At 41.4% G+C, this 57,671-nt stretch carries 55 protein-coding genes and 1 riboswitch (2 of these 56 running past the window's edge); of the genes, 16 read left to right on the forward strand and 39 right to left on the reverse strand.

Annotated elements, in window-relative coordinates; translation table 11 throughout:
- Positions 1-535: the 5' portion of a heterodisulfide reductase-related iron-sulfur binding cluster gene (locus LCM11_RS09365; RefSeq protein ID WP_224893978.1), read on the reverse strand. 1,598 nt of this gene lie to the left of the window's left edge; 535 of the gene's 2,133 nt are visible here — the first part of the coding sequence; the start codon lies at positions 533-535; the stop codon falls past the left edge of the window.
- A gap of 195 nt (positions 536-730) precedes the next feature.
- Here LCM11_RS09365 and cls point away from each other — a divergent pair, with 195 nt between their 5' ends.
- Entirely contained in the window at positions 731-1,918 is a 1,188-nt protein-coding gene (cls, locus tag LCM11_RS09370; protein WP_224893979.1) for a cardiolipin synthase, read from the forward strand.
- A gap of 1 nt (position 1,919) precedes the next feature.
- Here the strand turns inward: cls and LCM11_RS09375 are convergent, their stop codons facing one another.
- The 6 genes from LCM11_RS09375 to speE form a co-directional block, all read right to left on the reverse strand.
- Positions 1,920-2,099 carry a XapX domain-containing protein gene (locus LCM11_RS09375; RefSeq protein ID WP_224893980.1) on the reverse strand — a complete coding sequence of 60 codons (180 nt, stop codon included), beginning with the start codon at positions 2,097-2,099 and terminating at the stop codon, positions 1,920-1,922.
- Between the two features lie 174 nt (positions 2,100-2,273).
- Entirely contained in the window at positions 2,274-3,941 is a 1,668-nt protein-coding gene (argS, locus tag LCM11_RS09380; protein ID WP_224893981.1) for an arginine--tRNA ligase, read from the reverse strand.
- Entirely contained in the window at positions 3,938-4,378 is a 441-nt protein-coding gene (locus LCM11_RS09385; RefSeq protein ID WP_224893982.1) for a DUF1934 domain-containing protein, read from the reverse strand. The genes argS and LCM11_RS09385 overlap by 4 nt, the downstream gene beginning before the upstream one ends.
- A 96-nt stretch (positions 4,379-4,474) precedes the next feature.
- Entirely contained in the window at positions 4,475-4,924 is a 450-nt protein-coding gene (locus tag LCM11_RS09390) for a hypothetical protein (protein WP_224893983.1), read from the reverse strand.
- A gap of 74 nt (positions 4,925-4,998) precedes the next feature.
- Positions 4,999-5,871, reverse strand: a complete 873-nt coding sequence (gene speB, locus LCM11_RS09395) for an agmatinase (RefSeq protein ID WP_224893984.1) — start codon at positions 5,869-5,871, stop codon at positions 4,999-5,001.
- Positions 5,872-5,876: 5 nt separating this feature from the next.
- Positions 5,877-6,707, reverse strand: a complete 831-nt coding sequence (gene speE, locus LCM11_RS09400) for a spermidine synthase (protein ID WP_224893985.1) — start codon at positions 6,705-6,707, stop codon at positions 5,877-5,879.
- 129 nt (positions 6,708-6,836) lie between these two features.
- Here speE and LCM11_RS09405 point away from each other — a divergent pair, with 129 nt between their 5' ends.
- Positions 6,837-8,894, forward strand: a complete 2,058-nt coding sequence (locus LCM11_RS09405; protein ID WP_224893986.1) for a transglycosylase domain-containing protein — start codon at positions 6,837-6,839, stop codon at positions 8,892-8,894.
- A 192-nt stretch (positions 8,895-9,086) separates the two neighbouring features.
- Here the strand turns inward: LCM11_RS09405 and LCM11_RS09410 are convergent, their stop codons facing one another.
- The 6 genes from LCM11_RS09410 to LCM11_RS09435 form a co-directional block, all read right to left on the reverse strand.
- Positions 9,087-9,428: a YolD-like family protein gene (locus tag LCM11_RS09410; protein WP_224893987.1), complete on the reverse strand. Its 342-nt coding sequence runs from the start codon at positions 9,426-9,428 to the stop codon at positions 9,087-9,089.
- 916 nt (positions 9,429-10,344) lie between these two features.
- A complete protein-coding gene (locus tag LCM11_RS09415; protein WP_224893988.1) occupies positions 10,345-10,887 on the reverse strand; it encodes a YwhD family protein in 543 nt (180 codons plus the stop codon).
- A 92-nt stretch (positions 10,888-10,979) separates the two neighbouring features.
- On the reverse strand, positions 10,980-11,465 hold the full coding sequence (locus tag LCM11_RS09420; protein WP_224893989.1) for an HIT family protein: 486 nt from the start codon (positions 11,463-11,465) through the stop codon (positions 10,980-10,982).
- Between the two features lie 69 nt (positions 11,466-11,534).
- The gene (locus LCM11_RS09425) at positions 11,535-13,520 is read right to left on the reverse strand and encodes an ABC transporter permease subunit (protein ID WP_224893990.1); all 1,986 of its coding nucleotides are present in this window, start codon (positions 13,518-13,520) and stop codon (positions 11,535-11,537) included.
- A 124-nt stretch (positions 13,521-13,644) separates the two neighbouring features.
- Entirely contained in the window at positions 13,645-14,145 is a 501-nt protein-coding gene (locus tag LCM11_RS09430; RefSeq protein WP_224893991.1) for a YwgA family protein, read from the reverse strand.
- Positions 14,146-14,158: 13 nt separating this feature from the next.
- On the reverse strand, positions 14,159-15,454 hold the full coding sequence (locus tag LCM11_RS09435) for an HD domain-containing protein (protein ID WP_224893992.1): 1,296 nt from the start codon (positions 15,452-15,454) through the stop codon (positions 14,159-14,161).
- A 249-nt stretch (positions 15,455-15,703) separates the two neighbouring features.
- Between LCM11_RS09435 and LCM11_RS09440 the strand changes: the two genes are divergently transcribed.
- Positions 15,704-16,546 (forward strand): biotin/lipoate A/B protein ligase family protein, encoded by an 843-nt coding sequence (locus LCM11_RS09440; RefSeq protein ID WP_224893993.1) that lies wholly within the window; start codon positions 15,704-15,706, stop codon positions 16,544-16,546.
- 96 nt (positions 16,547-16,642) lie between these two features.
- On the opposite strand, the gene pta is transcribed toward LCM11_RS09440, so the two are convergent.
- Positions 16,643-17,614: a phosphate acetyltransferase gene (gene pta, locus LCM11_RS09445; protein ID WP_224893994.1), complete on the reverse strand. Its 972-nt coding sequence runs from the start codon at positions 17,612-17,614 to the stop codon at positions 16,643-16,645.
- A 278-nt stretch (positions 17,615-17,892) separates the two neighbouring features.
- Between pta and hemQ the strand changes: the two genes are divergently transcribed.
- From hemQ to LCM11_RS09465, 4 genes are all read left to right on the forward strand, one after another.
- On the forward strand, positions 17,893-18,630 hold the full coding sequence (hemQ, locus tag LCM11_RS09450) for a hydrogen peroxide-dependent heme synthase (protein WP_014644882.1): 738 nt from the start codon (positions 17,893-17,895) through the stop codon (positions 18,628-18,630).
- Positions 18,631-18,876: 246 nt separating this feature from the next.
- Positions 18,877-19,299 carry a cell wall hydrolase gene (locus LCM11_RS09455; protein WP_224894075.1) on the forward strand — a complete coding sequence of 141 codons (423 nt, stop codon included), beginning with the start codon at positions 18,877-18,879 and terminating at the stop codon, positions 19,297-19,299.
- Positions 19,300-19,320: 21 nt separating this feature from the next.
- The gene (gene gerQ / locus LCM11_RS09460) at positions 19,321-19,833 is read left to right on the forward strand and encodes a spore coat protein GerQ (protein ID WP_224893995.1); all 513 of its coding nucleotides are present in this window, start codon (positions 19,321-19,323) and stop codon (positions 19,831-19,833) included.
- A 75-nt stretch (positions 19,834-19,908) separates the two neighbouring features.
- Positions 19,909-20,157, forward strand: a complete 249-nt coding sequence (locus LCM11_RS09465) for a hypothetical protein (RefSeq protein WP_224893996.1) — start codon at positions 19,909-19,911, stop codon at positions 20,155-20,157.
- Here LCM11_RS09465 and LCM11_RS09470 read toward each other — a convergent pair.
- From LCM11_RS09470 to LCM11_RS09480, 3 genes are all read right to left on the reverse strand, one after another.
- Complete coding sequence (locus LCM11_RS09470; RefSeq protein ID WP_224893997.1) at positions 20,154-20,522, reverse strand: DUF423 domain-containing protein; 369 nt, start codon at positions 20,520-20,522, stop codon at positions 20,154-20,156. The two genes, LCM11_RS09465 and LCM11_RS09470, sit on opposite strands and share 4 nt — an antisense overlap.
- A 13-nt stretch (positions 20,523-20,535) precedes the next feature.
- Positions 20,536-20,847 (reverse strand): YwdI family protein, encoded by a 312-nt coding sequence (locus LCM11_RS09475; RefSeq protein WP_224893998.1) that lies wholly within the window; start codon positions 20,845-20,847, stop codon positions 20,536-20,538.
- Between the two features lie 202 nt (positions 20,848-21,049).
- On the reverse strand, positions 21,050-22,390 hold the full coding sequence (locus LCM11_RS09480) for a sodium-dependent transporter (RefSeq protein ID WP_224893999.1): 1,341 nt from the start codon (positions 22,388-22,390) through the stop codon (positions 21,050-21,052).
- A 445-nt stretch (positions 22,391-22,835) separates the two neighbouring features.
- Here LCM11_RS09480 and LCM11_RS09485 point away from each other — a divergent pair, with 445 nt between their 5' ends.
- Entirely contained in the window at positions 22,836-23,558 is a 723-nt protein-coding gene (locus tag LCM11_RS09485) for a TIGR02206 family membrane protein (RefSeq protein ID WP_224894000.1), read from the forward strand.
- Positions 23,559-24,241: 683 nt separating this feature from the next.
- On the opposite strand, the gene LCM11_RS09490 is transcribed toward LCM11_RS09485, so the two are convergent.
- From LCM11_RS09490 to LCM11_RS09510, 5 genes are all read right to left on the reverse strand, one after another.
- Entirely contained in the window at positions 24,242-24,817 is a 576-nt protein-coding gene (locus LCM11_RS09490; RefSeq protein WP_224894001.1) for a cytochrome c oxidase subunit 3, read from the reverse strand.
- On the reverse strand, positions 24,814-26,721 hold the full coding sequence (gene ctaD / locus LCM11_RS09495; protein ID WP_224894002.1) for a cytochrome c oxidase subunit I: 1,908 nt from the start codon (positions 26,719-26,721) through the stop codon (positions 24,814-24,816). Before ctaD ends, LCM11_RS09490 begins: the two co-directional genes overlap by 4 nt.
- Positions 26,722-26,745: 24 nt before the next feature.
- The gene (coxB, locus tag LCM11_RS09500) at positions 26,746-27,441 is read right to left on the reverse strand and encodes a cytochrome c oxidase subunit II (RefSeq protein WP_224894003.1); all 696 of its coding nucleotides are present in this window, start codon (positions 27,439-27,441) and stop codon (positions 26,746-26,748) included.
- Positions 27,442-27,740: 299 nt separating this feature from the next.
- Positions 27,741-28,040, reverse strand: a complete 300-nt coding sequence (locus tag LCM11_RS09505; protein WP_224894004.1) for a phasin family protein — start codon at positions 28,038-28,040, stop codon at positions 27,741-27,743.
- Positions 28,037-29,701: an ABC1 kinase family protein gene (locus tag LCM11_RS09510; protein ID WP_224894005.1), complete on the reverse strand. Its 1,665-nt coding sequence runs from the start codon at positions 29,699-29,701 to the stop codon at positions 28,037-28,039. The genes LCM11_RS09505 and LCM11_RS09510 overlap by 4 nt, the downstream gene beginning before the upstream one ends.
- A 178-nt stretch (positions 29,702-29,879) precedes the next feature.
- Here LCM11_RS09510 and LCM11_RS09515 point away from each other — a divergent pair, with 178 nt between their 5' ends.
- Both LCM11_RS09515 and LCM11_RS09520 read left to right on the forward strand, forming a co-directional pair.
- A complete protein-coding gene (locus LCM11_RS09515; RefSeq protein ID WP_224894006.1) occupies positions 29,880-30,782 on the forward strand; it encodes a GNAT family N-acetyltransferase in 903 nt (300 codons plus the stop codon).
- A gap of 34 nt (positions 30,783-30,816) precedes the next feature.
- Complete coding sequence (locus LCM11_RS09520) at positions 30,817-31,683, forward strand: fructosamine kinase family protein (protein ID WP_224894007.1); 867 nt, start codon at positions 30,817-30,819, stop codon at positions 31,681-31,683.
- 14 nt (positions 31,684-31,697) lie between these two features.
- Here the strand turns inward: LCM11_RS09520 and LCM11_RS09525 are convergent, their stop codons facing one another.
- Positions 31,698-32,237: a DUF1722 domain-containing protein gene (locus LCM11_RS09525; protein WP_224894008.1), complete on the reverse strand. Its 540-nt coding sequence runs from the start codon at positions 32,235-32,237 to the stop codon at positions 31,698-31,700.
- Positions 32,238-32,589: 352 nt separating this feature from the next.
- Here LCM11_RS09525 and LCM11_RS09530 point away from each other — a divergent pair, with 352 nt between their 5' ends.
- Complete coding sequence (locus tag LCM11_RS09530) at positions 32,590-33,945, forward strand: YjiH family protein (protein ID WP_224894009.1); 1,356 nt, start codon at positions 32,590-32,592, stop codon at positions 33,943-33,945.
- 80 nt (positions 33,946-34,025) lie between these two features.
- Here LCM11_RS09530 and LCM11_RS09535 read toward each other — a convergent pair whose 3' ends face one another.
- The 3 genes from LCM11_RS09535 to LCM11_RS09545 all read right to left on the reverse strand — a co-directional run bounded on the left by LCM11_RS09535 (position 34,026) and on the right by LCM11_RS09545 (position 38,178).
- Positions 34,026-34,697, reverse strand: a complete 672-nt coding sequence (locus LCM11_RS09535; RefSeq protein ID WP_224894010.1) for a type 1 glutamine amidotransferase domain-containing protein — start codon at positions 34,695-34,697, stop codon at positions 34,026-34,028.
- Between the two features lie 1,017 nt (positions 34,698-35,714).
- The gene (locus LCM11_RS09540) at positions 35,715-36,731 is read right to left on the reverse strand and encodes an acyltransferase family protein (protein ID WP_224894011.1); all 1,017 of its coding nucleotides are present in this window, start codon (positions 36,729-36,731) and stop codon (positions 35,715-35,717) included.
- 205 nt (positions 36,732-36,936) lie between these two features.
- Positions 36,937-38,178, reverse strand: coding sequence for an aminopeptidase (locus tag LCM11_RS09545; RefSeq protein ID WP_224894012.1), 1,242 nt, complete (start codon positions 38,176-38,178; stop codon positions 36,937-36,939).
- A 252-nt stretch (positions 38,179-38,430) separates the two neighbouring features.
- On the opposite strand from LCM11_RS09545, the gene LCM11_RS09550 reads away from it, so the two are divergent.
- Positions 38,431-39,792 carry a DUF2254 domain-containing protein gene (locus tag LCM11_RS09550; protein ID WP_224894013.1) on the forward strand — a complete coding sequence of 454 codons (1,362 nt, stop codon included), beginning with the start codon at positions 38,431-38,433 and terminating at the stop codon, positions 39,790-39,792.
- A gap of 30 nt (positions 39,793-39,822) precedes the next feature.
- Here the strand turns inward: LCM11_RS09550 and LCM11_RS09555 are convergent, their stop codons facing one another.
- The 8 genes from LCM11_RS09555 to LCM11_RS09590 all read right to left on the reverse strand — a co-directional run bounded on the left by LCM11_RS09555 (position 39,823) and on the right by LCM11_RS09590 (position 49,502).
- Positions 39,823-41,265 carry a cryptochrome/photolyase family protein gene (locus LCM11_RS09555; protein WP_224894014.1) on the reverse strand — a complete coding sequence of 481 codons (1,443 nt, stop codon included), beginning with the start codon at positions 41,263-41,265 and terminating at the stop codon, positions 39,823-39,825.
- 658 nt (positions 41,266-41,923) lie between these two features.
- The gene (ribE, locus tag LCM11_RS09560; protein WP_224894015.1) at positions 41,924-42,394 is read right to left on the reverse strand and encodes a 6,7-dimethyl-8-ribityllumazine synthase; all 471 of its coding nucleotides are present in this window, start codon (positions 42,392-42,394) and stop codon (positions 41,924-41,926) included.
- 17 nt (positions 42,395-42,411) lie between these two features.
- Complete coding sequence (locus LCM11_RS09565) at positions 42,412-43,605, reverse strand: bifunctional 3,4-dihydroxy-2-butanone-4-phosphate synthase/GTP cyclohydrolase II (protein ID WP_224894016.1); 1,194 nt, start codon at positions 43,603-43,605, stop codon at positions 42,412-42,414.
- Between the two features lie 16 nt (positions 43,606-43,621).
- Complete coding sequence (gene ribE / locus LCM11_RS09570) at positions 43,622-44,272, reverse strand: riboflavin synthase (protein ID WP_224894017.1); 651 nt, start codon at positions 44,270-44,272, stop codon at positions 43,622-43,624.
- Entirely contained in the window at positions 44,253-45,368 is a 1,116-nt protein-coding gene (gene ribD, locus LCM11_RS09575; RefSeq protein WP_224894018.1) for a bifunctional diaminohydroxyphosphoribosylaminopyrimidine deaminase/5-amino-6-(5-phosphoribosylamino)uracil reductase RibD, read from the reverse strand. Before ribD ends, ribE (LCM11_RS09570) begins: the two co-directional genes overlap by 20 nt.
- 133 nt (positions 45,369-45,501) lie before the next feature.
- Positions 45,502-45,651: riboswitch (FMN riboswitch) on the reverse strand.
- A 296-nt stretch (positions 45,652-45,947) separates the two neighbouring features.
- A complete protein-coding gene (locus LCM11_RS09580) occupies positions 45,948-47,615 on the reverse strand; it encodes a hypothetical protein (RefSeq protein WP_224894019.1) in 1,668 nt (555 codons plus the stop codon).
- 72 nt (positions 47,616-47,687) lie between these two features.
- Positions 47,688-48,458 carry a CsxC family protein gene (locus LCM11_RS09585; protein ID WP_224894020.1) on the reverse strand — a complete coding sequence of 257 codons (771 nt, stop codon included), beginning with the start codon at positions 48,456-48,458 and terminating at the stop codon, positions 47,688-47,690.
- A 267-nt stretch (positions 48,459-48,725) separates the two neighbouring features.
- Positions 48,726-49,502, reverse strand: coding sequence for a CsxC family protein (locus tag LCM11_RS09590; RefSeq protein WP_224894021.1), 777 nt, complete (start codon positions 49,500-49,502; stop codon positions 48,726-48,728).
- A gap of 213 nt (positions 49,503-49,715) precedes the next feature.
- Between LCM11_RS09590 and LCM11_RS09595 the strand changes: the two genes are divergently transcribed.
- The gene (locus LCM11_RS09595) at positions 49,716-50,894 is read left to right on the forward strand and encodes a ParM/StbA family protein (protein ID WP_224894022.1); all 1,179 of its coding nucleotides are present in this window, start codon (positions 49,716-49,718) and stop codon (positions 50,892-50,894) included.
- 12 nt (positions 50,895-50,906) lie between these two features.
- The gene (locus tag LCM11_RS09600) at positions 50,907-51,278 is read left to right on the forward strand and encodes a hypothetical protein (protein WP_224894023.1); all 372 of its coding nucleotides are present in this window, start codon (positions 50,907-50,909) and stop codon (positions 51,276-51,278) included.
- Between the two features lie 73 nt (positions 51,279-51,351).
- Here LCM11_RS09600 and LCM11_RS09605 read toward each other — a convergent pair whose 3' ends face one another.
- Positions 51,352-51,930 (reverse strand): CotY/CotZ family spore coat protein, encoded by a 579-nt coding sequence (locus tag LCM11_RS09605; protein ID WP_224894024.1) that lies wholly within the window; start codon positions 51,928-51,930, stop codon positions 51,352-51,354.
- Between the two features lie 179 nt (positions 51,931-52,109).
- Complete coding sequence (locus LCM11_RS09610; RefSeq protein ID WP_224894025.1) at positions 52,110-53,366, reverse strand: DNA polymerase IV; 1,257 nt, start codon at positions 53,364-53,366, stop codon at positions 52,110-52,112.
- A gap of 464 nt (positions 53,367-53,830) precedes the next feature.
- Between LCM11_RS09610 and LCM11_RS09615 the strand changes: the two genes are divergently transcribed.
- Positions 53,831-55,492, forward strand: a complete 1,662-nt coding sequence (locus tag LCM11_RS09615) for a glycoside hydrolase family 13 protein (protein WP_224894026.1) — start codon at positions 53,831-53,833, stop codon at positions 55,490-55,492.
- Positions 55,493-55,539: 47 nt separating this feature from the next.
- Here the strand turns inward: LCM11_RS09615 and LCM11_RS09620 are convergent, their stop codons facing one another.
- Complete coding sequence (locus tag LCM11_RS09620; RefSeq protein ID WP_224894027.1) at positions 55,540-55,986, reverse strand: OsmC family protein; 447 nt, start codon at positions 55,984-55,986, stop codon at positions 55,540-55,542.
- 252 nt (positions 55,987-56,238) lie between these two features.
- Between LCM11_RS09620 and LCM11_RS09625 the strand changes: the two genes are divergently transcribed.
- The gene (locus LCM11_RS09625; protein ID WP_224894028.1) at positions 56,239-57,159 is read left to right on the forward strand and encodes a hypothetical protein; all 921 of its coding nucleotides are present in this window, start codon (positions 56,239-56,241) and stop codon (positions 57,157-57,159) included.
- On the opposite strand, the gene LCM11_RS09630 is transcribed toward LCM11_RS09625, so the two are convergent.
- Both LCM11_RS09630 and LCM11_RS09635 read right to left on the reverse strand, forming a co-directional pair.
- Positions 57,156-57,593 (reverse strand): GNAT family N-acetyltransferase, encoded by a 438-nt coding sequence (locus tag LCM11_RS09630; RefSeq protein ID WP_224894076.1) that lies wholly within the window; start codon positions 57,591-57,593, stop codon positions 57,156-57,158. The two genes, LCM11_RS09625 and LCM11_RS09630, sit on opposite strands and share 4 nt — an antisense overlap.
- A 4-nt stretch (positions 57,594-57,597) precedes the next feature.
- A protein-coding gene (locus LCM11_RS09635; RefSeq protein ID WP_224894029.1) for a hypothetical protein crosses the window boundary here: on the reverse strand, positions 57,598-57,671 show its 3' portion. It continues 559 nt past the right edge of the window; the window shows 74 of its 633 coding nt (coding positions 560-633); the start codon falls outside the window, past its right edge; the stop codon is at positions 57,598-57,600.

Genomic DNA, 57,671 nt, shown 5'->3' on the forward strand with positions numbered 1-57,671 from the left:
CTGTCCAGGCCCCTTCATGGCCGTGCCAGATCATTCCCATACCATTACCTACAAGAACCGTGAACATCAATGTTCCAATAAAAATAAGTACAAGTCCTGCTTTAAAACTTCTCTTTAAACGGACGAGTTTTTCTATATAACGGCGGTAAAACGCCCAAATCACAGCTACAATAATCGTTAGCGTTACAATTTCCTGAAAAAATGTAAATCCTGGATAAAACGGCCCAAGCGGTAAATGCGAGTCAGGAGCCAGTCCTTTCCAAATAAAATCAATGGCCCCAAACTGAACAAGTATAAAACCGTAGAACATCATAACGTGAATAGCTCCAGATTTCTTGTCCTTCAACAGTTTCTTTTGACCAAACACATAAATCCCAATCTTCTGCAGACGTCTTTTAATCTTACCATCAAACTCAAATTTCTTCCCCATCTTAATATAAGCGATACGTGTACGGACAACGCTTACAAATAAGTATAATCCATAAATCGTAACGCCAAGGAACAAAATCCAGTTTGCAAGTAACAACGGATTCATTTGTTCTCCCCCTCTTGGTTGTTATCGCAGATGCGATTCTCCATTTTATCTGATCAGAAACTTAGAAATTTCTGAATCTTATAGCTTTACTATAAATTATGAATGAGCATTCAGTCAACATGTTTTCATTTTTTTCCTATTGAAAAGAGATCATATGGGAAGACTAAGTGGCAGATGGCATTGGGAGGTGGAATCATGATAGTCGTAATCATACTAATTAGCATCACTACCTTTATTTTACTGTTAATTGCAGATTTTAAAATGGGACAAATATCCCACAATAAAACAGGAAATCCGATAAATATTGTAAAGACACACGGTCAATACGAACTTTTTTCTGAAGGATTAACGCTCTTTGAATCATTCTTTCAGGATATTACTGATGCTAAAGTAAGAGTCGACATCAGTTTTTTTATCATTGATCAGGATGAACTTGGCAGAAATTTTTTAGACTTATTAAAGAAAAAGGCGCAGGAAGGAGTAGCCGTTCGTCTACTTGGTGATCGCCTGGGGTGTTATCAGATCAATAAACAGATAAGGAATGAACTTAAAGAAGCTGGAGTTCACTTTGCATTTGCTGAAAAACCTGGATTCCCATTGTTTTTCTATCATTTAAATCGGAGAAACCACCGAAAAATTACAGTGATTGATGGAAAAGTCGCCTATATCGGAGGGTTTAATGTGGGGAGCAACTATACTGGCCATAACCCTAAATTTGGAGACTGGCGTGATTACCATTTGCGTTATACGGGGGAAGTTGTGGAGAAACTGCATGCAGTGTTCATAAAAGACTGGGAAGAATCAACTGGGGAGAAGTTAACTGTTATCAATACAAATCACTCTGAAGGAAAGAAAGTATGTGTGGTCGCCACAGATGGAATCGGTGTGACGGAGGAATTCAAGCGAATGATCCACTCTGCTTCAAAAGAAATTATCATTGGTACGCCTTACTTCATTCCTACCCCTGAACTGCTTCAATCGTTAAAAAATGCTTTAAAAAACGGAATTGAACTACACATTCTGGTCCCTATGAAATCAGATCATCCGTTTGTTAAGGAAGCCGGGATCGTTTTTCTAAACGAGCTTTATCAAAGAGGAGCCCAAATTAAATTTTTTGATGCAGGATTTTACCATTCAAAAGTATTCATAGTGGATGGAGAATTTGCAGATATAGGTACTGCTAATTTTGACAGAAGAAGCTTCTTTTTAAATAAAGAAGTGAACACTTACGTCTATGACAAAACGTTTATCGCTGCCGTTCGTGAAGATTATTTTCAAGATATGAAAGATGCCATACTATTTGATGAAAGCTGGCTTAAAAATCGCTCTCTAAGCACAAAAATCAATGAAAAAATCGCAGCCACGCTGCGACCTTTACTTTGATTTATTTAAAGATTTCCGTAAACACAGGTCCTATCCACATCATAACTTTAAAACCTAAGTATATACCGACGATACCAGCTACTCCAGCCAGTGCCGGCGGGGCTGGGATCGGAAGTTTTAAAGCCGCGAACACAATGCCAACGACTAAACCAGTGACTAAAGCTAAAATAATTTCTTTCACAAGTTCGTCCTCCTTTTCATCATCTATCCTTTACGCTTTCTTTCAATACCAAACTTTATTGTTCCTATTTTATCAATCAACCGGACAGCTTTATGCACTCATAAGGAATGCCACAAAAAAAAGAGCGCCCTGCTCTTTTTTTATGCGAAGACGCCCTTTAGTCATTTTATGAACTTACATCTGTTCTGGTGCTGAAACGCCGATGATTTTCAGCGCATTGCTCAGCGTAATGCGAACAGCTTTCATTAGGGAAAGCCGTGAAGCTGTAAGTTCCGGATTTTCCTGATCGAGTACTTTCTCCGCATTGTAGAAACTGTGAAGATTAGAGGCTAGATCAAAAGCATACTGAGTCACACGGTGAGGAGTTCTTTTTTCTGCAGCATCTGCGACCAGCTGCGGAAATTCACCAAGTCTTTTTAGTAGATCCTCTTCTTTTTCAGCTGTTAAAAGACTTCCGTTAAACGTACCATCCATTAATCCCTTTTCCTCTGCCTGTTTCAGCATCGTACATATGCGGGCATGAGCGTACTGCACATAATAAACTGGATTTTCATTAGATTCTGAGCGGGCGAGGTCCATATCAAAATCCAAATGCGAGTCGCTGGAACGCATAGAGAAGAAATAACGCATCGCATCAATACCGACTTCTTCCATCAATTCACGTAGCGTAACTGCTTTTCCTGTACGCTTACTCATTTTTACCTTCTCGCCATTCTGGAAGAGATTGACCATTTGAATAATCTCTACTTCAAGTGTATCTTCATCATAGCCCAGGGCTTGAATAGCTGCTTTCATACGTGGAATATAGCCATGATGATCAGCACCCCAAATATTGATAAGTGTATCAAAGCCGCGGTCCAGTTTGTTTTTGTGATACGCGATATCCGGTGTCAGATAGGTGTACGTGCCATCATTTTTAATGAGTACGCGATCTTTATCATCGCTGAATTTTGTCGTCTCAAACCAGGTGGCTCCATCTTTTTCATAGACATAGTCTTTTTCTTTCAGAACCTGCAGTGCATTTTCAATCCGGTCGCCTTCATATAGCGAAGTTTCTGAGAACCATTCATCAAAAGGGACTCTGAATTCTTCCAGATCCGTTTTAATCTTATTCAATTCATATTGTAAACCGTACTCACGGAAGAACTTCAAACGATCTTCTTCAGATTCCTCTGTCCATTTTTCTCCTGCTTCAGAAGCAAGCTTTTTCCCGAGTTCTACGATATCACGGCCGTGATATCCATCTTCCGGCATCTCCCAATCTTTCCCTAATGCCTGCATGTAACGTGCTTCTACAGAAAGAGCGAGATTAGCCATTTGGTTCCCGGCGTCGTTAATATAGTACTCTCTGGAAACATCGTAGCCTGCAGCATCCAGCACGTTGCATAATGAGTCCCCTACTGCTGCTCCCCTTGCATGTCCAAGGTGCAAGGTTCCAGTCGGGTTAGCGGAGACAAATTCTACTTGAACCTTATGACCTTTTCCACTCTCGCTGCGGCCATACTGACTGTCCGCTTCGAGAATGGAAGGAACCAGTTCAGTTAAGTACTGATTGTTCATATAGAAATTAATGAAGCCTGGGCCTGCAATTTCTATCTTTTCTATTGAGGCTTGTGATCGATCAAATTGTTCAACTAGCTCTGAAGCAATTGCACGAGGGTTCTTCTTTGCTATTCTGGCGAGCTGCATCGCCATGTTTGTGGCATAATCGCCGTGAGCTTTATCCTTTGGCTGTTCTAATACAACCTCCGGCATTTCCCCTTCTCCGGCAAGCTCAGCTGAAAGCACGGCGCGGACGATTTCCTTCTTCAGATTTTCTTCCATTTGTTCAACGATATTCATGATCCACTCTCCTCCTCAAACGTCAATGTCAATCGATGATCCTGCGTTACTTCATGATTCAAAGTCATCTGATAATGAAGAAATAATCGGCCGCCCATTGCTTCATCAAGGGAACTGAACTCCATTTCTTCTGTATAAGTTTTCATATGGAAATCACCATAAGTATGATGATATAAATTCTCTGTTTCTACTTCAGGCTGAAAAACCTGACGCATATCTATACCACCGCTTCGCTTTATACTGACATGCCCTGGCTTAACGGTGATCATCGTATTTACAGGATCCCCTTCATCAGGATGTTCTGTAAAAGTAATCACTTGAGTCTGGCCACGCGCAAAAAATTGACCGGCTTCGTTTACTTCCATCGTCTCTTTGCGATCCGTGTCTCTGATTTCCGTAACGAGCTGCACCTGGATGTCCTTAGCATTACTTGTCATTTTTTCTTCGTCCTCCCTCCAAAGGGTTTACGTACACTATAACTTGTTTATTATAAGAATTCATTCACAAAAACGCAAGAGTAGCCCCTGGCTTCGTTACTCTTGAACCAACGCGTCCACCTGATTTTGGATATCACTAATCTCCGTGATATGGGCCGGTACACTATAACTTGCGTATAACACGACAAGTGCTGCGACAATCAGCGCAAACCAGGGATAAGATAATTGTTTCTTAAATGGGCGGCGGTCTGGAACAAACAATAACAATAGAAATGGCAGCAACAGGCCAATAACAATGACATCCATCCTCCACTGCTGATTCTCCTCGGAGATGGATAACGAAAAGCTGATTGCTTGATCGATTCGATCTTCGATAGCAATTTCAGTGGTTTCTTTAGAAACTAGTCCTTTTTCAATTGTTAGTGTCTCATTACTAAGCGAATAACTATATCCTGAAGGGTTCCATTCCCCTATAAACGTTACAAGAATAAGACTCATCATGATAATGGCATACGTAAGCGTAATGCCTATAATCTTTTTATCCAAAAGAAGCGCTCCTTTATTCATCTCATATAGAAAAGCCCCTATGAAAAATCATAGCGGCTGTTTCATTCTATCATTTATTTTACAAACCCCAAAAGCATTTCGCGTAAGAATTTACTGGCTGCGATCGGGGTCTTTTCAGTCGGATCATAAGCGGGAGCCACTTCAACAAGGTCAGCCCCTACCACGTTTAAATCGCTGCCTGCAATCTCATGAATCGAAGCAAGAAGCTCCTTAGAGGAAATCCCTCCTGCTTCTGCTGTCCCTGTACCCGGAGCATAAGCGGGGTCAAGCACATCAATATCAATGGTTACATACACGGGTCGCCCAGATAGTTTCGGTAGAATTTTTTGCAAAGGCTCAAACACTTCATATCTCGCCATGAACATACCGCTTTCTTCAGCATATTGAAACTCTTCCCTCATCCCTGAGCGGATACCGAATGAATACACATTTTCAGCTCCGATCAGCTCGCACGCTTTCCTAAGAGGAGTAGAATGGGATAGCGCCTCGCCTTCATATTCCTCCCTGAGGTCAGCGTGAGCATCAATATGAAGGACAGCAAGCTCTGGATATTTCCTGTACATCGCTTTTAAGACGGGCCAAGTGACCAGATGCTCGCCGCCTAGTCCGAAAGGTATTTTCCCTTTCTCCAGAAGTTCATCCATATAATCTTCAATAATATCAATACTTTTCTGGGGATTCCCAAAGGGGAGAAGCAAATCACCTGCATCGTGGTACTTAATTTCCTCTAAATGTCTATCCAGATAAGGACTGTATTCTTCAAGCCCAATCGAGGCTTCGCGAATGCGGCTCGGGCCAAATCGGGAGCCTGGACGGAAGCTGACCGTCCAGTCCATTGGCATCCCGTAAATTACGGCATCCGCTTCCTGTTCGGAAGCCCGGCTCATGATAAAAACTTTTCCAGAATAGGCTTCATCAAATCTCATCGAACTCACCCTTTCGTCAAGTCTTTAACGAATTTGGGTAAAGCAAAACAGGCCTGGTGAAGCTCCTCTGTATAATACTTCGTTTCCATCTCTGCAAACCGATGAGCAGGCACCTGCAGCGGATCATAGATTTTACTCCCCATGGTAAACGTCCAAAGCCCGCTTGGGTAAGTTGGTATATTGGCCGTGTACACTTTGGTGATCGGAAATGTTTCTTTCACATCTCCGTAAACCTGTCGAATTAAATCAGCCTTAAACCAGGGGTTATCAGTCTGAGCAACGAAGATTCCGTCTTCTTTTAATGCTTTCGCGATTCCTTCGTAGAAGCCTTTTGAAAATAGATTAACAGCAGGACCCACGGGTTCCGTAGAATCTACCATAATGATGTCATAAGCACGTTCACTTTCCGCAATATGCATGAAGCCATCTGCTACCTTAACCTCTACCCGCTCATCGTCCAGAGCACCGGCAATAGAAGGTAGGTATTGTTTGGAGTATTCTATAACTTTCCCGTCAATTTCTACAAGCGTGGCTTTTTCAACACTTTCATGCTTCAATACTTCACGAATCACACCGCCATCTCCACCGCCTACTACAAGAACCTGTTTCGGGCTCGGATGAGTATGGAGCGGCACATGGGCAAGCATCTCATGGTAAACAAACTCATCTTTTTCCGTGGTCATAACCATGTCGTCGAGTACGAGCATGTTGCCCCACTCTTCTGTCTCAAGCATGTCTAACTCTTGAAAGTCTGTTTTTTCATTATGAAGGGACTGTTTAACTTTAGCCGTTATTCCGAAATTTTCTGTTTGCTTCTCAGTAAACCACGTGCTCATCTATGCATTCTCCTTTGTATATCCATAGTTCTCTATTACATAATTCGTCATGAGAGGTTTATTTTACTACGTATTCTCACATAATAATAGCAGTCTTTATTCATTCTTAACAGTTGGGAGTCTAGAAGAATGATCCTTTTTATACGAACAACATACCGCTGGTCAAAGCGAGCGCTCAAATGGACATTGATCGGTCTTGTGTTAACAGGAGCCGGAATTGTGTTTGTCTTAGGGTTCGCCATTACCCAGGGTCCTCCTTCCCTAATGACTGAGCAGAATACGGTTTATTATAGTCAGGGAGAGAATATCATTGGGGAAGACCACGGAGCGGAAGAACGATACTGGATTACCGTAGACGAAATGCCGGATGCTATTAAAGAAGCGACAATCGCTATTGAGGACCGTCGATTCTACGATCATTTCGGCTTTGATTTCAAACGAATTGCTGGTGCTGCTTTAACCGACCTTAAACAGATGAGAATGGTGGAAGGAGCGAGCACCATTACTCAGCAGTACGCTCGTAATCTTTATTTATCACATGATAAAACATGGAAGAGAAAAATCCAAGAGGCTCTCTATGCCCTCAGACTGGAGATCTTTTATAATAAAGATGAAATTCTGGAAGGCTACTTAAACACAATCTACTATGGCCATGGAGCCTATGGAATTGAAGCAGCGAGCCGTTATTATTTTAATAAAAACGCAGAGGAATTAACGCTGACCGAAGCCTCTATGCTTGCAGGCGTTCCGAAAGGTCCCAGCTATTATTCTCCTCTGAACAATGCGGAAAACGCGGCCTCACGGCAAAAATTGATCTTGGGAGAAATGGAGAAAAACGGGTTTATTACTTCTTCTGAAAAAAATGAAGCGGTGGAAGCAAGCCTTGTCTACTCGGATCACTCTGAAAGCTCTGAGAAAGAAGCAGCTCCCTACTTTCAGGACCAGGTCGTCGCAGAGGCTGCCAGAATTCTAGATATTACAGCCGAGGAAGTTAAAACAGGCGGCTATCACATTCATACCACGCTCATAGAGGATCACCAGAATACGCTTGAAAAACAAATTGAGCGAAATATATCAGCAGATGAAGATATCCAAATTGCTGCCGCTATTATGAACAGTCATAACGGTGCGGTCACAGCGTTAATTGGCGGCCGAGATTATGAAACCAGTGCTTATAATCGAGCTACACAGGCTAAGCGCCAGGTGGGATCGACCATTAAACCATTTCTATATTACGCCGCGCTCGCAGAAGGCTACTCGCCGGTTACAATGATCGAAAGTAAACCGACTGATTTTCAAATAGGAGATAACGGAAAAGTCTACAGTCCAACCAATTTTGGGGATCAGTACGCGGATAAACCGATTACAATGGCTCAGGCACTGGCGGTTTCTGACAATATTTATGCTGTAGCCACCAACATGGATATTGGGCCCGACAAGCTGGTGAAAACACTGGACACATTTGGAATTTCGAGTCGAGCTAAACCTGTTCCTTCTCTTGCCCTTGGTTCTACCTCTATTTCTCTGTATGAAATGGTGAGTGCCTACGGAAAAATGGTAAAAGGCTCTGAATCTCTTGAAGGGCATACCATTGAGAAAATTACAGACCGGCACGAAAATATACTTTATGAATATCAGCCAGTTTTTAATAAAGATAAGGAAATAGATCCTACTCGTGCCTTTACGATTACCCACATGATGACAGGGATGTTTGACTCTTCTCTTGATGGATATGCGTCTGTTACAGGCACTCCTATTAAAGGAAAACTAACTCGTATGTACGGTGGAAAATCCGGTACCACGGATTATGACAGCTGGATGATAGGCTTTAGCCCTCAATTTGTATCAGGAGTTTGGGTGGGCCATGATGAAGGCGGAAGAAAACTTGAAACATTCAACGAAAGAAGATATGCCAAAGCTGTTTGGGCAGACACCATGGAGGCGATCCATGAACCACTACCCTCCGCAGCCTTTATTCCGCCCCTGGGTGTGAAAGGGGTTTATATTGATCCTGAAACTGGTCACAAGTCCGGCCCTAATTGTCCAAAAGAACGCCTCATGTATATGGATAAAAGCGACATTCCAAAAGAGGTTTGCGGCGGAGATGAGGATAAGGACAAAGAAGAAATCGAAAATGAGTTTAAAAACGATCCATGGTTCAAGGATGTAGTAGACTGGTTCTTTTAGATGAAGGGCTTGCATGCAATAATTAAAAAAAGACAAAGAAAACGACCGGCGGCAACCCGGTCGTTTTCTTTGTCCTAGTAATACATGTATAACCATGTGTTACTAAATATATTACCCATTCTGCCAGTACGTCAAGATTCCGAGTACCCTTTCGATCATTTTTTAGTGAACATTTTGTGAACATTTTTTTACCTAAATAATTGAAACATCAGTAAGATCATCCAGAGAAATTTGAACTTTTTCTTTCGTTTCCCAGTGCACCCCATAAACTTTGCGCTTCAGCTTATGAATGTACTCCATTTTTATTGGAATCTCTTCATATTCAAAACCATTATGAATTTTGACCCGTACCGTCAAATCGTCGTTCAAAGCCCGCTGCAGTAAAAAATCAATCTCAATGGCTTTCTGTTCATCCATCATTCCTTTCTCTACCCGCTCATCTTCCTTCCATAATTTCCTTATCATCTCTACGTGCTCCGGCAGCATTAATGATGTCCACTTAATTGTACCCCGGTCCCGATTGCGACTATCCATAGTTAATCAACTCCTTAACACGAACGTTTGTTCTTATTGTAGCACAAAATCACCTTTCGTAAACTGGAATTTACAGGATAGTCAATCTTTAAGTCTGTTATGGCAAGCTTCCTTAAATGTGAAACTTGTTCCGTTAAGCTTTCTATAAGCTTTGAGGATGGCCAAATCACTTTTTCCCACACCATCTCGAATTCGAGTCTTTAACAATAGGGCCGAATTGTTGAAGACTCAGTTTCGAGATACTTGGTGAGATTAAGGTCCTGCGGGGGACGATTTCGCTTTCCGCGGGAATGTGCTGAGCCTCCTCGAGCTAACGCTCTCCGGGGTCTCACCGATCATGTTCATCCCGCAGGAGTCTTCATCGTCCCCCTCCGGACCTTGCCCATTCAGAAGCTCGAAACCACTTCATACATTACCTACGTGTTGAGACATTAGAAAATATGGTTATACACCTATTTTTAGGTATAATGAATCCCAATAGCTTGTCATAAAACCATTTAATGTAAATTAAGGAGAAAATCTTTCCTCTTCTGTAAAGGTTCGTTCACAAAATTATAGTTGGGTTGGTGGGTAAATAGCGAGACTCCCGTGGGAGAAGGATCTAGGTGAGACCCCACAAGGAGTGAAACGACTGAGGAGGCTTATGGAAAAAAGGAGGATCGACTAAATTCGCCACGTCCTGTGGCAACGTCGATCGACCCTACGTCATGTAGGGCCACAGGAAAGCGAGTTATTTCCCCACCAACCCTTATCCATCTAACATAATGGACCCATTTACCTCGAAACTGAGTCTTCCACAAATGGGAGCTTATCTGGAGGATCTAATACTATGAGAGCGCATGTTTTTAATACAATTCCATAAAATCGGACAGTAAAAAAAGCACTTTCTCTGAGGAAAGTGCCTTTTTCTTATGATTTACTGGACACCAAGGGAGTCTTTGAGTTCCTGGTTTGTATTTTCCCATAGTTCGGGCTTGAATTCACGGAGATACTCACCGAGAATCGTCTTAGATTTTTCATCCATATGATCAACCACAAATTTTCCTTTTAAGGACTTGTCCATATGGTTCACATGCTCAGGCATCAGCTTATAGCCTCGTTTAATGGAACGATCAACGACGATTTCACTTCCAGCTACTCCATAGTAACTTGGCTTTCCTTCCTGATTATCGACCGTAACCCAGACGATCCAGTATAGCAAACCATTGGCTACAACTTCACGATCCGTAATAAACTTCACACGCTTCTCAACCGCACTGCGGGCATGCAGCGCCCCCATATCAACAAAGGCCTTCTCTTCATTTGGATCCACGATAACCGGTGTCATATTCTCAAGACTGATAGAGCCTACCCCATAACCACCGTGGCCATCCGTAGAGTCGTCCTTAATAATTGTAAACTGCTTCTTCTTTTTATCGCTTTTCTCATCATTGTTTTTAAACTGATCGAATTCTTTCATGACAAACTGAACCTCCTCTAGACGTGACTGATTTTTTCCTATTTTAACATAGAATTCACTCTTTGTTTTAGCATAAGGTCTAGATACACCAGTCACGAGTTTAACTCGTTTTTCAAAGCATGCAGAGCTTTCATAACATCCTGAATATCCTCTTTCCCGTTTCTTTCCCGACGGGCGTGAAGCAGCACTGGTCGAACGGATTCAACCGAATGTCCAAAGTCGTACATCCATTCATACCTTGGCACCATCCACGTATGGAAGTGATGAGTAGTATCCTCATTATAGAAATAATACACATACTCAATACCTAATACCTGACGCTGGGCTCGTCTTATTTTTGTTAATACTTGAATGTAATCCTGCTGTTCCGCCTCTGTTAATTCATCGAAGCTTTTAATATGACGTTTTGAAGCTAGAATAATTAATCCTCTAATCGGGTAGGCGACGTCCTGATGAGCGTGAAAATGTTCTGTTTCGTAAACGACACCGCCATCCGGTTCAATTTCACCGCTTGTTAATGCACAGCTTAAGCATTCGACTTCTATGGTTTTTCCGTTAGATAACGTTAGGGTTCTCAAAGCCTCTCTCCTTCTCATTCACACCACATAATATCCTTAATCAAACGCTTGTTTAACTTTTCTATTTGCCTACAGAGCACGATGTTCGCTGTTAATAAAGACAAAACTTTCTTCTGAAGGAGCCTCCACTTGCCTCTCTGCTTGTTTTTTTCTACGGAAGATTTTTTTCCACCCCATTGGATTAGAAACAGGAATGCCTACCCGTTTGTGCTGCACTTCCTTAATTCCTTGAATAATGAGCTGCATAGACAGGATAATTCCCATAAAGCAAAGCAGGACAGGAATAATAAACCACCATCGCCCAGTCATTAAAGAGTCTTTCGCTGCTCCAATTAACCCAGACCATTCATACGTAGTACTCGTCGGTGGATCAGCCTGCATAGGGGAATAATCTACATCCGTCCCACCAAAATAAATATTAAAAACTCCTAGATGGATGAAGATCAGCAGCGTCTGAATAAACTGCTGTCCAAACACAATTCCCATCCGTGCACTCAAATGTGGGAGCAGATGCTTCCACAGTAAATGAAGTGAACTACCCCCAAGGACCTTCGTACTAACTACATATTCCTCCTGCATTAAAAGCTTCATTTCGCTGCCAAAGAGCGTAACAATCAAAGGGACAGCAAGTAGAACCAAAATCAGCCCTTGATAAACAATCCGTTCCGTCTGAGTAGTGGTAAAACCGCCTGGAGGCATCCATAAAACCGGGGTCAAGAGCAAAAATGCAATAATAGTCATAGGCAGGAAATGCATACCGTCTACGATTTTTTCTATCCCTCGTTGAATTCGGGAAGGAAGAAAGAATGTATATGGAATGGCTAGTAAAAATCCAATACTCATTCTTAAAAAAGCTATGGCAAGGGCAAATAGAATGGTATATTTGGCTCCTGCGAGTAACTGATCGAAAATACTGTAACCGAGTTCATCTGTTCCAAGAAATACATATTCAGGAGAATGAGGAGCAGCGCTTACAAGCCGTCCTTCCTCGTTGGTAATGTGATAAAACTTATCTATTAAAGGATCCGCCGTGATACTATAAATCATACTCACACAGACCGTACCCGAAATGATTATAAATCCAACTAGAAATTTCAGATTTCTAAAATGTGCTCCTATCGTTATTAAAATCTGCTTCAGCCTTTTCCCACCTGGTCGCAGGTTGAAATCACCTATGAATCGGTTCATGCTCAGGCTAGTCTCTCTAGACACCTTATGATCCTTAAAGATAAACAGCTCCGTTCCCTGATAAATAATAAAAAAAGGAGTGAAGATCATAGATAAAATCACAGCCGAGACGATTGGTCTAAAGTCCTCTCTAAAAAAGCTGGTGATCCCATTCATATTAAAAATATATTCAATAATCAACAGACTTGATAAAGATCCCCAGAGGATGATTTTAGAATTAAAGAATAGACTTTTTACAATATTTCTCGTCACATGCACACTAAGAATTATGGACTTTTCCAAACCTTTACTTTTAGCCATCTGTACATAAGACTTTGTCATCTCTTCATCCATCAGCATAAGAATGATTTTGTACATCGTCACTAAAGGTAATACGGCAATGGCAATAATAGGAAGAATATAGACTTTATCCTGACCTAGCGCTGTAAAAGAGACGAGTTGAATATTTGTTTGTTTATAGAACCATACAACGAAGAGCTGTAAACTAAAAGCTAGTAACAAATCAGGTACAGCTTCTAAAATGTTCAGGAGTCTTCCGATGATTGATTTTGTCCACCCGGGGAGAAACATGGTTACAAGAGCCAATAAAAAAGCTAGTCCAATCCCTAGGAGAAGACCTCCAACGAAAACGGTCATAGAGTATTGATAAGGCTCCCACAGAAACTCAAGCAGCGGTTCCGGCCGATCTTTATACATGTACACCCAATCAGCGGGAGTAAAAATTGCAGCCAGCAGTTGCCGAAGTTCCAAAAAGTAATGGGATACATCAAAAAAACTTCCACCACTGAATAAAGCCGGGGACGCACTAATGAACAAAATGCCTGCCAGTCCCATTATGTAATAAACCAAGAACTTAGCGATTTTCATACATCTTTCCTCCCCATATTAATTTTTCTCGTCCAACTTCTTAAGTTAATTGTAGAAATAATCAAAAAATAATGATTAAAAAAAGATATACTGACGTGCAGTATATCTCTTTCTATTCATCATACTAATGAATTCCACGTAATTTTTCAATAAAATTCCATCCATCCTGGATGTCTTCCTCTGTGTAATTCTGAGTACTTTTCACGGCATAGACTTTTTCAGTGATTTCTTCACGAGGAAGATCCTCAAAGAAGAGCATGGTAGATACCAATTCTAAAAACCTGGAACTTCTCCCGTTCATTTCGCGGATATGGTCATGGAGAGGTGGTAAATCCATGTCATAATGCTTCAGAAATTCACGGCCGTTTTCCGTAATCTGATAACGGTACTGATAGTAATTTTTCTTTTCTTCTCTTTCCTCACTGATAAATCCAAGGTTACACATTTCCTCAATTCTTAATGTTAATTCCTCTGAATAGGGACCGTAAAAATGAAACTGATACCGTTCTTCAAATGGCACCTCACACTTTTTTAGTATGTAGATCATTTTCTGTAGTTTCTTACGACCCACGATCTCTTCCGTACTTGAGAAGAATTGCATCAGCTTCGCATGATTTTCCAACATGGAGCTTCACTCCTTATCCATACAATATTTCCATAATCCGCTTCTTCGTCTTACTGCGATTAGACATTTCCTCCAGGCGGTCCAGAGGAATATACAGTTTATGATCCGTCCGCTTCTTGCCTGAAATAGCCTCAACAATATCAGATAGTCGTGATAACTCTCTCAATTCCTGACTCGGCTGCAGCAGATGAATTGGGAGACGCTCTTCCTCTTCCCCCGGACGATAGAAATCGTAAGGGAGATCTGAACTTGAATCTACCACCAGGTAGTAGTCTGGGTTTAGCCCTGCTTTAGAAAATAATTTATACAATTCCATCCATTGGTTCATTTGAGAATTAGGATTAAACTCAATATATTTAAAAAGCCGGCGGTTAACAAATCGGTCACATAAATCACTCAGAACCGGGTCTTCTTCCTCCATCCATGTTTGGAAGTAATACAACGTCACAGCTTCATCAAGTGCTAAGTACTCCTTTAGTGTCGGCTTCCCTGTAAAGAAAGAGAAAAAATGGGTCGGTTTCAGCTTAAACGTATAGCCTGATTCATAAAGTTCTTTTGCTCGATGAAGAATTTTAGATAAAATAACCTCAGCGCTCCGCGTCACTGGGTGAAAATAGACCTGCCAGTACATTTGGTAACGACTCATGATATAGTCTTCTACCGCATGCATACCGCTCTCTTTCACAACGACCTGATCTTCCATGGGACGCATGACCCGCAATATCCTCTCCATATCAAAATGACCATAGCTTACTCCTGTAAAATAAGCATCGCGCTGCAAGTAGTCCATACGATCAGCATCAATCTGACTGGAAATCAGGCTGACCACCAGTTTATTAGTGTACGTTTTATTTATCACGTCAGCCACTTTCTTCGGGAATCCTTCTTCTACCTGGTTTAGAATCTTATTCACTTCTGTATCTCCAAGTAAAATCTTTTGGGTATAATCTTCATGATCCAGTTTAAAAACTTTTTCGAAGGAATGAGAGAACGGCCCATGACCCAGATCATGAAGTAAAGCTGCACAGAGGCAAAGCAGCCGTTCTTCGTCGTCCCAGTTTGGCCGGTCCTTAAAGTTTTCTATAATTCGGCGAACTATTTCGTATACGCCTAATGAATGATTAAAGCGGCTATGTTCTGCACCGTGGAATGTTAAATATGACGTCCCCAGCTGTTTAATTCGTCTTAAACGCTGAAATTCAGATGTTCCGATCAAATCCCAGATTACCCGGTCCCTCACGTGGACATAGCGATGGACGGGGTCCTTAAAAACCTTCTCTTCACTTAATTTCTCATCACGATAGTCCATCAGTTTTTCCCTTCTTCACGACATTTTTAATTATTATATACCTTTCTTTACGACAAAAAAACATCTTGACAGACAAAAATTGACAGAGCACCTCTTTTACTCCTGTCTTTAAAGGCTTCAAGAAAATTAAACTTTTTTAGCGGGTACTTATTTATCCTTTGAAGATTTTACAGCCGTGGCGCCATTCATGCAACAGGTTTCTTCTGCTATAATGATGAATGGTGATTGCAAAAAAAGGAGCACAGCTTTATGAAAAACATACATCCGTTATTACAACCTCAAAAATATCGCTTCATGGACCAAAGTAATTTGGGGCCATCCTTTTCCGCCCTTCAGTCCTTTGCCATAGATGATGCTTTATCGATGTCCGTGGGAGAAGGAATCAGCCCAACTGCGGCAAGGCTTTGGGTACATCATAATACGGTGGTGCTTGGAATCCCTGATGCTCGGCTTCCTTACATTAAAGATGGAATTGACTATCTGAAGAGTGAAGGATATCGAGTTATTGTAAGAAATTCCGGAGGGCTCGCCGTTGTATTAGACGAAGGTGTGCTGAATTTATCATTTATCTTCCCGGACTCTAAAAAAGTGAATATTCACGATGGCTATGAAGCTATGGTTTCGTTTACTCAATTGCTGTTTGAAGACCTGACCGATCAAATTAAAGCCTATGAAATTACCCGTTCCTATTGTCCGGGTACTTATGATTTAAGTATCGGCGGTCAAAAGTTCGCTGGTATTTCCCAGCGCCGGGTCAAAAATGGCTCGGCCGTCCAAATTTATTTGGATGTAAGCGGAAGTGGTGCTGAACGAGCCGAGCTTTTAAAACAATTCTATGCAATTGGGAAGCGTGAAGAGGAAACACGCTTCACTTACCCCGTCATTGATCCTAAAGTGATGGCTTCTCTAAATGAACTGTTAGGCACCCGCCTTAATGTATCTGATGTACGCGACCGGATCCTTAATAAAATTTACGAGCTATCTGGTGACGTTACCATTGATCCCCTGGAAGGCCAGGAGATTGAATGGTTTAACAAACGGCTCGATCAAATGATCCAGCGGAATGAAAAAGCGCTCGAAAACCTTACCTAGGAAATCGAGCGCTTTTCTGTAAGGTCATTACTGACAATCAATAAAGCCTTACATTGAAAAAAGCCAGCGATTAAATCGCTGGCTTTTTCTAGCTTATTATAGTGATTGGGCAGCAGTAATAATGGCAAGTTTGTACACATCATCAGCATTACAACCTCTTGAAAGATCGTTAACCGGCTGGTTCAAGCCTTGCAATACAGGACCTACTGCGTCGAAATTACCCAGACGCTGAGCGATTTTGTAACCAATGTTACCCGCTTCAAGACTTGGGAAAATAAACGTATTCGCTTCTCCTTTAAGTGGAGAGTCCGGTGCTTTTTTCTCAGCTACAGAAGGAACAAAGGCTGCATCGAACTGGAATTCTCCATCGATTACAAGATTAGAATTCTGCTCTTTAGCAATTCCTAAAGCTTCCGTTACTTTTTCTGTTTCTGGAGATTTTGCAGATCCTCTAGTAGAGAAGCTGAGCATAGCAACTCTTGGATCGATATCAAATAGCTTTGCCGTGTCGGCACTAGCCAAAGCAATCTCCGCCAGATCCTGACTATCAGGATTAATGTTGATTGCACAATCAGCGAAAACATACTTTTCTTCATCACGTACCATTACGAATACACCTGACGTCTTCTTAATACCAGGCTTTGTTTTAATGATCTGAAGAGCAGGTCTTACGGTATCTGCAGTGGAATGAGCCGCACCACTTACAAGACCGTCTGCTTTACCCATGTAAACAAGCATTGTACCGAAGTAGTTTTCATCTTGCAGGATCTCACGTGCTTTCTCTTCAGTGGCTTTTCCTTTACGGCGCTCCACGAAATTAGCCACCATTTCGTCAAAAGCATCATAATTCGCCGGATCCAGAATTTCAGCTGAAGAAATATCCACTCCAACCTCAGATGCTTTCTGTTTTACTTTTTCTTCATTTCCGACTAGTACAGGTGTCAGTAAATCTTCTGTACCAAGTTGACTGACAGCTGTTAAAATACGTTCGTCCAAACCTTCCGGAAACACGACTTTCTTGCCTTGTCCGTTTATCTTAGCTCTCAATGTATCAAATAGGTTACTCATATTGAACCCTCCAATTTTCATTTCTGTTATACATGATAAAAGGTTTTGTGTATAAATGAAAGTCATTCCTATTGATTTTTACAATGAAGCGATTTCATTAACATTACCCTCTTTTGCCTAAGCTTATACGTTCTAGATGCTTCTATTTCTTGTTTCCCTACCCTTATCCTTTCACTATATGTTCAAAGTCATTCCCATGATGTAACGAAGCAACTGTGTTATATTGAGAAAGGAAGTTTTCAATAAATAAACCAAATCATAAAGGAGCGATCGATACCATGCCAGAAGCAGTAGTAACCATGGATGGATGGTATTGCCTGCACGATTTCCGTTCAATTGACTGGACCTCTTGGAAATATGCCTCGAGTGAAGAACGCGAGCAGGCCATTCACGAATTCCAGCAGATGATTTCCAATTGGGAAGATACCGAGAAAAGTAAACAGGGAAGCCATGCTCTCTATACCATCATGGGTCAGAAAGCTGATTTCATGATGATGATCTTACGCCCAACGATGGAAGAATTAAATGAAATCGAAACAGCTTTCAACAAAACGAAGCTCGCTGAGTTTACCACCCCCGCCTATTCTTATGTGTCAGTTGTAGAACTCTCTAACTACATGGGAAATGCTAACGAAGAGGATCCTGAAATTCAGGCGCGCTTGAAACCAACCCTTCCGAAGTGGAATCATATCTGCTTCTATCCAATGGACAAGCGTCGTCAGGGTAACGATAACTGGTACGTACTTGAAAAAGATGAACGCGCTAAACTCATGTATGCGCACGGAATGACCGGACGCCAGTATGCCGGAAAAATTCGTCAAATTATTACGGGTTCCATCGGATTTGATGACTGGGAATGGGGCGTTACTCTATTTGCTCATGATGTTTTGCAGTTCAAAAAACTTGTGTATGAAATGCGTTTTGATGAGGTTACTTCCCGCTACGGTGATTTCGGTTCCTTCTATATTGGAAACCTGCTTAAACCGGATGCTGTTCCTCAATTCTTACATGTATAACTCTACAAAGGACTCTGCCCTGTTAAGGCAGAGTCTTTTTTATTTAAGATAGAAAATCATTAAACTTTCATTAAAAGACTCCAACCAAAATCTCCCACCTCAGGTCATCCATAATTTGGATGACCTGAGGTGGGAGATTTTTCTGCAATACAGCAGGAGGGTTGAGATTTTATTCATATCATCATGGTGGACTTACATATAGTGTTAAAGAGCAATAACATGTCTGTATTAAAGCGAGGTGACAGCGTGGCTGTTATTCCTTACAACGAAGCGGACGTTAAGCTTCTTGGAAGACTCATGCGTGCAGAAGCAGAGGGTGATGGGCAACTGGGTATGCTTATGGTCGGGAACACGGGTGTTAATCGTGTACGGGGGGACTGTATTGACTTCACAGATATTGATTCGATAAGACAGATGGTCTATCAAAGCCCTGGAGGCTTTGAAGCAACACAAAAAGGATACTTTTACCAGCGGTCTCGCGAAAAAGACCGAAGGCTGGCAAGAAAAGTTATTAACGGAAAGAGGTATCATCCGGCCAGCAACTCTCTCTGGTTCTTCATGCCTGAAGGCAGCTGCCCGGCCCAGTGGTTTGGTCAATGGAATACAGGAAGGTTTAAGTCCCACTGTTTTTATTCCCCTACTAGGTCTGCTTGTCCAAGTGTGTACTAATTTATTTAAGGAGTGAGTGAATTGGCTCAGAAAAAACCATCTATGGGAGGCGCCCAGCAAGGGCAGCAGCAAATGTATAACCAACCGACCTCCCCATATTACGCGAGTAATCCATATATGTATTATTATCCAAGCGCTCCAACTTCCAATCAGGGACAGGGAGGTTTTCCACCTGCATACAGCGGTGGTGGGCAGGTGCCCCAAATGCCTCAAGGGCAGTCTGGCGGTATAAATCCACCGAATATGCTTCCTACAGAACAATCGTACATTGAAAACATTTTACGGTTGAACGCTGGAAAGCCCGCTACTGTGTACATGACATTTGAGAATAATGACCAGTGGAATGCTAAAGTTTTTAAAGGCATTATCGAAGCTGCCGGTAGAGATCATATCATTTTAAGTGATCCTGAAACAGGAAAACGTTATTTACTGCTCATGATCTATCTTGACTATATTACCTTTGACGAAGAAATTAATTATAACTATCCCTTCAACGGTGGAGGATCAGGTTTCGCTCAGTACCAGCCAAGATAAACAGTTGAACTCATAAAAAACTCGCTAAAAGTCAGTTAGCGAGTTTTTCTCCTATTAATAGAAAAGGGTGAACACATGAGACATCCTTATGAAAATTTTTATAAAGCCCAATTAGGAGCACTGGCGTTAGCTGTGCTGTTAGCAGTTCTCGGGCTCTTCAAACTGGATCACCAGTGGATTATTCTGCTCATGTTTTATGTCTTATCCGCAAGCTTTTTATTTGAAGCTTTAATTGAACTGAAAACACAGAATATGCTCAACGCGATTATTCAACTTCTCCGCGTGTTAATTATTTTCTTATTTACTACCATCCTTTATTTTTAAAGGTGTTTCATAACAGCATAACCAAGCAGAATCCAGCCGATTAAAAAGGATAGACCTCCGAGCGGGGTAATCATAGCAAACGTTTTAATACCTGTAGGCGCATAGATATAAAGACTTCCTGAGAAGAGAATAATGCCTGCTACGAAAAACCATCCTGCTCCCGTCATCAATCCGGTCTGGATTTTGCTCATTAATAAGGCGGTCACAAATAAAGCCATAGTATGGAACATTTGATAATTAACCGCTTTTCCCCATTGCTCCAAGCCTTTTTCAGACACTTTCCCTTCCAGTCCGTGTGCCCCGAAAGCTCCAAGAGCAACCGAAAGAAAACCATTAATAACCGCTACAATTAAAATTAGTTTCATTGTTTATCTCCTCCTAAAAATCGAAAATGGATGACCCATTAGCATCATCATCATCCAGCCGATTTTCTTCTTTCTTTGGTTTAGAGTCTGGAGTTTTATCGGCCCCCATCATCTGCCTAATTTCATCCGCCGTCGGTTCATGCATCTTTTGACTTCCTTGTTTAGAAGGAGTTGTGTCCTCCTGTCCCTGCTCTAAAAATAGGTCCGCTAACAATCTTACAGAACGAATATGTTCACGAACCTTTTGCTCGTCGCCGTGCTGGAGCATAGCTTCCTGTATTTCACTGGACATTTTTTTAAGAACGCTTTGATTTGGTATCGCCATATGGTCAGACTCCTTTATCTCATACTAAAGAAAATAGTGTTCTGTCGTAGTTTAACACGCAGCGTGTACTTCTGTCTTATGATCCTTTCATCGTTCACAAAATAATGATTAATTAAGGTATTTGGTTATCTTTCTCCAACAATAAAAGAGATCCCGATGATAACCATCAGGATCTCTTTCCAATTATTTAAGATAGAAGATTTTAAAAAATAATACCGATTTTGTTTAAGAAAATCAATACTATAAGAATCGGAGCCATCCACTTCACGATGAAATACCAGAAGCCTCCAATTGGAGAAGAGGACAAGTCCGCAGACTCCAGAGCGTCCGGCTTCTTAAAGTACCATCCAACAAGAAGGGCCATGGACAGACCTCCAAGTGGCAGGAGAATATTGGAAGCAATATAATCCATGGAATCCAGGATATTTCTTTCTCCAATAGGCGTGATACCTGACCAAACACCGAACCCTAAGGAGACAGCGATACCCATGACGAACATGATAGAACCCATAAGCACACTTGTGGCAAAGCGCGTCCATCCGAATACTCGCATAAAATAAGCTGTAGGTACTTCCAGGATAGAGACAGATGAAGATAGAGAAGCCAGGATTAAGGCAAAGAAAAACACCAGTCCAATGATCCCTCCGAGTGGCATCTGTTCAAAAATACTCGGCAAAGTAATAAACACGAGCGGTGGACCTGAACTTGGATCTATACCGAAGGCAAAAACCGCCGGAAAGATAACAAGCCCTGAAATCACGGCGAAAAACGTATCCATTAATCCGATACCTAAAGCCGCGCTTGGAAGTTTATTCTCTTTCCTTAAGTAACTTCCATACGTAAGCATTGCCCCCATTCCTAGACTAAGCGAGAAGAAGGCCTGCCCGAGAGCAGCAATATAAATAGAAGGCTCACTTAATGCCGACCAATTCGGCTGGAATAAAAACTTAACCCCCTCTGAAGCACCGTCAAGCGATAAACTAAATATCGCAAGGGCGATAAGTATTAATGCCAGAAGCGGCATGAAAATTTTATTCGCTGCTTCAATACCTCTTTTCACACCACTTAATACAATGACAATGGTTAATATCATGAAAAGCGCGGTCCAGGCAATTGGATGCCACGTATGGCTGATAAATTGTCCGAATGCTCCTTCATACCCGGCTGCCGGCTGTGTAAAGAATGATCCATTGATATAATTCCAGAAATAAAAGATAGCCCAGCCTGCAACTACGGCATAAAAACTCAAGATAAGAAATGCACTGATAATACCGAAAAAGCCTGTTAAATACCAGGGCGTCCCTTTAGCAAGTTTTTGAAAAGACCCCACTACATCGCTTTCAGCTTTACGTCCAATACTCACCTCTGTAAGCAATAGAGGAATTCCTATAATAAGCACGAATAACAGATAGAGTAACAAGAAAGCTCCCCCACCGTTATTACCAGCTACGAATGAGAAACGCCATATATTACCCAGTCCTACGGCTGAACCCATAGCAGCCAGCATAAAACCTAATTTTGTCCCCCATTTTTCTCTGTGCATAAAAACTCTCAACTCCTTTCATACATTTCTCTCTACTTTTGTAGAACAAAGCTGTTAGAAGACCTGGAAGCCATTCTAAATATCCATCAGCATACCATAGAATAAAAGGATGTCCATATAAATTCTGAAAATTTCATATTATTTACAGTCGTACATCAAAGTTTGAGGAAATAAATGGGTTGTTATCTCTTTTCTCAGATTGTTTTAACTCGAATTTCATGCATTCAATTCCAGTAACTTTAAGCACCAGCTGTGAAGGTATTTCCTTAGCTTTAAAACCATAGACCGCGCAGGCTCTAGGAAAAACTGGATTCCAAGTTGTATGAAAATGTTTGCACTGAAAGCAATTAACCTGACTCTTCAACTCCTGACTCCTTTCGTTCGGACAACGTATGGTAAAATTATCATAGCATAGCGAAATCTGCTTCACTAGGATGTGTACTTCATGAAAAATTGGTTCGGAACAGGAAGCCGTTACCCCTTCGAAATAATGGGGGTCAGTCACATAACCATGCTCTTTATTTTCACATTGGTTCTTTTCAGTATTGCCCTGGCTTCTAACTGGCTTCATACACATGAAAGATTTCGTCAAATTATGAGGTATTCTTTACTGGTCCTTCTTCTGCTTTCCGAGATCAGCTACCAGTTGTGGGCTTATGTAAATGGAGTCTGGAGCCTCGGTGGTCATGTGCCTCTGCACTTATGCGGAGTCGCCTCTTTGATAGGGATCTACACTCTCATTACCTATCAGCCAACGCTTATAAAAATAAACTTTTTCATAGGTATTCTACCTGCGCTTATTGCGCTGATTACTCCTGATGTACCCTTTGACTTTCACCATTACCGCTTCTGGAAATTCTTCCTGCACCATATGGCTATCCCATGGGCAAGCTTGTTTCTTGTGGTGACCTCTTCTGTTCGTATTACTTGGAAGGATATGACCAATAGTTATCTGCTTTTAGTAGGATATGCCTTAATTATAGGTTTTCTTAATCCTCTTATGGGTGCAAATTATTTATATTTGGAACATCCTCCTACTGTTTTCACTCCCCTCAGCCTTATGGGGGAAGGAATGATCTACTATCTTAATTTAGCTGCCACTGCATTCCTTGCATTTGCTTTTATGTACGGATTTTATAAACTCGGATCCAGAATTAAACTTCTCTAAAAAATATAACGTCCTGCAGCAGAACTCCCTAGCCGTCAGGAGTGTTAAACCAACATGGCTCAAGGATCGTCCCTGTTAATCACTCGTGTTAATTAAGAAAAGCTCCCTTTTGTTGAAGACTTGATTTCGAGACATTTGTTGAGCGGAAGGTCCTGCGGGGGACGATTTCGCTTTTCGCGAGCATGTGCTGAGCTTCCTCGGGCTTAACAGCCCTGCGGGATCTCACCGATCATGTTCATCCCGCAGAAGTCTTCATCGTCCCCCTCCGGACCTTGCGAAATAGGGAGCTCGAAATCATGTTTGAAACGTCCAGCCTTATGACTCAGATAAACGTATAACAATTAGCGTATACGTGTAGATAATCACTGCTATAGAAGCTTTTGAGGCGGATCAAGCATCTCCCTACCGCTTATAGAAGGGTCCGTTCACCCTTCCATCATAGGGGGGCGAAGGAAACGACGAGACTCCCGCGGGAGAAGGAGCTAGGCGAGACCCCACAGGGAGTGAAGCGACCGAGGAGGCTTGCCAGTTCCCCCGTAGGAAAGCGAGTTGTTTCCGCAGCCGCCCTCATCGATTTTAGGCAACGGACCCAAGTTATCTCGAAACGGAGTCTTACACAATCCGGCCCTTTAGTTTAATAAACCTTTTACTACAATTTAACAACGAAGTTTAACGGATCCTTATTAAAACAGATAAGGCGCGTAAACAATAAGGATGATCATTACCCAGATGGCATCTACAAAGTGCCAGTAGTAATTAAAAATTTTGTGTTTCTCTATAAATAAAGATTCCGGTATCTTCTGCTGCTTAAATTGAAGCATCAACAAAATCATCCACGCTAACCCAAAAGCTACGTGAGAGGCGTGCAGACCCACTAGCACATAAAAGGATGACAGAAAGTTATTGACCGTTATGGTGTGGCCTTCGCTAGCATATTTGTAAAACTCGTGAACTTCAAACCCCATAAAAAGGGATCCTAACAGCAAAGTCAAACCAAGACCCAACCAAATTTTCATTCGGTTCCAATGTTTCAGTCCGCTTTCAGCGACTAACAGGGTTCCGCTGCTTGACAGTAAAAATACAGAGGTTAAGATCACTGTTTTTAGTTCGTACACCTCGTCTGGCTGAACCCCCTCCGATGGGGGAGTAAAAATAATGTAAGTAGCAAATAAGGTCGCAAACATTACAGCTTCTACAATGAGATAGATAAAAAAGCCTAGCTTCTTATCTTGATACAAAATCTCTGAAACCTGCTTCATAACTCCTCCTCCCTCTCGTAAACTCTTTTTCTCTCGTCCGTTAAGGAGCGAATAACAAAAAAAGCAAGGGAAGCGCCCGCTCCAACAATTTGCATCCAAAGCCATCCATAGATAAACCCTATACTCATAATGCCTATGACTCCCGCGAGAAGGACCGGCTGAAAGGTTTCGACCGCGATCGGAGAAGGGCGAACATCTTCTGCTTCAGGCAGTTGTTTTTTATTAATCTTTGCGTACCAGTAAGCATCTAATGAATCTATTCTCGGCATAGGTTCAAAAGGGTGTTCAGGCGCAGGAGAACCAACTGTCCACTCAAGAGTGCGGCCATTCCATGGATCAGCAGCAGCTCCCCCTGTGAACCGACAAGTGTAGTAAATGTTCCATATAAAGAAAAGCATACTTGCTCCCATTAAAAATGCCCCGATTGTACTTACAAAATTAAGAAGAAAGATATGATCTTCCCACATATAGGTATAAACCCTTCGCGGCATTCCATTTAATCCAGCAAAATGCTGCGGCATAAATGTTAAATGAAAGCCAATCAAAAACAACCAAAAATGCCATTTCCCAAGCTTTTCGTTTAACATCTTCCCTGTCATTTTTGGAAACCAGTAGTAGATCCCGGCAAATGAACCAAGAATAGTCCCGCCAATAATTGTATAGTGAAAATGAGCCACTACAAAATATGAATCATGGTATTGGTAATCAGCGGCTGCTACAGCAAGCATTACCCCTGTCACTCCCCCTATAACAAATGTAGGGATAAATCCAAGCGCAAATAGCATCGGGGTACGGATTTTTACAATACCCTTCCTCATCGTAAACAACCAGTTAAAAACCTTTATGCCCGTTGGCACTGCAATGAGCATCGTTGTAATAGCAAAGAAGGTATTGGCCATTGAACCAAGGCCGACAGTAAACATATGGTGGGCCCACACCATAAACCCGAGAAGGCCGATTAAAGCAAGCGCAGCGACCATTGATGTGTAGCCATACACTCGTTTCGTTGAAAAATTTGATATGATGTCAGAAAATATTCCAAAAGCAGGCAGAACAATAATATACACTTCAGGGTGTCCGAATATCCAGAATAAATGCTGCCAATATACAGGGTCGCCTACTTCACCCATAAAGAAATTAGTTCCATACAGTCGGTCAAACATTAAAAGTAACAAAGCAATCGTTAACACAGGAAAAGCAACTAAAATCAAGACTGAAGTAATAAGTGCGGACCATGAAAATAAAGGCATACGTGAAAGTTTCATTCCCGGCGCCCTCAGACGGATAATGGTCACAATCATATTAATCGCTGTAAAAATAGTACCCAGTCCTGAGACCTGCACACCTAATATGTAATAATTATTGTTCGGCTCTGTAGTGAACGTATCAGTAGCGAGTGGTGTGTACATCGTCCATCCGGCATTCGGAGCTGCATTAAAAAAGAAAGCCATATTAAAGATGACACCACCTGCCGCAAAAAGCCAGAAGCTGACAGCATTTAAATACGGAAAAGCTAAATCGTTAGCACCGATCTGCAAAGGCAGAGCAACGTTCATCAAACCTATAAGAAGCGGCATAGCAACAAAGAAAATCATGATGGTCCCATGCGTTGTAAATACTTCATTATATTTTTGAGACTGAAAAACCCAGAAATCATTTTCCGGAACTGCGAGCTGTGTCCGAATAAAAAGAGCGTCAATTCCCCCGCGAATAAAAAACACCACCGCGAGTAAAAGATACATCACCCCTATTTTGCGGTGGTGGGTGGTTTGAGCATATTTCATTATGACCTGCCACTTACCTGCTTTTGTCACCCACGAGAAAAGAAAACCTCCCAACAGGATAGAAATAATCCAGGCAACTACAATATCAGAAGGAACTTCACCAATAAATGGTATATTCAATCTATTCACCCCTTTCTTATGAACTTATTCTTGTTTCAACCATTCCTGAAATTCCCCCTCACTTATGACCCTGGTATCAAACCTCATTTGAGTGTGTTCGGCACCGCAGAATTCTGCACATTTGCCCTGGTATGTCCCCTTTTCATTCGGCACAAACGATAAGCGAGTTACTTTTCCAGGAAATACATCAATTTTTCCAGCAAGTCGTGGCACCCAAAAGGAATGAATCACATCTTCTGACTGTAATCTAAGGGAAGCTTTTTGACCGACAGGAAGAACAAGTTCATTCATAGACTGCTTTCCATTTTCATACGTAAACCTCCAGTTAAACTGCTTGCCGGTAACTTGGATTTCAACGGCTTGTTGAGGAGCTTCGTCAACATTTCCAGCTGAGCTTGAAGTCAGTTCATATGTAGCTTGTACGGTCGGCACAGCAAGTATTGTCAGTAGGATAATCGGTAAGACCGTCCAGGTAATTTCAAACCATTTATTCTCTCTCGTGTCTAACGGGATGTGATGAACGTTATAGGCTTTTTCTCTAAATTTCCGTAAGTAATAGATAAATAGGACCATTACCACTACAAATACAAGCATCATCAATCCAAAGCTTAAGTAAATTAAGTCGGTGAGTGTAGCGGCAGTATCACTGGCTGGATGAAGAGCGCGAATATTACAGCCCGCTAAAAGAAGCAGGACAGGCAGGAAAAGTAATTTTTTCATAGTCCTCCATCTCTCCATATGTATTGATAGTTTAGTTCCCTTTGCACTGCAATGGTAGACGCGTGCACTACTTGTTAATAGCCTATTTACCATGAAACAAAACGCAAAAAATGTAATAAAAATACAATTACGAAATAGTGCGACCTAGTACTAACATGGTCCCATAATTGCCGGCCTGAACCGTTTACTTCGCTTATATTAATAAACTTGAAGATCCCTCTCCCTCCATAATTTATAAACTTACTCTCAAATTTAAAGTAAAAAATACCGCCCCTTCTATTAGAAGAGACGGCCGGTGATTAACGTTGATTATATAAATTCTCAAGTCTTTGAATTCTTGCTTCAAGAAGTTCATATTCTTCTTTTGATACAAATCCAAGTTCTTTCATGCGATCCTGAAACTTAGCTTTCGAATGGTCGGACCATTCTTTATCCACGTTTTCGCCTTTGCTGATCCAGGAGTTGATCATCGTTTTCGCCTGCGATGGACTCACATCTCCATGCTTCACCATTTCATTTACCATTTTCTCAAATTTCTCTTTTCCGCTGATAGCCGCTCCCAGCCCTAAATGAAATCCTTTCTTCAGTAAATCGCTCATACTTCATTCCTCCTATTATGATGTATTCGTTTAATCATTTTGAAATGACTCATCACACAGCTAATGAATCCTATAAGACCTAAGGCAAGAAGAGAAACTCCTATCCATATGGATGGCAGCACGGTTTGGATGACTGTAAGATACAACGCTGCAGCACCAGAACTGATGAAAACGAGTGATAAAAAGGCATAAAATAAGTAAAATTGATGAAAAAGATGGTTTCTCTGATGATAACTCTTCCACTCTCGCTCCTTGTCGCCATCTTCCAAATATTCGACGAGCGCTCTTGGTAAGGATAAGAGCGGACGGGCGGTTTCTTTAGCCACTTCTTTGAAAATAGAATAATTCGAGTCTTCTCCTGAAACCCATTCCTTAATTACCGGACGCCCCCATTGAATCAGGTCCACCTGGGGGTATACGCTGCTTAGGACGCCGACAATAATCGAAGTTGCTCTGCCCAGAAAAGCATAATCAGCAGGAAGCTGGATAGGCTGGTCTTTAACAAATTGCTGAATATCTGTCATCACATCATTCATCATATTCGCATCCAGCTTGTCAAAGTTCCCTTCTAGATACATATCGGTCGTTTGCTTGATCAATTTCTTCACGCGTTCCGTATCTGCGTTTTCCAATAAAAAATTCATATCCTGTAAAGCGGCGATCACCTTATCATAGTCTTCTAAGATAAACCCTTGAACCATAGCCCGGATGGAATTCGTGTCCTCCTGCCGTATCTCCCCTACCATCCCAAAATCAATAACCACAATCGTCCCATCTGATTGGAGCATTAGATTTCCTGGATGAGGATCCGAATGGAACATGCCAGCATCTAAGAACTGTTCAACACTTAAATCAAATAATGTTTTTGCAATTTGCTCCCGGCTGATTTGATGTTTCTTTATAAAAGATAAGTCTGTAATTTTGGTGCCTTCAATCCACTCCATAACAAGCACTCGTTTAGTAGACAAATCCGTATAGTAATCTGGAATATACACGGAGGGGAAATGGCTGAATCTCTTTTTAAATTGATTTCCGTTCTCAAGTTCCATCGTAAAGTCCAGTTCATTGCTTATTACCCTGACTACCTCACGATACAAGGCTTGTAAATCAGCTTTCTTTCCATAAGATGTAAAGCGGTCGACCAGCCAGAAAACAATTTTCAAAGCTTTGAAATCCATTTTAAAAATATCCTTCACTCGATATCGCTGAACTTTAACCGCGACGGAAGTTCCATCTTTTAAGGAAGCTTTATAGACTTCACCAATGGAAGCTGATGCTACTGAATCTTCGTCAATGTTGGATAAATGCTCTTCCAGTGAAGCGTTCCAGTCTTCTTCCATTATTTCTTTAGACCTGTAAAAAGGCATAGGTTCTACCCGGTCCACTAGCCCTTCTAATTCTTTAATAAAAGCCCGTGGAAGCAAGTCACCTCGTGAACTTAAAAACTGTCCAAACTTAATAAGAAGTCCGCCAAGCGCGATCGCTTTTTTACGGTATTCGCCTGCCTGCTTTTCCAGCATGTCTTCCCATTTTCTTTTGGTATCCTGATCCCAAATGCGGTGTCTCTTTTGAAACCAGAAAATTTGAACAAGGAACTTGATAGACATCCAAACAATAATGGCAACTCTATAAATCGATATGTATTTTAAACGGTTTTTCATCCTTCTGTCTCCCTTTTCAACAGTCCTATGTTCCATTTCCCCTGTCTTATCCATATCAATCATGTAAATGACAGGAAGATCTGTCCACTCCTCACGCTCTAAGGGCCCCACTCTGCCTCAGGCTTGAATTTTGATTAACTGTTGTGTCATGATTTGTTTAAAAAGAAAAGGTGATTCTATGAATATCAGCGAACTTGAAGTCAAGAATCTACATAAAGTTGCCAATTGGCTTTATCATATGAACGAAATAGACCACCACTATGTCGCCTGGCTGGCATCGGATCCTAACGAAATTTTCGAACAAATCTGGACACTCACTCAGTTCAAGGAACCTTTGGCTTACGTAGCATGGGAGGGAGAAGAAATCATTGGATTTCTTGGTATTCTGCCGTTTTTCGAGCAAAAACTTTGCCGTTTACTGGGACCATTCGCTACAAAAGAACACCAGGCAGTAATTGAAAGCATGTGGGAGAAAGCTTCTGTCACTATGCAGCTACACTTCGATGTGGTGAAGGTCGCCTGCTTTGAATCTAATCATCACCTGCTGGCTTTTACAAAACGTCATGATTTTGAATTATACAATGTAGAAAAAACGCTGGCAGTTCACCGAACGAACTTTGCCCCTTCCCACATGGAAAGTCATTCCATCACAGCCATGCATCAAGATGATTTTGAGGTTATTGATAAATTGCACCCCAAAGCCTCGTATTATACGACAGAAGAAATGATTCAGTTATCCAGACAATCCGGGAATCAACTCTGGGGTTACCAATTAGATGGTGAAATAGCAGGTTACTTGTATTTTGAAACGATTCTTGAGGGTCATGAAGGGGAAATATGTTTTGTGAACGTCAATAAACATGAACAAGGCAGCAGGATCGGAACGGAATTGATTGAACACGCACTGCAATACGCTTTTCACGCTCTCCATTTAGACGTAGTCACCCTCTCCGTTCGCACGCAGAATGAACAGGCGGAAAACCTTTATAGACGCTTTGGATTTAGAGAAATCAATACCATCCATGCCTATCAAAAGACCATCGAAAAACAAAAACCGCCGGTCCTTAACATTTTCCACTAAATATTTTTCATATTCTTTAAGGAGGGAAACTTTGATGGAGAAAGTGATTAGAAACGCTTTAAATTCAATTGGAGATCAGACTCCTATTGAATCCATGAAACAAGTGAGCGGAGGAGATATCAATCAGTCTTATTACATCAAGACAAGCAAACAACCTTATTTTATTAAAGGCAACGAAGGGGTTCCTTCTCACTTTTTCAAAGTAGAAGCCGACGGACTCGAGCGAATCCAAAAAACCGGTACGATCCATGTTCCACAAGTTCATTATTATGATGAGCCGGAAAATGGCGAAAAAGGCGTGATCGTTATGGATTGGATCGACCAAGGCGGTCAAGCCTCCCCTGAAGAGTTGGGAAGGAACCTGGCCCTTATGCATAAAGAAACGGCTGATCAGTATGGACTCGGGCATTCCACTTTTGTAGGGGAACTGGACCAGCCTAATGATTGGAAAACTTCCTGGCTTGAATATTACAGGGACTACAGACTTGCTCCCCAGCTTCATTTAGCCATCCAAAATGGTCGGGCTTCCGCAAAAAGACGTTCGAAACTTGAGACATTGTTAGAGAATCTTGATCAATGGATCCCAGAGAAACCTGAGGCATCACTTCTTCACGGAGATCTTTGGGGCGGCAACTGGATGTCAGATACAGAGGGTCGTCCTTACCTTATCGATCCTTCCGTCCTGTATGGAGATCATGCATTTGAACTCGCCTTTACAGAATTATTTGGAGGCTTCCCTTCTACTTTTTACAAGGCTTACGAGCAGACATTCCCGCTTCCTTCCAACTACGAAGAGGTCAAACCGCTTTATCAACTCTTTTATTTGCTCGTTCATCTTAATATGTTCGGAGAAAGTTACGGTAGCAGCGTTGATCGAATCCTGAATCACTATACAGACTAAGACCAGCTTGGATTTCACGTTAGTCTAACTAGGAAAAACGCGAGATACGTTTGTTGCAGTAAATATTTCTTATCCAACCGACTGGCCCAAAAGGCCAGTCTTTTTTTCAATACGGCTAACCCCACTCTTCCTTCCTTATAAAGGACAAGCTGCTTGTTAAAGTTCTCTTTTTCTGAATAAGACCATTCGTTTTTAAAATAACCGGCGATATGCTGACAAACATTGACATGGGATCCCCGAGTCGGTTTATGTTTAAGAAGTTTTTTCAAATTAAACTCATAGTTATCCAGTAATTGAGCCTTTGATTCATGCTTATGATTTGCAGCTATTTTTCCCAATACCTTCAATAGCTCAGGTTGAAAGGACATCAACAAATATTTTTGACGTGCGTGGAAAGTCTGAAGCGAATATCTCCCTAATATCACTTTATGAAAATCATCTAAAACAAAGAGGGTAGTAAAAAAAGGTTCATCATAGCCCTGTAGAGTATCCCTCATTCTCTTCTGCAAACATGGAATACTTGGAATCGAGCTTCCCAAAATGCCATCACTCACAATATACCCCTCCTAAATCTTTCTATTGCTTAAAAGGATTCCCTCCCTAATTTGTCGAATTAACCTATATAAGGAACTAATCCTCCCTCTGATTGCCTATTGGTTTTTGTCGCTATACGTATTAAAATATAAAATGCTGCATATTTATTCTGGTTGCCCTTTATAAAATAAAGCTCTGTTAAATTAAGAATGGTTACATAGGATGAAATCGCCTTGATTTAAACAACTACAGGAAACAGATAGAGATATAGGGAATACTTCCCACTTTCGTTTTATTAGCGATGAATACCTGTCAGCAATAGACCTTCCTATTTTCAGAGCTAAAACTAATGAACGACAGGAGAGACATTGGATGAAAGCAAGAAATTTCAAACCATCATCACATTTACTTTTCATCATACCTTCTCTGATCGGTATTTTCCTATTTATGTACCCGATCGTGGATATCGAGGATGGAGCCGTTACGATTCCGATTGCCATTTTAGCTACCTGGCTGCAGGAGCTCCTTGGAAGCTATCTATCCCTCATTATGATGCTCATTATTTCTATTACGGCTATTGCCACCGTACTGGCAAAAATAGCAGGGCCAAACTCTTTGGACAAATACCCTTTTTTCAAATCTTTATTCCATGTACCTACTGTTTGGGTTGTAACAAGAGTGCTGGGGATGATATTTGCTATAATGGTCTACTTTCAAATCGGGCCACAGGCAATCATTTCTGAAAATACAGGCGGACTGCTGCTCGACTCGTTATTGCATGTATTATTCGCTGTCTTCTTATTTGCAGGCTTATTTTTACCCCTTTTATTAAACTATGGACTATTGGAATTATTCGGTACACTATTAACTAAGATCATGCGTCCTCTGTTCCGATTACCTGGCCGTTCTTCGATAGATTCCCTTGCCTCCTGGCTTGGCGACGGAACGATTGGAGTTCTGCTTACCAGTAAACAATACGAAGAAGGCTATTACACGAAAAGGGAAGCAGCCGTTATTGGTACGACATTCTCTGTCGTATCCATTACCTTTAGTCTGGTGGTCATCGAACAAGTCGGTTTAGCTGATATGTTCATTCCTTTTTACTTAACCGTTGCACTAGCTGGTTTCATTGCAGCTCTAATTATGCCAAGAATTCCACCTCTTTCACGCAAAATGAACACCTATGTGACGGAGGAAGCGGATGATATCAACGAAGAAGTTCCTGATGAGCATAACGTTTTCACCTACGGGTATGCTCAAGCTGTTAAGCGTGGAAGTAAAGCTAAAGGATTACCCGACTTCTTTAAACAGGGCGGACAAAACATTCTAGACATGTGGATGGGTGTAGCTCCCATTGTAATGGCACTTGGAACGATCGCTCTAGTCATCGCAGAATTCACTCCGTTCTTCACATGGCTTGGAATGCCTTTCATTCCGTTACTGGAATTAATGCAAATCCCGTCAGCTCAAGCAGCTTCCGAAACTATTCTTGTAGGATTCGCTGATATGTTCTTACCTGCCATTATCGGAGCTTCGATTGAAAGCGAGATGACACGGTTTATTATTGCTTGTTTATCGGTTACTCAGTTAATTTATATGTCAGAAGTTGGCGGGCTGCTATTAGGATCAAAAGTCCCCGTGAACTTAACTGACCTGTTTATCATTTTTCTAGAGCGTACGATTATTACACTTCCTATTATTACACTTGTCGCTCATCTTCTTTTCTAATTAAATAGGCACCCAAAAAATAAACAAAAGTCTCAGAGTACTCCTATATACTCTGAGACTTTTGTTTTTAGCAGCAATTGTCATTGAGGCTGCGGCTTTCTTAATTTCTTAATAACCGCCTGGGCTGTACTCAAGCTAGAACGCGGGTTCTGACCAGAAATAAAGTGTTGATCAACTTCGACATGATCTTTATCAGGCTCTCCTACTTGAAAACTCGCTCCTTCTGCTTGCAGCTGCTCTTCAATTTTGAATGGAAGCATATTCTCAATTCCGGTTTCTTTTTCCTCTGCGTCTGTAAATCCAGTCATGGTTCTACCTCTAACAATCGCTTCACCATTATGGTCGGTCACACCAATCAATCCAGCTGACCCGTGCCCTACGGAAGCTATAATTTTTTTCTCGGTTAGAAAGTGTCTTAAAACGTGTTCTATCGTTTCATTATTGGGGAAATCCATAATAGCTCCGTGCCCTCCGCACAGGAACACACCTTCAAACTCACTTGGGTCAATTTCTGAAAGCATAGGTGTATTATGAATCGGCTCCATCACACCGTCCCAAACTCTCGGTAATTCATTACTATAGCTGTGAGGATCAATAGGAATTCTTCCGCCCTTTAAACTTGCAGCTACCACCTCGAATCCTGCTTCTTTAAATTCCGTTGCTGGTTCTACAAAATCTGATAACCAGAGACCTGTTTGGTGACCGCTTTCCAGTTGATCCACGTTCGTTGCAATCATTAAAATTTTAGTCATATTTCCTCATCCTCCTTGTGAACCTTTATAATTAGCCTTCCCCCATTGACCATTTTTCTTCCATATTCTTTATATAATAACTACTTTAAATCTTCATGTTGCTTATTATAGATAAGCTCCCGTTACTGGAAGACTCGATTTCGAGATAACTAGGTCCGATACGTTTGATTGAGGAAAGGACTGGTGGGGAAATGACTCGCTTTCCTATGGGGGAACGGTGAGCTTCCTCGCTCGTTTCACTCGCTGCGGGATCTCACCTAGTTCCTTCTCCCATGGGAGTCTCCCCATTTCCCCACCAGCCCAACTATAGGCAGAAAAACGGACCTTTTAAAGAAGAGGAATTGTTCATCACTCATTTCAGCAAACGCCTTTATATCAGCGTTTTCAATTGAAATGAAGCAAAAAGCAGGAATTAATTTCCTGATATCATGATAACTAAGAAGATATGATGCTAAGTGGTTTCGAGCCTCTTGTTAGGCCAGGTCCGGAGGGGGACGATGAAGACTCCTAGGTTAAAAGCGGAAGCACCTCGGTCAGCGGCGTATGGACTGGACTGAGCTGGCGGAGATAAAGAAAACACGAAGAGCGGAGCGATTCGATGTTGCCTTATCGTACAGAAGTGAGGGAAGTCTCACTAGCCGCTAGGTGCTGGATCTGGATAGCACTACATGTCGTTTAGGGCATGATTGACATTTGCAACGTCCTAAAGGGTAAGCAGGGGATAAACATGATCGGTGAGACCCCGGAAAGCTTTAGCTTGAGGAGGCTCAGCACATATAAGAAGTTCGACTAAGACCGCCACGTCTTGTGGCAACGTCGAACGACCCTGCGTCGTGCAGGGCCGGAAAGCGGAATCGTCCCCCGAAGGACCTTCCTCATAACCAATATCTCGAAACTGAGCCTTCCACAATCCGGCCCTTTAGTTTAATATCCTGCTTCTGAACAAACCTGTGGGCACGTTTGGTATGCAGTAAAAAAGTGCGAGCCCGTATAGGACTCGCACTTTTCAATCATTTATTAAGGTTGATAGTTAGAATCTTTATTAGAGTGCCTATGCCACCAATTCTTTATCAATTGGGTGCGTCCTTCGATTAAAGGCTGAGTCAATGTGCGGATTATACTGCTTGAAAGCAGGTAAACAATAAGCGCAGCTACAATAGCAAGACCAAGAATATCGAAAATAGATCCTACTTTAAACCATTCAGCCTGTCTGAAGAATTGGATGAAGAAACCGTGCAGTAAATATACGTACAAGGTTTTTCCACCAAGATAGGAGAAACGATATTCTTTTCCGGGCACCCAGGCTAATACACTAACTGTCATAACAGCAGCAAGCAGATACACCATTAAGCGGATTAAGCCGCCGAATTCCGGATTTCCCAAATCTGCATACGATTTAGAACCGAGCAGCCATCCTGAACTTACTTCCGGAAAAGCAGCGATAAGTCCAGCAGTTAAAGCCATCACCACAAGCCCTACTTCTCTTGCGCGCCGCGATCTAAACAATTGCACATGCTCTTTCGTCAGCCAGTATCCTGCCAGGAAAAACGGAAAAAATACAAATGTTCTGGATAAGCTGAAACTGTGGCCGATATCATTGAAGTACCCAACTACTAGCCCTACCTCGACCGCAATGGTAACTCCAATAATAGGCGGGATCTTTTTAAACCAGTACAAGAGAATATGCCAGCAGAATAAACTAAACAAAAACCAAAGCGACCAGTGAGGATAAAAAGGTCCATTGAGCCATCCGTCTTTTCCAATAAAGAAGAAATACCCCGTATAGGCAAGCTGGAAAATAAGGTAAGGCAATATCAGTTTTTTAGCCAATTGAATGATGTAATCTTTATGCCCTGACCCTTTGGCAAAAAAGCCGGCCAGGAAGATGAACGCAGGCATATGAAAAGTATAAATCCACGTATAGAGGGTGTACATAGGAACTGATCCATCAGTAAACGGCTGGATCAAATGACCAAACACCACTAAAAAAATCAGCAATAATTTTGCATTATCGAAAAACACATCACGCTTCATTCTTTTCACCCTTCGCTCTTCAAATTTCCTAATCTGAAAAATTGTCCTATTCTCTATTTATCACATTTTTGAAGTTTTGATACCGTTTTTATTATTTTTTAAACAAACTGTAAACTACCTGTCAATTCTGTCTCTTTTTTGTCATGGAACAAAGATACAAAAATCCTCTTCTGCACTTCATGCAGAAGAGGATAGACTCACGGTATTATTCAAATTCAATGGCCCAATTTCCATTTCTGAAAATCGGTTCAAACTCGCCTTCCTGAGTTTCTCCATCAATGTGCAACTCCGCAGAACCCATCATGAAGTCTTCATGAACCAGACTATCATTAACACCATGATGATCCATTTGTTGCTCATCAAATGAAGACCCGTCTTTAATATTAGTCGGATATGCTTTGCCCAATGCTAAGTGGCAGGAAGCATTCTCATCATAAAGCGTATTAAAGAAGATATGGCCGGACTTCGAAATTGGAGATTCGTTCGGCACAAGCGCCACTTCCCCTAATTGCTTCGCTCCTTCATCTGTATCAAGCAAGTGTTTCAAAGTATCCTCACCAGATTCAGCTGAATAATCAACTACTTTACCGCTCTTAAATGTAAGAGTAAAGTTCTCAATCAAATTACCGCCATAGTTGAGCGGCTTGGTACTAGTTACCTTCCCATCTACACCATATTTATGAGGCATGGTAAATACTTCTTCTGTCGGCATATTTGGATTAAACTCAGTGCCTTTTTGAGAAGTAGCTGAACCGCCATGCCAAATATGATCCTCCACTAACTCGATGGACAATTCTGTACCAGGAGCTTTATAGTGCAGTTTTTTATACTGCTTATTATTTAAATATTCACGTGCCTGGCGCAAACGTTCATTATGCTCATTCCAGGCTTCAATTGGATCTTCCTGATCAATCCGTGTAATCTGAAAGATTTGTTCCCATAGTTTGTCCTGGGCCTTTTCGGAAGAAAGCTCTGGAAATACTTTTTCTGCCCAGGCCTTCTGAGGATAAGCTACAATGCTCCATGTAGTTTTATCATTCATGATGTAATCGCGATATTTGGTAAGTGCCTGAGCACTGGCTTTATTTGCTTTGGCTACACGCTCTGAATCCACATCTTTTAATAAATCCGGATTCGGGCCATAAATTGAAAGTAGAGAATAGCCATCTGCGACCATCTCTTCCAGCCCTTCTGCTTTCCATTTAGGGAAGTTCTCAAGCACTTCCATTGGCGCATTTTTCATTTTGAGGTAACTTAATACTTCATCGCCCCACTCAACGTGAACGTCCTTCGCTCCTTTGCCATAAGCTTTCGCAGAAATTGTGCGCACAAGATCTGCTGCCTCAATCGGAGCGTTAATAATCAGCCCCTGGCCTCTTTGTAAATTAACTCCTTTTTTAAGGGCTAATTCTGCGTATTTTTCTAATTGCTTTTGATTTGCTGTCAAATTGATACCTCCCAAAATTGAGATTATCTTTATATTATTTCATATCTTCCATCCATTTCCTAATTAAATGCCGAATCTTGAATTGGAACTAGGCCACACATAATTCTTCTACTTATTTTTCTGCTTTTTCTATACTAAAAAACAAAAAGTGGGTTAGTTTATTTTTATCCAGGGTAGGAAATAGAAGTATTTAAACTAACTAAGAATGGTGATTTTATGGGTTTCTTTTACTATATTAGAAAATATTTTAAAATGTCGAAACGTCAGCGTAAGAGTGAGTTAAAATCCACCCTATGGTTTATGCCTTTATGGTATATAGTAGGAGCTGTCGGCCTTTCTGCTTTTACTTTTTATCTAGATTACATTGTGGATGTCAGCCTGTATTTGCCTGCTGCCATCGGGTTCAGCGGCCAGACCCTTCAGGTTCTTTTGAGTGCCCTTGTAGGAGGAGTGCTGACCCTGAGCGCATTTACCATTAACTCGCTGCTTGTAGCACTTACGACATTCAGCGGCCAGTTCTCTTCCAAAATGCTTGTAAACTTCGTAAGTGACCGGGCGACACAGCACGTACTGGGAATATTTAACGGGAGTTTCATATATGTACTTCTGAACTTCTTATACGTCACTCATGAAGAAGAAGAATATATCGTAGCTACCCCGGCTCTTTCTATTTTAACTGCCATAACAGCTGCGGTGACTTTTATTTATTTTATCAACCATACCACCACCTGGATGCAGGTTCATAACATCAGTTACAATATGAATTCGAAGTCAAAATCAGTTCAGGCTTCTTTAGAGAAAGAACTGGAGCCCTACCATCTTGAAAAGAACGTTGAGAAAGCTGAACTGCCTACAGAAGCAGACGGAAAGATTATCGAAGCCAATCAACCGGGCTATTTTCAAGTGGCTGATTTCTCCCGCCTCATTAAACAGGCTAAACGAGATAATAGCCTCATACGGTTTGATGTCAGAATCGGGGAATTCGTTGTAGCGGGTACGCCAGTGGTCACTTATTGGGAAAGTGAAGAAAAGGTGGACCCTGCTCGATATCTGAAATCTATTGAGATTGGAATTAAGCAAACTGAAATTCAAGACCTGGAATACGGATTAATCAAGCTTGCAGAGGTAGCCATTAAGGCTCTGGGGCATAACGACCCGCTAACGGTTACAAACACTATTCATCAGATTACAGACTTGTTAAAAAGTATTGGTCAATCCACGAATTTCTCTCCCTATCTTTTCGATCAGGATCAGGAACTTCGTATTATCTTAAATCAAAAGGATTTCAGATATTACCTTCACAAGGGATTTGCATCGATTCGCGAATACGCGAACCAAAATTCGGCCGTCATGACCGAACTGCTTACTATGGTAGCCCTGCTTAGTAAAACAATGGATCAGGCCGTCCACAAAGATTTATGGGAATTTGCACGCCAGACGATTCTAGGATTTGATAACTACAGCCTTTATGAAAATGATTGCCTTTATATTTTAGAACAACTATCCGTACTTGCCAAAAATACAGGCAACCAGAAAGATTATCTTTTTCTGCTCGAATACATGCTGGAAAGAGTCAGCTCTAAAAGCGCCTCTAAAGTACCGTCTTCTCTTTAGACGAACCTAAAAAAAGAAGCAGAGTGCAGATTAAGAGCTGCTCTCTGCTTCTTTTTCATTTTTAAACATTTCAATCGCCCGAACGCGCATGGTTTTATGATTAACCATTGGCTCAGGATAGTCTTCACCAATGACGCAATTGGCTTGCTCCTGGTCTTCCTCAGACATTTTAGCCGGGTCATGGATATACTTTTTATCAACATCTATTAATTCAGGCACCCATTCTTTAATAAAGCGCCCGTGAGGATCGAAACGTTCGGACTGTCTCGTAGGGTTAAATACCCGGAAATAAGGAACAGGATCTGTCCCTGTAGAGGCTGCCCACTGCCAGCCCCCAATATTAGAAGCCGGATCATAATCAATTAGCTGCTCTGCGAAGTATCTTTCTCCTTCACGCCAATCCATCAGCAAATCCTTGGTTAGAAAAGAAGCTACAGCCATGCGAAGACGGTTGTGCATCCATCCTGTCTCATTCATCTGCCTCATAGCCGCATCGATAATCGGAAATCCTGTCCGTCCCTCTTTCCATTGAGTGAAAAGATCTTCATCATAATTCCAGGGCAGTCCCTGATATTTCTCAACCATTTCTTCATCTCCGGCATTCGGATAAAAGTGATAAATCATATTGTAGAAATCACGCCACGCAAGTTCTGAAATATACGTTTCGACCCCTTCTGTATTTTTGCGGTAGTCCACTTGGTCATGAATTAAATGATAAACCGTTCGAATGGAAATAGCACCAGTTCTTAAGAAGCGGGACATCCTGCTTGTACCATCCACCGCTGGAAAATCGCGGTCTTTTTCATAATCATAAATCGCTTCATCCAGAAAATCATAAAAGTGATCAAGGGCATCGTTTTCGCCGACTTTATCAAATTCTCTTGTTGTCTTGCTGATTAAGTTTTTGTAAGCTTTGTAACCATCCTCAAACTCACCATTCTTGTCTACAGCAAGCCTGGACAATCGTTCATGATCTACTTTCTGGACAGCTGGCTTTTGCAGCTGCTTCCACTGTTTATAGTAAGGGGTGAATACTTTATAATATCCGCCGGTTTTTTTAGTTACTTCTTTTGCTCCGTGCATATGATGATCGATATAACTGAATACCTGAACGTCTGAATCGTTTAAATACTCTTTAACATCCTCATCTCTTTTCAGGCCAAAGCCTGACTCATCCCGGTTATAATAAACGGCTTCTACTTGATGTTTTTCAACCAGCTGAGCGAATGCAGTACTGATCTCCCCCTCAATAAAATGAATGACTAGCCCCTTCTCTTCTGCATCATCTACAAAAGCTTTCAAGGTTTGAAAAAAGTAGTCGTGCCGCGCAGTAAATTCCTCATTCAGGGCAGGATGGATATGAAAAAATAAAAGTATCACATCCTCATCGCCTGCATGTTCCAAAGCTTTATTTAGAGCTGTATGATCATTTAATCGTAAGTCTCTGCGAAACCATATCGCTCGAGTTGTCATGGCTGCCACTCTCCCTGTCTTATTCTATCTAATCTTCATTGTAACGAATGTCTGTTCCACCCTCACGTTTTAATAGGTCCGTTTTTCTTCCTATCGTTGGGTTGGTGGGGAAATGGCGAGACTCCCATGGGAGAAGGGACTAGGTGAGATCCCACAGGGAGTGAAACGAGCGAGGAAGCTCATGGTCAAAAGGAGGATCGACTAAAGTCGCCACGTCCTGTGGCAACGTCGATCGACCCTACGTCATGTAGGGCCATAGGAAAGTGTTCAAATGTGGCATCACCCCGAAAGACACGACCAGCATAAGCCGAGCATCAAAAGGGCGGTGGTCTTTCCCTCCGTTGATAAATGGCTTATGTCTCGAGTGTCTGAGTGATAGAACAAGACGTGTTATTTCCCCACCGACACTTGTCCATCTAACGTAAAGGACCCCTTTATCTCGAAACTGAGTCTTCAAGTAACGGGAGCTTTCCTATAAGATCAGCTTCGCTGCTTTTGTTAAATTACGCCATCTTCACGACAAATTATTCAAATAATAAGTCAATTAAGTTAATGTACTTATAGCTTCCTATTTCATTATTGAAGCTTACCAGCAGCCTTTACAACCGCTGTCAGGAAAAAAACAGGCTGCCGCTTATTTGCGGCAACCTGTCCACTTTTACTGATCAAATGTTTTCATTAATGTAGCCATCTCAATGGCTCCTGTCGCGGCTTCCCAGCCCTTATTGCCTGCTTTAGTTCCTGCACGCTCGATGGCCTGTTCAATCGTATCCGTTGTAACAATCCCAAAGATGACAGGAACACCGCTTTGTTGAGAAGCCTGAGAAACTCCTTTCGCAGCTTCTCCACATACGTAATCAAAATGAGGCGTAGATCCTCGAATTACCGCACCCAGAGTAATTATGGCATCGTAGTTACCTGTTTTCGCCATTTTCGAGGCTACAAGAGGGATCTCAAATGCTCCCGGCACATGAGCTGTTTCCACTCCGTCCAAATCCACTCCATGGCGCTTCAGAGCATCCAAAGCTCCTTCATACAGCTTACTAGTAATAAAATCATTGAATCTTCCTACCACAATACCAACTTTCAAACCAGTTCCTACTAAATTTCCTTCATAAGTCTTACCCATCTTATTCCGCTCCTTTTTTATAAATGAAACATGTGTCCCATCTTAGACTGTTTAGTTTTCAAATAAAGTTCATTTTCCTTACGGGATTTCATCTGAATGGGTACACGTTCCACTACTTCAAGATTGTACCCTCTAAGCCCGGAAATTTTTTTAGGGTTATTGGTAAGCAGATTAAGTTTAGAAATACCTAAATCTCTTAAGATTTGAGCTCCCACACCATAATCACGCAAATCAGGCCCAAATCCTAACTTCTCATTCGCCTCTACAGTATCAAGCCCCTCCTCCTGAAGCTTATACGCTCGAAGCTTATTCACAAGACCAATACCTCTGCCTTCTTGACGCATATATAACAGGACGCCGCTTCCATTCTCAGAAATCTGCCTCAATGCATTGTGAAGCTGCGGACCGCAGTCACAGCGATAAGAGCCAAATACGTCTCCCGTCAGACATTCTGAATGAACACGGACCAATGTTGGTTTCTCAGGATCAATTTCTCCTTTAACTAATGCAATATGTTCTTTATAGTCAATATCGTTCGTGTAAGCAATCGCTCTGAAGTCCCCATATTCCGTCGGTAAAGCAACTTCTACTTCTTTTTTTACATGATTTTCAATTCGATACCGATACTGAATTAAATCGGCAATCGTAATCATTGGAATATCGAATTCATCGGCCATTTCGCGTAAATCAGGAACTCTCGCCATCGTACCATCATCTTTAATAATTTCACAGATTACTCCAGCAGGCTTCGCTCCTGAGAGTTCCGCTAAATCTACGGAAGCTTCCGTATGACCAGCTCGGCGCAGCACGCCTCCTTCTTTAGCAATCAGCGGGAAAATGTGGCCAGGCTTTTGAAAGTCTGCGGCTGTCGCTTGAGGGTTCAGCATTTCCCTAATCGTAAGCGCCCGCTCATCAGCCGAAATACCGGTCGTCGTATCCTTATGATCAATGCTCACTGTAAAGGCTGTCTGGTTAGGATCCGAATTTTGATCCACCATCGGCATCAGTTCGAGATGATCGGCCAGGCCGCTGGTAACGGGTGCACACACCAGCCCGCGTCCATGCTTGATCATAAAGTTGATCATCTCCGTACTTGCGTATTCAGCAATTCCGACTAGATCCCCTTCGTTTTCACGGTCCTCGTCATCACAGACGATTACCAGTTTTCCCTGTTTCAATCTTTCTATGGCTTTTTCAATTGTATCAAACATTATTTCACCTTCTTTTCTAGGCAAAACCGTTATCAGACAAAAACTGTTTAGTCATTGTCGATTTCGGCTGCTCTGAGTGATCACCCTTTAAAAAATGGGCCACATACTTACCAATCATGTCACATTCTATATTCACACGATCTCCGGTTTCCTTTTGCCCGAGAACGGTATGTTCCATCGTATGAGGAATAAGGGAAATCGTCACGCGGCTGCCTTCTACCCCAAATACGGTTAAAGACGTTCCATCTACCGCAATTGAACCTTTATAAACAAAGTAATGAATAAGTTCTTCCGACATCTCAATTTCATAATATACCGCGTTAGATTCAGGTTTTTTTGAAACTATCGTTCCCGTTCCGTCAATATGGCCGGATACAAGATGACCACCGAATCTACCACCGGCAGCCATGGCCCGTTCAAGATTCACGGGACTCCCCTGCTTTAATTCACTTAGATTTGTAGCTCTATAGGTCTCAGGCATAATATCAAATTCTACGGAATGGTCTGTATAGCTGGTTACAGTTAAGCAGACACCATTGATTGAAATGCTGTCTCCTAACTTCACATCAGACAGCACTTTCTCCGCAGATATACTAAGTTCCAGAGACTCGGTTTTACTTTTAATAGAATGTAAAGAGCCGATCTCTTCAATAATCCCTGTAAACATTGCTCTCTCTCCTTCTTACAGAAACAATTTTTATATCTTCCCCTATTTGTTCATTTGATACAACCTGATAATCAGGGACGTTTTTCAATTCACTGATCCCCTCTCCTGCTACTGGAGAAGATGCGTCTTTTCCTCCAATCAGTTTAGGGGCGATATAGGTGATGGTTTCTTCTACTTTTCCAGCTCGAACAAAAGCATCCGCAATGGTTCCTCCACCCTCTACCAGTAAAGAAGTCACTTTGTGTTCTCCTAAATATTGCAGAGCCTGATGGATATCTATCTGGTCTACATCCTGTTGAATAACTCTAATATGGTCTAGCTCCTGAAGTTTTTGGACCATATTCTTTGAGGCATGCTTACCCGTAAAAATCCAAGTGGGAGCTTCCTGATTTTGAATAAGTTTAGAGGACAATGGAATCCTGAGCTTGGAATCGAAAACCACACGAATCGGATTTCTTCCTTTTCCTTCTATCCTTGTGGTCAATTTAGGATCATCTGAAAGGACTGTTTGAATTCCCACAAGGATGGCATCCGATAAATGACGATAGGTATGCCCGTCTTCCCGTGCTTCTTTTCCTGTAATCCACTGACTTTCACCTGTGCTTGTTGCAATCTTTCCATCTAAACTCATGGCCGCTTTCAAGCGTACATAGGGTTCCCCGGTCTGGATAAAGTGAAAGAAATCCTTATTGAGCTGATCCGCCTCTTCAGTTAAAACATTGGTTTCAACTTCAATGCCGGCTTCCCTCATCATATTTATACCTTTTCCTGAAACCTCTGGGTTGGGGTCATGGGAGGCTATAACCACCCTCTTAATACCGGCATCGATGATCGCTTTGGCACAAGGAGGGGTCTTACCGTAGTGGCTGCACGGCTCTAGCGTTACATAGATTTCTGCACCTTTCGCTTTTTCTCCGGCCATCTGGAGAGCATGCACCTCTGCATGAGCTTCTCCAGCTTTCACGTGTACGCCCAGACCTACCAGTTCATTATCGTTGATAACGACTGCTGCAACAGATGGATTAGGGCTGGTTTGACCTACTGTTTCGCTCGCCATCTGAATAGCTGTCTTCATATATCGTTCATCACGGCTCATGTTCCCGCCTCCTTACGATGAATAAAAAAATAAACCCTGAAGAAGACATACTTCCCCAGGGTTTATATTACTTTTGATTTGAATACGCCAAATAAACGGTACGAGTTCACTACTCTGGTACCTTGGCATGCTCCACATCCTTCTCCCATCCAGACTATAACTGTCGGCTTTGGTGTCTCACCAAATCAGGAGGAAGAGTGCTTTACACTTCTTCCCCGTCGCGGGCTTAGAACGATTGTTCATCACCGCCGGCTGGGATTTTCACCCGACCCCGAAGGACTCTTTATTCTGTTGTATTACTATAAATATATATGAAATGACGCAAACTCGCAATTCTTTAGGTTTATTTCTTGAACCTCACCCATTTAACCATGAGTGGATCCGTCCGTTCATGATAGATATAAAGGCTTTCTCCTCCCCTTCTTCTCTATGTTAAATATTCATGTGTGAATATAAAGAGTAAATGGAAGGCTAAGCCACCTCTACTTCTCCACTTTTCTACATAGTGATAAAATACAGCTATTTTAAAAAAGAGGAGCCTCTTAATAGAAGCTCCTCTTACGCTGTGCTAACAGTGGATTATAAAGATATAGGAATGTATTGCTCCTGTAATAAATCGATCCTTATTTGTGCACTCCCCTGTAAAGATCCTTTCCGAGCGCCATGCCCCTCGGCACTATCTGTATGCCAAACAAAATAACTGTTTAGTAATTGATCTGTAATTGGACTGGCGTAATCTTGATTGTATTCATAATGTGTCGACTCATTCCCATTATCAGAAGCAAATGAGTACGTTTCTTTTTCCGTTTTAGAAAGTTCGGGTAGTTTAATCCATTTTACCTTCATTACTTTATCCCAGGAAATTGGTTGTTTTAAAATCTTGACGGTACGTTTATGAGGATCACTTACATAATGAATATCAACCGAAAGGATTCCGCTCAGGAACACTGTAGATGAGTGTGGAAGCACATGGGTATTTACAGACTGGAGTTTACAGTCTAAGTTTAGAACTTCAAAAATACCATCCATAAGATTCAAAGATTCCATAATGTGGATATCAATGTTCAGCCTGGCAAGCACTACAGGTACCTTAATTAGAAGGTGTTGCTTATCTTCTCCAATTATTGAATCAGCCTGTGCAATCGTCTGTTCAAATTCATTTGACGATACTTCCTGCAGATCTTTTTCTGATAAATTCTCTATTTCATTTAGGTTTGTGGTCAGAAAGGGAGGGCAGAATTCACGCTCTAGAATATCTGAAAATCCATTTGAAAGTGGGAGGATACTCGTTAAATGAATGATTGGATCTTCCTCATATTCATCCCTGGATAATGAAAATTCCTGGTCCAGGGAGGAAGAGGATTCCAAATATAATTCTTCAATTCTATTCGAACTTTCTGCTGAAGACTCTTTGAGCATGTAAGAAATTTCTTTATAGAGGTCCTGTTCGCTAATAGGAGGAGGATTATTTTCCAAATCCTGGTGTACATCATGGTATATCTCCGCTGATTGGCTGCTTTCCATTTGAGATACATAATGATTTTTAAAACTAACATATTCATTGGAAGATTCTTTCTCAATCGATGACACGATATCCTTTAACATGGAGTAATCTTCTCCAAAGGTGTTTTCCTGCTCTGAATCTTTCTGCTCAAGCGACTGAGAACTTATTTCCATTGATGGTGATTCACCTAACATAGAAATAAATTCTTTTAAGAACGACCCGCCTTGATCATTATGATCAAAAGATTCCTTTTTTACTGGATCCATCTTTCCCCTCCAGCCAAACTCATTTTCATTTGATCGTGCAGCTAGATCCTCTTGCATGGGCGGAGCAGTTTCATGATCATTCAAAGCCATGTTTTTTTTCAGGTTGTTAAAATATTCTCTTCGATTTGAGGAAAGACGTTTTCTCATTTCGGAAGCACTGTCTGCTTTTTTCTTTTTACTTTTTGTTTTTCTTCCATCTATCTTTTCCTGCTCAGAAATTTCCTTTATTTCCTGATCAAATACCTCTGGCGGGGAAGAAATAACAGGACGAAGTTCTTCTTTACCATGGGGAGAATAGATATTGTTCTTTTTTGAGTGGTTTCGCGCTTCACTCTTTTTTTCTTTAGTGTGGGGTTCACGGTGTGCTTCTATAAAGTCGTCCTCGAATTCACTTGATGAAGTTGTTGTGAGTTTTCTTCTTGAACGATTGGGGTTACTCCATTGCTTTTGACTGAACGTGTTTTTATCCCTTTTCATATCTCCTTTGAAAGGCGCTGTATTCCAGCATCCTTTCCAGCCCTCCTTTCTTTATACTTAGGATAAATAGAATCAGCAAGGATCGTTAGTAGTGGAGGCGACTCGTATTTGTTGGTTTTGCAATACTTTTAAGCGTATATCCAACACCATTTTTTCTTCTACTTTTGTGAAACACCCTTCGTTAAAAGGAGCAGGACCATGAAGAGGCAATCGATCCAGGGCTTCATCCCATTCAATAATCTTGCTGGAAACTAATTCACAATAGGCAAGCTCATTATAGAACTGGGAGCTCTCCTGGTGAAATTGAGAGAGATCACTGGATAACAATTGATCTTTTTCCGGGTACCCTGAAGGTAGAGACTTCGATACGGCAAAGTCAAACTCCTGACGGTCATTTAGCTGAGGCATTACCGGCATAGAAAGAAAATCCTGAATTTCTGTTACACAATCAAAAGGAATATCTACGGTATAAGAATGCAAATCAGAAGCTACTGATTTATGTGTACTATGTTCAATATCATGACACGGACTGGCATATTGGATGTTCTTTCGCACAAACCCTTTAACAAATAGTTTATGAGTCGGAAGCAACAATCTACATTGAGTAAGGATGACTCGTTTCTTAATATCTTTAATTTCTAGTACTGGTTCTGGAAAAGTTATGGTTTCATCTATATTTATCTGTAAATCAAGTTCTGCCAGAACCACGGGAACTTTGGTAAAGATCTTTCCAATACTGACGCTTGGTGTAATGGGTTGGTTTTGACAGGAGTTGATCGTGGAAGACCCCTTACACTCATAATGATGGGAATCCTTGTGTAAATCTTTGTGTGAATCAGTCATTTGATTGCCTCCTCAAAAATTATAGTACATCGTATGTGGGGCAGATCACTGTGTTTGGGCGAAAGTCTGAATTCTAATTAGGTGTATAGGCTTTAGCCCTTGAATTGAAAGGAATTATTTGGAGATATTTTTTTACACTACTTGTCCATCACTGCCAGGCGTTAAATGCTCGCCTTTAATAGCTTATTTGAATGTTACAGCTGGATTAAAATAAGAGTAATAAAAAAACCACCATCCTTAACAAGTCTAAGGATGGTGGGTTTTGGGTTAACCGGCTGTAATTTGAACTTGTTGTTCTTGTAAAATGCTCACTGTAAACGTAACCATCATTTTTTCAACTACGTGATGGAAGTGACCTTCTTCTACAGGACTGTGACCGTAGTCATAGTGATGAGAATGTCTGTCTGTAGCTTCATCCCATTCTAGTATTTCATGTCTCAACAATTCACAATAAGGAAGAGCATTGTAGGCTGCTGTACTAGTCTGGTGGAACTGGGAAATATCACTGGAAAGAAACTTATCTTTTTCAGGGAAGCCTTTTCCAAGGTCCTGAGCTCTGAAGAAGTCGAACTCGCTGCGCGTATTCGTAACAGGCAATTGAGCAGGTGAATCAAGAGTTACACTTGTCATACACTCAAATGGAACTTTCACCGTTAATGATTTCAGTTCTGAAGATACGCATTCTCCAGCTTCATTGTAACAAGGTGAAGCATATTGAATGTTTTTGCGTACATACCCTTTAATAAATAATGGGAATGGTCCAGTGGAAAATTGTTCACCATTGGCAGTCCCAGTCATCAGACGGCACTGAAGAATAACAACTCTTTTCTTAATGTCCTTAATCTCTGAAACGGGATGCGGGAACTTAATGTTAGCCACCATATGCGTAGTGATATTGAAATCTCCTAAGTTAACCGGAATTCTAACTAATCGCGTACCTGCAGGTGTAACAGGGGTGTCCGCTTCCTCATTCATACATTGTTCAATAGAGGCGGACGTATTAAGGTTTACACAATTGTGGTAGTGATGTTCTTTATTACTCACTTTTTTTCCTCCTTTAATTTTTACCTCACTGTATTCTATGCATTTCAATCTGCTAAGCATAGTTAGATGAATCAGTCAAAACGTGGAATTTAATAGGAATGATAGATAGTAATAGAAAATGATCTACAGCTTTGGTTTTTTAAGAAGTTTTAATTGTACGCGCACTCTCCCCCGCCCAGTTGGCATAGGCTAGCCCATCAGGAGGTCGATTAAATGACGCGAAATAACATCTTTGCGGTTGACTTAGGAAACAGCTGGTATAAGGTTATGGCTTCAGATGATGGAGAACTGGTGGAATACCAATTACCTAACGCACTTGCCTTGTTTGATGAAGAATTTTACGAAAAACCATACGATGAAGAAGATGTCAATTTTGAGGAAAATTTAATCGTGGAAATTAAAAGCCATGCCATCACTGACAGGCGTGAAATATACTACATCGGCAAATCAGCCATGAAACAGCGGAATGTCAGTCTTACTTCGTTTAACAACCAAAAAATTGATGAAGATCGTACTTATATCCTTTTACATTCGATAGCTGCTTATCACGCCTTGATCTCTCATCCTTCTAACGGCGAAATTAATTACCATATTGACCAGTTAGCTGTGTCTCTTCCGACCACCCAGTATAAAGAGAAAAAGGATGTATTCAAGGAACGCTTAAAGGGTGTCCATACTGTCATATTCCATAAAGTCCCCGGGATGCTTGAACCAAAAGAAGTAGCTGTTAAAGTGCATATTGAAGATGTCATTGTAGGTGCTGAGGGGGCCCTCGCCTACCTGAGTTTGACACGCGACCCTTCTTCTTTAAAAGTTAAAAATGATTCACTGGCCAAAGACTCACAAAAAGGAATCATAATCGGCGATTTAGGCGGCGATTCCGTTGACTTTGTAGGGATTAAAAACGGTAAACCTGTAGCATCTGTGGAAGGTGAGCAGTTTGGAATTAATCAATTTCTAGATAATATCATTCAAAAAGTCAGTAAAAATGAACTCTACAAGTTTAATTCACGGTCAGAGCTTGAGGAAAAACTAGCGGCTGGACAGTCGGAATGGTATGTAGAACCTTTTGCCGGCGTAAAAAAAGATATAAGTAAATATATTATGCCCCAGCTCAAATCGATGGCCATTAAATATTTAGAACACTTTGACCGGGTACGAAGCAGTTCAAACGAAATTAAGGGAGCTGTAAGATATATTGCTGTAGGAGGAGCCGCTGACATTGCACAACGACAAATTAAAGAAGCAGCTGTTAAATGGAGTGAGCGCGGACGTCCGATTGACTTACTTTTCCCGGAAGATATGGTTAAGTTAAATGTTCAAGGATTAATGATCCTTGCAAAAATGAGTCTGCTCAGTAAGGAAAAGGAATATGCGACCGCAAAAAAATAGAGGGTGAAGAAAATGTCAAGAATATACAGAGATTATTTTAATCAAACTGTTCTAACTATTCCTGACAGTTTTATTGATGTTAAGACAGGAGAAACACGTCTTGTTTCTCCTTCCATCATTGAGCAGCTTGAGTACCATTCCAGGAATAATACTCTTCAGCACTTTATCATTTCAGCTCTTACAAGTTATTTAAGTGCAACTCCAGGTCACCAGGGTCCTGGCGACGAAGTATTGCAGGAATTATTAGAAATAAAAAGAATGCTTAGAGCAGGGAATAGTGGAAATCCTAACACTGGTATGAACTCTGCTAGAGATACGCGGTTTTCAGCAGGGGAAGTAGGATCTAAGGAAATCGAAGATATTTTAGAAGCATTTGGAGGATAAGTATCTAGTCTCTATGTAAGAAGGTAGCCTGGAAAGGATTACCTTCTTTTTTGCTTTTTACTATAATGATTATTTAGTGACGTAAATGGATGGCTGGCAGGCAGGTAATCGAACAGAAGCATGACAAATCGACCGTAATACATATCCCAGTGCCTGTTAAGTCGTCCACCTCTTTATGGTCGATCTGACCACAAGCCGAATGATCAGCTTTACTATGGCACTTCTCCCCTTGGTCCTTAGCATGCTTCAGGTCTGACTTGAAAACGAGTAATTCGAGAACAGCACAATCTTTTTCGATGTCTTTAACCTTGAAAATAAAAGAATTTACACATTTGAACTTTGTTTTCTTCGAGTGACAGTGATAAGTGGTGACCCCTGTACCTTTATAAGGTTCACACCCACAATACAAAATAAATGGAATTGTGTTTTTCCTGACTTTCCTCTCCCCTAGTAAGTCTTCTATAGACTGCTTACAGGACGAGTGGCAGCCATTATCTTTGTCTGCTTTCTTTTGAGCGGCCAGTATAGCCTCCAATACATCGGAAACGCAATTTTCATAGTGCTTACCTTTTTTATGATAGCCGCAATCTTTTTTATAATCGTCTTTCCAATCATGATCATAACTTTCATATTTATAATCTTTAAAACACATAATTGTTTTCTCACTCCTTCAAAGGTTTAAGATAGTATACGCTGAAGAATCTACTTCGCGTAATAACTATGCCTACCAGGAATGAAAAAACAGCTTTCAGACTCCACAAGCCTGTTTATGGTTTCCCTTCTTAATAGGTTATCTCTCATACCTCCCACGTGAATGAAAGTGTAGCAAATCTATGCATAGTGACCGCCGATTTTCTTGCTTCGCTCGATGGTGATGCCACCGCTTGTATAACTGCTCGCTCTAAGGACAGCTGTAGAACCGTATTCATCACGAATCCGGTCCATAACGTCCGCTAAATCTTTCTTCTTAGGTTCGTTATTAAATAAACTGAGTTGAACATCACAGCCATCATTCAGGTTGGTTAAAGCCACAGATGCTCGCCGAATCTTACTTTCACCATCGTAAAAACGATGAAAAAGCTTCAAGCATACTTGATACATATCCCCTGTTATATTAGTCGGAGACTGTACAGACATAGACCGGCTGAACCCCCCTCCTGTTTCACTCGAATATCCTATTCCCAAATGAACCGTCCGGCCTTCCTTGTCATCGGCTCTTGCCCTGCGGCAAGCTTCCTCGCATAAATCAAGCAGGCAGGCATAAATTTCTTCTTTTTCGTAATCTCTTAATAACGTAATTCCGTGACCATAAGATTTCTGCTCTGTCTTCACAAATTCTCCATACACAGGACTCAGGTCAATCCCCCAGGCGTGCCAGTATAATTGCTCACCCATGATACCAAAATTTTTCTTCAGATACTTTAAGGGATGGCGCGCTAAGTCCCCAAGCGTCAAAATACCCATTCGGTTTAAGTTTTTGGTCATTCTTGATCCAATTCCCCACACATCATGAATATCACATGGCCATAGCTTTGCTTCTACGTCTTCGTACCGGCATTCTGCAATTCCGTCTTCTGCCTTTTTTGCATGAATGTCCATAACGACCTTGGCCAGAAATTTGTTATCCCCAATCCCAATCACAGATTCTATACCGAATTGCTCTCTTATCTCAAATTGAAGCATATGAGCGATTTCATATGGGTTTCCATAAAGCTTATTCAAGCCATTAATGGTGACCCACAATTCGTCCACCGAGTACACATGAATAGCCTGCTGAGGCACATAATTCCTGATCATTTTGGTGATTTCCACAGATACCTCGAGGTAATCTCCCATGTGCGCAGGTGCAATAATCAGGCTGGGATCGTCGGGCAGTTCAAAATACCTGCTGACGTTACTGATTCCATACCTCTGTTTCAGCGTGGGGGAAGCAGCGAGAACAATACTACCTCTTCGCGTAGTATCCCCCACCACCGCCAATAATGCTTTTTTAGGGTCTAGTCCTCTTTTCATACATTCCACACTTGCGTAAAAACTGCGCATATCAATACAAAGCACATCGTTTCGCGGATATCCTTGATAATCCACTCTCACCACTCCACACGAACGTTTGTTCTTATTATAAGGAAATATTATGATGATGTAAAGAATTCTAATTGACTATATATTTTAGGAGTTCGGCCATTCTTGTTTATATAATAAACATGCAGCAGAAAAGATTCTTACTTATTTTAAACATTTGATGCTTTTTTACACACTAAGGAGACGAATAAAAGCACCAGCGCCAGTTATGAAGTCCGTTCGCCACCTATTGTCAAAGTAAAGAAAATCAGATACTATTATAGTTACTGAAAAAGGCAAACGGTTGCACAAATGGTTACTATTTTTACGTGAAATTAATTCTCTAATTGAAAATTATGTGGTGTGATAATTAGTAGTGCAATCGATTGCACTACTAATTGCTTTCATTACTCATTCTTTCTTTTTCATGTACAATAGTTTAAAAGAACCTGTCTTCATAGCATTAAATTTAGAAGAAATGAGGGATCGATATGGAACGTGTTTGGTGGAAGGAAGCTGTAGGTTATCAAGTGTACCCGCGAAGTTTTCAAGACTCAAATGGAGACGGTATTGGTGATATACAAGGAATGATCGAACGACTCGATTATCTAAAAGATTTAGGCATCGATTTTATTTGGATCTGCCCCATGTACAAATCCCCGAAGGACGACAACGGATACGATATCTCCGATTACAGGGATATCCTTGAAGAATTCGGTACAATGGAAAACTTTGACCGGTTATTAAAAGAAGTTCATAAACGGGATATGAAATTAATCATTGATCTCGTACTCAACCATACCAGCGACGAGCATCCATGGTTCGTTGAGTCGCGTAAGTCTAAAAACAACCCCAAACGGGATTGGTATATTTGGCGTGACCCTAAAAACGGAAAAGAACCAAATAACTGGGAGAGTATTTTTGAAGGGTCTGCCTGGGAGTATGATGAAGCGTCAGGTCAATATTACCTTCATGTGTTCTCCACTAAGCAGCCGGATCTGAATTGGGAGAATGAAGAAGTACGTGAAGAGTTATATGATACGGTGAACTGGTGGCTTGAGAAAGGAATTGATGGCTTCCGTATCGATGCGATCAGCCATATTAAAAAACGTCCGGACCTTCCGGATATGCCAAATCCGGAAGGCGAAGAATACGTTTCCTCTTTTGATATGCACATGAACCAGGAAGGAATTCACGAGTTCCTTGAGGAGTTTAAAAATAAGACATATGCTAACTACGATGTCATGACAGTAGGTGAAGCAAACGGAGTAAGTGCTGAAGAAGCAAATCTCTGGGTCGGTGAAAATGGAAAAATGGATATGGTCTTCCAGTTTGAACACCTGGATCTCTGGAATAAAGATGGAGATGACAAGCTTGATGTTGTGGGCTTAAAGAAAGCTTTAACACGATGGCAAAAAGCATTGGAAAATGATGGATGGAATGCCTTGTTCATTGAGAATCACGATAAGGCCCGGGTCGTTTCCACATGGGGAGATGACGAACAGTATTGGAAAGAAAGTGCCACTTCTTTTGGTACGATGTACTTTTTGATGCAGGGCACTCCGTTTATCTATCAGGGACAGGAAATTGGAATGACCAACGTCGCCTTCCCTTCACTTGAAGATTATGACGATGTTGCGGCCAAAAATCTTTATAAAAAGAAGAAAGCTCAGGGAGCCTCTCATAAAGAGATCATGGAGATTCTATGGAGCACCTCCCGTGACAACAGCCGGACGCCGATGCAGTGGAATGACCAGCCCAGGGCAGGTTTCACAAGTGGAACTCCCTGGATAAAAATTAATCCTAATTACAAGGAAATTAACGTAAAAGACCAGCTTGGACGATCCGACTCCGTTCTAAACTATTATAAACAGATGATTTCTCTTAAAAAACAGTATCCTCTTTTCACTTATGGAATTTATGATCTACTGTTAGAAGAAGATCCTCAAATTTATGCTTATACAAGAACACTGGAAACTAAAGTGGCGCTGATTATTACAAACCTAACCTCAGAAGAAGCTGATTTTGAATCAAATTACTCTCTTTCTAGTGACCATTTAATATTATCAAATTACGACACAGAATCCCACGAGGATATAAAGTCGTTTACTCTCCGCCCTTTTGAGGCAAGAGTGTACATTATGAATCAATAAACAAAGAAGAGAGCGAACGTGACGCGTTCACTCTCTTCTTTTCTTTGTTAGTCTCTTCCAAGTGATGGCTGTAATTCAAGCGCTACATTTCCTTCAATTGCTCTTGAAATCATACAGCTCTTTTCAGCTTTTTCAACCAGCTTTTTCAACTTATCCATATCTTTATCGGAAGCTTCGGACTTCAAAAGCACACGAGGCTTGTGAATGATTTTATTATATGTGAACACTCCGTCGGTTACATCCACAATCCCTTCTGAGTCCATGCTCATCTCTTTAAGCGGTAAGTCTGCTCTCTCAACCATTGCCCCAAGGGTAATAATGTAGCAAGTTGCCGCAGCGCCTAACAGCATTTCATCAGGGTTGGTGCCTACATCTGGCCCGTCCATTTCTTTGGGAATGGATATTTGGGTTTTTAACTTGTCTGCCTCTATTGTTCCAACTTCGTTACGACCTCCAGGCCATTCGGCTTTTAAGTGAAAATGATGCCATGTCAATTTGAACGTCTCCCTTCTGTTTCACACTCTTTTTTTATTATACTGTTTTAAATATCCGTGTTGAACTTACAGATAAGCTCACATTAATTGAAAACTCAGTCTCAAGATAAATGGATCCGTTCCTAAAATGGGGATAAGGGTGCAGAACCACCATTTCTATTGTAAAAGACTAAGCATAATTAGAGGAACTATAATGCTTACACAGGGATATTCCCTTCATAAAGCGAATAACTACAAAAAGGGGGACTCTATATGAAATATCTATCCAAAAAGGCATTTGAGGCTGCTAAAGATTATATCCTTACAAATGCTCGTGATCTTGAACAAGCGCGCTGCTTGTATCTTTTTGACAACGGGACGGAGCAAGCTATTATAAAAGCCTTACGTGCCTATCAGAATCAAGATGGCGGCTTTGGCCATGGGCTGGAGGCAGATTTCCGCCTGCCAGACTCCTCACCAATGGCTTCTTCTGTAGCTATGCAGATCTTACATTCCATCGATCATTCTCCTAAAGCCCAGGAGATAATCAGCGAAACTCTTCACTACTTCGAGCAGTCTTTCAATGAAGAGCGCCAAGGCTGGCTGGCCGTGCCTTCTGAAGTGAACGATTATCCTCATGCTTTCTGGTGGACGGTACACGAAAATGGCACTTCGTGGATCGACGACAACTGGGGTAACCCTTCAGCTGAGATTATCGGATACCTTCTGGCATATAAAGATGAAGTTACAAAGCTGAATGTAGATGAACTTGTCCACCTATCAATCAAGCACTTACTATCCCTTGATCATTTTGAATCGGAACATGAAGTTTTTTGCTACCAGCGATTCTTTAAGATAAACCCTTCCTTCATGAATCAGGAAATTCATGCGAAACTTAAAAAGGGTGTCGATCAACTTGTGGCTGTAAATCAAGAAGACTGGAAAAACTATGTTCCCCTCCCTTTGCAGTTTAAGCCAAGCCCAAATAGTCCCGACGTAGGGATCTCTAAATCTACAATCGAGAAAAATCTCGATTATATAGTAGAACAATTGGAGGTACAACCTTATATTGAACCTGCCTGGAAGTGGAATACTTACGAAGATGTTTGGCCTAAAGCGAAACAGGAATGGCAGGGTCTACTTACCCTTGAAGCCTTACAATGGATCTTTTCCTATGGCAGAATAGTCAGCTAGGCTTTTCTCATTTTCACAAATTCATATTCACTTCCATTTGTCGGCTGTATAAACGTCTGAACAACTTTAAAACCAGCCTTTTCATAAACCCGGATTGCTCTCTCATTAAAAGTTGCGACAGATAAAGTAAATGAGCGGGCCCCATAATGTATTTGAGCATATTCAAGAGCTTTTTGCAGAAATGGTCCGCCTATTCCTTGCCCCGTCATATCTGGCCGCAAGCCTAAACCCAGGTCGACAGTCTCGGATCCCTCAGGGATGATGGAATAAAAGCCAATTAACTGCTCTCCTTCGTACACACTAAAGGCATGCTTACCTCTCGTTTCCTCATTAATGAACTCTTGATAGTCTTCTTCATCCGCCGTGATATCATAAAAACTATAAATTCCATTATATTTCCAGCGAGCAATTTCTTCCGCTTCCTTTTGAAGCATTTGCTTAACTTCCAATCTTTTGTCTCCTTTGATCCTTATTCAGCAGCAAGTAGATCATTACCCCAATGATGGGGAGAA

The sequence above is a fragment of the Halobacillus halophilus genome, from assembly GCF_020171985.1.
Lineage (GTDB): Bacteria > Bacillota > Bacilli > Bacillales > Halobacillaceae > Halobacillus > Halobacillus halophilus_A.

What these genes read in the sequence shown, in the direction of transcription:
- LCM11_RS09555 (WP_224894014.1), bottom strand. Translation starts at nt 41,265, where the DNA reads ATGACAACTCGAGCGATATGGTTTCGCAGAGACTTACGATTAAATGAT.
- LCM11_RS09615 (WP_224894026.1), top strand. Translation starts at nt 53,831, where the DNA reads ATGGAACGTGTTTGGTGGAAGGAAGCTGTAGGTTATCAAGTGTACCCG.
- LCM11_RS09600 (WP_224894023.1), top strand. Translation starts at nt 50,907, where the DNA reads ATGTCAAGAATATACAGAGATTATTTTAATCAAACTGTTCTAACTATT.
- speE (WP_224893985.1), bottom strand. Translation starts at nt 6,707, where the DNA reads ATGAGCACGTGGTTTACTGAGAAGCAAACAGAAAATTTCGGAATAACG.
- LCM11_RS09595 (WP_224894022.1), top strand. Translation starts at nt 49,716, where the DNA reads ATGACGCGAAATAACATCTTTGCGGTTGACTTAGGAAACAGCTGGTAT.
- LCM11_RS09385 (WP_224893982.1), bottom strand. Translation starts at nt 4,378, where the DNA reads ATGACAAGTAATGCTAAGGACATCCAGGTGCAGCTCGTTACGGAAATC.
- LCM11_RS09480 (WP_224893999.1), bottom strand. Translation starts at nt 22,390, where the DNA reads ATGCACAGAGAAAAATGGGGGACAAAATTAGGTTTTATGCTGGCTGCT.
- LCM11_RS09625 (WP_224894028.1), top strand. Translation starts at nt 56,239, where the DNA reads ATGAAATATCTATCCAAAAAGGCATTTGAGGCTGCTAAAGATTATATC.
- ribD (WP_224894018.1), bottom strand. Translation starts at nt 45,368, where the DNA reads ATGAGCCGTGATGAACGATATATGAAGACAGCTATTCAGATGGCGAGC.
- LCM11_RS09585 (WP_224894020.1), bottom strand. Translation starts at nt 48,458, where the DNA reads ATGACTGATTCACACAAAGATTTACACAAGGATTCCCATCATTATGAG.
- speB (WP_224893984.1), bottom strand. Translation starts at nt 5,871, where the DNA reads ATGAGATTTGATGAAGCCTATTCTGGAAAAGTTTTTATCATGAGCCGG.
- LCM11_RS09535 (WP_224894010.1), bottom strand. Translation starts at nt 34,697, where the DNA reads ATGACTAAAATTTTAATGATTGCAACGAACGTGGATCAACTGGAAAGC.
- LCM11_RS09440 (WP_224893993.1), top strand. Translation starts at nt 15,704, where the DNA reads ATGAAAAACATACATCCGTTATTACAACCTCAAAAATATCGCTTCATG.
- LCM11_RS09435 (WP_224893992.1), bottom strand. Translation starts at nt 15,454, where the DNA reads ATGGACTATCGTGATGAGAAATTAAGTGAAGAGAAGGTTTTTAAGGAC.
- LCM11_RS09405 (WP_224893986.1), top strand. Translation starts at nt 6,837, where the DNA reads ATGATCCTTTTTATACGAACAACATACCGCTGGTCAAAGCGAGCGCTC.
- LCM11_RS09490 (WP_224894001.1), bottom strand. Translation starts at nt 24,817, where the DNA reads ATGAAGCAGGTTTCAGAGATTTTGTATCAAGATAAGAAGCTAGGCTTT.
- pta (WP_224893994.1), bottom strand. Translation starts at nt 17,614, where the DNA reads ATGAGTAACCTATTTGATACATTGAGAGCTAAGATAAACGGACAAGGC.
- LCM11_RS09410 (WP_224893987.1), bottom strand. Translation starts at nt 9,428, where the DNA reads ATGGATAGTCGCAATCGGGACCGGGGTACAATTAAGTGGACATCATTA.
- LCM11_RS09605 (WP_224894024.1), bottom strand. Translation starts at nt 51,930, where the DNA reads ATGTGTTTTAAAGATTATAAATATGAAAGTTATGATCATGATTGGAAA.
- hemQ (WP_014644882.1), top strand. Translation starts at nt 17,893, where the DNA reads ATGCCAGAAGCAGTAGTAACCATGGATGGATGGTATTGCCTGCACGAT.
- LCM11_RS09530 (WP_224894009.1), top strand. Translation starts at nt 32,590, where the DNA reads ATGAAAGCAAGAAATTTCAAACCATCATCACATTTACTTTTCATCATA.
- argS (WP_224893981.1), bottom strand. Translation starts at nt 3,941, where the DNA reads ATGAATATCGTTGAACAAATGGAAGAAAATCTGAAGAAGGAAATCGTC.
- LCM11_RS09465 (WP_224893996.1), top strand. Translation starts at nt 19,909, where the DNA reads ATGAGACATCCTTATGAAAATTTTTATAAAGCCCAATTAGGAGCACTG.
- LCM11_RS09550 (WP_224894013.1), top strand. Translation starts at nt 38,431, where the DNA reads ATGTCGAAACGTCAGCGTAAGAGTGAGTTAAAATCCACCCTATGGTTT.
- LCM11_RS09475 (WP_224893998.1), bottom strand. Translation starts at nt 20,847, where the DNA reads ATGGCGATACCAAATCAAAGCGTTCTTAAAAAAATGTCCAGTGAAATA.
- LCM11_RS09515 (WP_224894006.1), top strand. Translation starts at nt 29,880, where the DNA reads ATGAATATCAGCGAACTTGAAGTCAAGAATCTACATAAAGTTGCCAAT.
- LCM11_RS09415 (WP_224893988.1), bottom strand. Translation starts at nt 10,887, where the DNA reads ATGAAAGAATTCGATCAGTTTAAAAACAATGATGAGAAAAGCGATAAA.
- cls (WP_224893979.1), top strand. Translation starts at nt 731, where the DNA reads ATGATAGTCGTAATCATACTAATTAGCATCACTACCTTTATTTTACTG.
- LCM11_RS09505 (WP_224894004.1), bottom strand. Translation starts at nt 28,040, where the DNA reads ATGAGCGATTTACTGAAGAAAGGATTTCATTTAGGGCTGGGAGCGGCT.
- LCM11_RS09485 (WP_224894000.1), top strand. Translation starts at nt 22,836, where the DNA reads ATGAAAAATTGGTTCGGAACAGGAAGCCGTTACCCCTTCGAAATAATG.
- LCM11_RS09630 (WP_224894076.1), bottom strand. Translation starts at nt 57,593, where the DNA reads ATGCTTCAAAAGGAAGCGGAAGAAATTGCTCGCTGGAAATATAATGGA.
- LCM11_RS09580 (WP_224894019.1), bottom strand. Translation starts at nt 47,615, where the DNA reads ATGAAAAGGGATAAAAACACGTTCAGTCAAAAGCAATGGAGTAACCCC.
- LCM11_RS09565 (WP_224894016.1), bottom strand. Translation starts at nt 43,605, where the DNA reads ATGTTTGATACAATTGAAAAAGCCATAGAAAGATTGAAACAGGGAAAA.
- LCM11_RS09425 (WP_224893990.1), bottom strand. Translation starts at nt 13,520, where the DNA reads ATGAAAATCGCTAAGTTCTTGGTTTATTACATAATGGGACTGGCAGGC.
- LCM11_RS09430 (WP_224893991.1), bottom strand. Translation starts at nt 14,145, where the DNA reads ATGTTGGAAAATCATGCGAAGCTGATGCAATTCTTCTCAAGTACGGAA.
- LCM11_RS09510 (WP_224894005.1), bottom strand. Translation starts at nt 29,701, where the DNA reads ATGAAAAACCGTTTAAAATACATATCGATTTATAGAGTTGCCATTATT.
- ribE (WP_224894017.1), bottom strand. Translation starts at nt 44,272, where the DNA reads ATGTTTACAGGGATTATTGAAGAGATCGGCTCTTTACATTCTATTAAA.
- LCM11_RS09470 (WP_224893997.1), bottom strand. Translation starts at nt 20,522, where the DNA reads ATGAAACTAATTTTAATTGTAGCGGTTATTAATGGTTTTCTTTCGGTT.
- ribE (WP_224894015.1), bottom strand. Translation starts at nt 42,394, where the DNA reads ATGGGTAAGACTTATGAAGGAAATTTAGTAGGAACTGGTTTGAAAGTT.
- LCM11_RS09520 (WP_224894007.1), top strand. Translation starts at nt 30,817, where the DNA reads ATGGAGAAAGTGATTAGAAACGCTTTAAATTCAATTGGAGATCAGACT.
- LCM11_RS09540 (WP_224894011.1), bottom strand. Translation starts at nt 36,731, where the DNA reads ATGAAGCGTGATGTGTTTTTCGATAATGCAAAATTATTGCTGATTTTT.
- coxB (WP_224894003.1), bottom strand. Translation starts at nt 27,441, where the DNA reads ATGAAAAAATTACTTTTCCTGCCTGTCCTGCTTCTTTTAGCGGGCTGT.